This is a genomic window from uncultured Kordia sp. (assembly GCF_947489565.1).
In the GTDB taxonomy this organism is placed as follows: Bacteria; Bacteroidota; Bacteroidia; order Flavobacteriales; family Flavobacteriaceae; genus Kordia.
Genome location: NZ_CANLEA010000035.1, coordinates 1 through 42233, shown reverse-complemented (window position 1 = coordinate 42233; position 42233 = coordinate 1). Strand labels below are relative to the sequence as shown.

General features: G+C 35.1%; 28 protein-coding genes. 19 read left to right on the top strand and 9 right to left on the bottom strand.

What is annotated here, in order from left to right; translation table 11 throughout:
* Positions 1-221: 221 nt before the first annotated feature.
* The gene (locus Q0845_RS26835; RefSeq protein ID WP_298520889.1) at positions 222-1475 is read right to left on the bottom strand and encodes an oligosaccharide flippase family protein; all 1254 of its coding nucleotides are present in this window, start codon (positions 1473-1475) and stop codon (positions 222-224) included.
* A gap of 67 nt (positions 1476-1542) precedes the next feature.
* Positions 1543-1821, bottom strand: coding sequence for a hypothetical protein (locus Q0845_RS26830; RefSeq protein WP_298520887.1), 279 nt, complete (start codon positions 1819-1821; stop codon positions 1543-1545).
* A gap of 142 nt (positions 1822-1963) precedes the next feature.
* Here Q0845_RS26830 and Q0845_RS26825 point away from each other — a divergent pair, with 142 nt between their 5' ends.
* Positions 1964-4024, top strand: coding sequence for a tetratricopeptide repeat protein (locus tag Q0845_RS26825; protein ID WP_298520884.1), 2061 nt, complete (start codon positions 1964-1966; stop codon positions 4022-4024).
* Positions 4025-4032: 8 nt separating this feature from the next.
* On the opposite strand, the gene Q0845_RS26820 is transcribed toward Q0845_RS26825, so the two are convergent.
* The 3 genes from Q0845_RS26820 to Q0845_RS26810 all read right to left on the bottom strand — a co-directional run bounded on the left by Q0845_RS26820 (position 4033) and on the right by Q0845_RS26810 (position 10327).
* Positions 4033-4794 (bottom strand): alpha/beta fold hydrolase, encoded by a 762-nt coding sequence (locus Q0845_RS26820; RefSeq protein WP_298520881.1) that lies wholly within the window; start codon positions 4792-4794, stop codon positions 4033-4035.
* Between the two features lie 229 nt (positions 4795-5023).
* Positions 5024-7477: a DUF4114 domain-containing protein gene (locus tag Q0845_RS26815; RefSeq protein ID WP_298520878.1), complete on the bottom strand. Its 2454-nt coding sequence runs from the start codon at positions 7475-7477 to the stop codon at positions 5024-5026.
* A 273-nt stretch (positions 7478-7750) separates the two neighbouring features.
* Complete coding sequence (locus tag Q0845_RS26810) at positions 7751-10327, bottom strand: T9SS type A sorting domain-containing protein (RefSeq protein WP_298520875.1); 2577 nt, start codon at positions 10325-10327, stop codon at positions 7751-7753.
* A gap of 157 nt (positions 10328-10484) precedes the next feature.
* Between Q0845_RS26810 and Q0845_RS26805 the strand changes: the two genes are divergently transcribed.
* Positions 10485-11159, top strand: coding sequence for a class I SAM-dependent methyltransferase (locus Q0845_RS26805; RefSeq protein WP_298520872.1), 675 nt, complete (start codon positions 10485-10487; stop codon positions 11157-11159).
* Between the two features lie 604 nt (positions 11160-11763).
* On the opposite strand, the gene rsmI is transcribed toward Q0845_RS26805, so the two are convergent.
* Positions 11764-12438: a 16S rRNA (cytidine(1402)-2'-O)-methyltransferase gene (gene rsmI, locus Q0845_RS26800; RefSeq protein WP_298520869.1), complete on the bottom strand. Its 675-nt coding sequence runs from the start codon at positions 12436-12438 to the stop codon at positions 11764-11766.
* Between the two features lie 137 nt (positions 12439-12575).
* On the opposite strand from rsmI, the gene Q0845_RS26795 reads away from it, so the two are divergent.
* Positions 12576-16634 (top strand): gliding motility-associated C-terminal domain-containing protein, encoded by a 4059-nt coding sequence (locus Q0845_RS26795; RefSeq protein ID WP_298520867.1) that lies wholly within the window; start codon positions 12576-12578, stop codon positions 16632-16634.
* 357 nt (positions 16635-16991) lie between these two features.
* Here the strand turns inward: Q0845_RS26795 and Q0845_RS26790 are convergent, their stop codons facing one another.
* A complete protein-coding gene (locus Q0845_RS26790; RefSeq protein WP_298520864.1) occupies positions 16992-17804 on the bottom strand; it encodes a hypothetical protein in 813 nt (270 codons plus the stop codon).
* 103 nt (positions 17805-17907) lie between these two features.
* Between Q0845_RS26790 and Q0845_RS26785 the strand changes: the two genes are divergently transcribed.
* The 12 genes from Q0845_RS26785 to Q0845_RS26730 all read left to right on the top strand — a co-directional run bounded on the left by Q0845_RS26785 (position 17908) and on the right by Q0845_RS26730 (position 32181).
* A complete protein-coding gene (locus Q0845_RS26785) occupies positions 17908-18552 on the top strand; it encodes a thymidine kinase (RefSeq protein ID WP_298520862.1) in 645 nt (214 codons plus the stop codon).
* 8 nt (positions 18553-18560) lie between these two features.
* Positions 18561-19670: an alanine racemase gene (gene alr / locus Q0845_RS26780; protein ID WP_298520859.1), complete on the top strand. Its 1110-nt coding sequence runs from the start codon at positions 18561-18563 to the stop codon at positions 19668-19670.
* Positions 19671-19755: 85 nt separating this feature from the next.
* Positions 19756-20163 (top strand): large conductance mechanosensitive channel protein MscL, encoded by a 408-nt coding sequence (mscL, locus tag Q0845_RS26775; protein ID WP_298520858.1) that lies wholly within the window; start codon positions 19756-19758, stop codon positions 20161-20163.
* 215 nt (positions 20164-20378) lie between these two features.
* Positions 20379-21368 carry an aspartate-semialdehyde dehydrogenase gene (locus Q0845_RS26770; protein ID WP_298520855.1) on the top strand — a complete coding sequence of 330 codons (990 nt, stop codon included), beginning with the start codon at positions 20379-20381 and terminating at the stop codon, positions 21366-21368.
* Positions 21369-21544: 176 nt separating this feature from the next.
* Entirely contained in the window at positions 21545-21940 is a 396-nt protein-coding gene (locus tag Q0845_RS26765; RefSeq protein WP_298520852.1) for a DoxX family membrane protein, read from the top strand.
* 159 nt (positions 21941-22099) lie between these two features.
* The gene (locus Q0845_RS26760) at positions 22100-24229 is read left to right on the top strand and encodes a prolyl oligopeptidase family serine peptidase (protein WP_298520849.1); all 2130 of its coding nucleotides are present in this window, start codon (positions 22100-22102) and stop codon (positions 24227-24229) included.
* Between the two features lie 222 nt (positions 24230-24451).
* A complete protein-coding gene (locus tag Q0845_RS26755; RefSeq protein ID WP_298520846.1) occupies positions 24452-24658 on the top strand; it encodes a hypothetical protein in 207 nt (68 codons plus the stop codon).
* A gap of 3 nt (positions 24659-24661) precedes the next feature.
* Positions 24662-24970, top strand: a complete 309-nt coding sequence (locus Q0845_RS26750; RefSeq protein ID WP_298520843.1) for a hypothetical protein — start codon at positions 24662-24664, stop codon at positions 24968-24970.
* A gap of 77 nt (positions 24971-25047) precedes the next feature.
* Positions 25048-25992 (top strand): ABC transporter ATP-binding protein, encoded by a 945-nt coding sequence (locus Q0845_RS26745; RefSeq protein WP_298520840.1) that lies wholly within the window; start codon positions 25048-25050, stop codon positions 25990-25992.
* Positions 25993-26162: 170 nt separating this feature from the next.
* Positions 26163-27284, top strand: coding sequence for a hypothetical protein (locus Q0845_RS26740; protein WP_298520837.1), 1122 nt, complete (start codon positions 26163-26165; stop codon positions 27282-27284).
* Between the two features lie 69 nt (positions 27285-27353).
* Entirely contained in the window at positions 27354-30392 is a 3039-nt protein-coding gene (locus Q0845_RS26735) for an FG-GAP-like repeat-containing protein (RefSeq protein ID WP_298520835.1), read from the top strand.
* 418 nt (positions 30393-30810) lie between these two features.
* Positions 30811-32181: a spondin domain-containing protein gene (locus Q0845_RS26730; RefSeq protein ID WP_298520831.1), complete on the top strand. Its 1371-nt coding sequence runs from the start codon at positions 30811-30813 to the stop codon at positions 32179-32181.
* 353 nt (positions 32182-32534) lie between these two features.
* Here the strand turns inward: Q0845_RS26730 and Q0845_RS26725 are convergent, their stop codons facing one another.
* Together Q0845_RS26725 and Q0845_RS26720 are read right to left on the bottom strand one after the other, a co-directional pair.
* Positions 32535-32969 (bottom strand): glycosyltransferase, encoded by a 435-nt coding sequence (locus Q0845_RS26725; protein ID WP_298520828.1) that lies wholly within the window; start codon positions 32967-32969, stop codon positions 32535-32537.
* A gap of 87 nt (positions 32970-33056) precedes the next feature.
* The gene (locus Q0845_RS26720) at positions 33057-34241 is read right to left on the bottom strand and encodes a response regulator (RefSeq protein WP_298520825.1); all 1185 of its coding nucleotides are present in this window, start codon (positions 34239-34241) and stop codon (positions 33057-33059) included.
* A gap of 273 nt (positions 34242-34514) precedes the next feature.
* Here Q0845_RS26720 and Q0845_RS26715 point away from each other — a divergent pair, with 273 nt between their 5' ends.
* From Q0845_RS26715 to Q0845_RS26700, 4 genes are all read left to right on the top strand, one after another.
* The gene (locus Q0845_RS26715; protein WP_298520822.1) at positions 34515-37595 is read left to right on the top strand and encodes a hypothetical protein; all 3081 of its coding nucleotides are present in this window, start codon (positions 34515-34517) and stop codon (positions 37593-37595) included.
* The gene (locus Q0845_RS26710) at positions 37592-38800 is read left to right on the top strand and encodes a hypothetical protein (protein ID WP_298520820.1); all 1209 of its coding nucleotides are present in this window, start codon (positions 37592-37594) and stop codon (positions 38798-38800) included. Before Q0845_RS26715 ends, Q0845_RS26710 begins: the two co-directional genes overlap by 4 nt.
* Entirely contained in the window at positions 38794-40308 is a 1515-nt protein-coding gene (locus Q0845_RS26705; RefSeq protein ID WP_298520817.1) for a cellulase family glycosylhydrolase, read from the top strand. Before Q0845_RS26710 ends, Q0845_RS26705 begins: the two co-directional genes overlap by 7 nt.
* Before the next feature lie 340 nt (positions 40309-40648).
* A complete protein-coding gene (locus Q0845_RS26700; protein WP_298520814.1) occupies positions 40649-41878 on the top strand; it encodes a hypothetical protein in 1230 nt (409 codons plus the stop codon).
* The last annotated feature ends 355 nt before the right edge of the window (positions 41879-42233 follow it).

The following is a 42233-nucleotide window of genomic DNA, read 5'->3' as shown; positions in this document are numbered from 1 at the left end:
TAAACTTCAACATATAACATTTACAATAAAAAAATCACATAAGAGTAAGAAAAATCTAAGAGCAAAGCGATCTAACACCTAACAGCGTAAGCGGTCTAAAAGCTCACCTAAGAGTAAGAATTAATTTAAACTTCAACATATAACATTTACAATAAAAAAATCACATAAGAGTAAGAAAAATCTAAGAGCAAAGCGATCTAACATCTAAAAGCGTAAGCGGTCTAAAAGCGAAGCGCTCTATTTCTATTTTCAAAGAAGAAAAAAGACAATTGCACCATCAACAATAAAACCATGGCAACGATTTGTACATGTACGACTTGTGCTAGATTTTCATGGAAGAAAACCACTAAAAGAACTTGAAGCATTCCAAACAATCCAGAAAGTACTACCGGAATGTATTTGTCTAAGGATAAATAATAATATGCAAATATGTTTGACAGCGCAAAAATGCCTGTTGCCAATGCATATTTCCATAACAATGGTGTAATTGCCAAATAGCTTTCACCAAATAAAATAGTGACGATTTGTGTTGGAAACAAAACACAACCAATAATAATAACAGCTGCAATTCCAGCAATATATGTGACATATTTTAATAAGATAGGAACCGTAGATTTTCCTTCTTTTTGCAGTTTTACCACCGTAGGCAATAGCAACATCACAAACATCCATGCAATGAAATATACCACACGTCCAATTAAGGCTAAGGAAGCATACAATCCTGCATCATAAGATTCAAAATAATGCTTTACCAACAGAATATCACTGTTGTTGATAATAATTTGTGTCAGTTCATAAAAAGCAGTAATAATAAAAAAGTTACGCACCAATTTCCCTTGTTTTCTGTTGAGTACGGTTGCACTTTTCCAAGAAATATTTTTGAAGTCAAAAGGAATCAATCCGCAGCAAAAAGAAGCAATAATTCCCAAAGAAATAATCAAAGCAGCATCAATTTGTAAAAAATATAAAAGTGCTAACGTGATGACTAAACGACTGATCATTTCGGCTTGATAGGTTACCGAAAGTGACACCAATTGTTGTTTTCCTTGAAAAATTCCGCGATTGACACTCATGATAAAGTACAATGGAATTCCCAATCCGAAAACGACAAACATTAACGAAGATGAGGTTTTAAAAAATGTTTGCAATTCTGATGCAAAAAGAACAATTAAAAATCCTAAAAAAATTCCGGTTAGCACAGATTTCTTATACATACTTGCGGCAAACGCTTTAAAAACAGTAGCTTCAAACAGTACTGAAAACTTTGCGGTTACCAGTTGAAATGTCATTGCCACAAAAGATAGTACCAATAAAAAAGTAACTAATACAGCAGCATCTGCAAACTTTTCTGGACCTAAAAATCTACCTAACAATAAATTGTATGCGTAGTTTCCGCCATTTACCAACAACACACTTACCATAAATAAATGTGCTGTGGTAAGGCTACTTTTTAATTTTTTTGCGATTGCGATCATGTTATTATTTTAAAAAAAAGGTAATTAGAAGATATCTCACTTCTCATTTCTATATACTCAATACTAACTATGCTACTTGCGAACAGTTAAAATCTTGATATACATCTTTGCAACCATTTCCGATTACGGAGAACATTTTGTGATTTCTTAATGCGATTGCCGTTACCGTTTTAATTCCTTCCAAACCATCGTAATCAATTTCAGATACTCCATCAATATTTACCACTACATTTTGGTATTGTTCTATGATGTATTCGAAGTGAATAATGAACGCTCTAGAAGTTGTTGCATTTAATTTTCCATTTAATAAAAATGTTCCGTTTTGTTGTGTGATTTGTAAAGCCATTTTGTTGAGTTTTTGTGATTAATACTGACACAAATATCTTCGAAATCCTTTGAAAATAGGCTCATCGTCGGTGAGATTCAGTTTTCTTGCGACGAATGTTTGGAAGCTTATGCTTAACTTACAATTGTCAAAAATCAAGTATATGAACACACGATATATCCTACTTTTTTTGTTTCTATTAATGTCTTTTTTGGGTGTTGCCCAAAACATGAAAGAAGGTTTTTCATATTTAGAAAACGGAAAGTATCCAGCAGCAGAAACATTCTTTAAAAGGGTTTTGCAAGACTATCCAAAGAATAAAACAGCGCGCTTGTGTTATGGTCGTGCTGTTGGACTTAATGGTAATGCTGCAAAAGCAAAAACGATCTTTACAGACTTATTGAAGGATTTTCCTAGCGATTTTGAAGTGAAGTTGAATTACGGCGAATCTTTATTATGGAACCAAGAGTTCAATCTCGCGAAAGCGTATTACCAAAAATTAGTTACAGAAAATGCGACTAGTTTTCCTGCGTTATTAGGTTTTGCAAATACTTTATCAAACCTGAAAGAATATCCTGCAGCCTTAAAGTATGTCAATAAAGCATTGGAAGTTTCTCCAGGAAATCCGAATGCGATGACGTCAAAAAAGTACATCTATTTAGGAAATGCCTACCAAAAACAGCAAGCGCAACAGTATTCTGAAGCAGAAAACGTATTAAAAGAATGTCTGTCACTTTTTGCGAATGATAAAGACGCATTGTTGAATTTGGCGAACTTGTACTTGATTATGGACGAATTAGACAAAGCAAAAGCAACATATGATACATTACTTGAAGGCTCTAAAAATGTTTCCGATAAAATAACAGTATTGAATGGTTGGGCTTTGATTGAACATTTAAAAGGAAAAGAAAAACAAGCGTTGAAATCAAGTCAATTGGCATACGATAGTTTGACAGATACTGTTGATGGCGTTGTAACGCAACAAACGAAAGAACGTTATATTCAAGCATTAATTTGGAATAAAAAGTATGCAAAAGCTGAAAATTTAATCAATGAAATCACTTCAACACAACCAAACGAAAACTGGATTTTGGCATTGCGTGCAACCTTAAATGTCTATAAAAGTAACTTTAAAAAGAGCTTGGCTGATTACAATCAGATTTTGGTAAACGATTCCACGTCTTTTGATGGAAACTTAGGAAAAGCCAATGTCTTAAAAGCTTTAGGTCGTTATGACGAAGCCTATGCTGCCGCAAAAAAAACACTGACATTTTACGACAATCAGAAAGATGCGACGAACTTTATAAAGGAATTGGATATGAAGTTTTCGGCGTTTTATGATGGAAAAGCCTCGTATACATTTGATAACGGTGATAATGAAGCGTTTTCGGTGCAAAATACGGTTGAAGTTCCGTTTTCAACACGTTTGAAACTTCTCGGGAATTACACCTATCGAACGACAAACAATACGGTGACCAATAACAAAGCGACTTCGCACGCGGCTTCGGCTGGTTTGGCCTATCAGATAGTTCCCAATATAACTTTCAAAGGAACTTTGGGAATTACTACTGCAACTGCCGAAACTACCGATTATACGCAGTTATTAGCAGATATTTCCTTGGACATTAAACCATTTAAACTACAAACCTTAGCTATTGGGTATAAACGTGAATTGCAGAGTTTCAATGCTGATTTATTAGATCGTGAGATTGTACAGAATCATTTATACGCCAATTATAATGTAAGCACCAATTTTAATCTCGGTTGGTTTACACAATACTATTATACAGCGCAGAACGATGACAATTCCAGACATTTGTTATTTACTTCGTTGTACTATAATCTTTTGAGCAAACCCTCTTTGAAAGTCGGTCTGAACTATCAGTACATTACCTTTGAAAATCAGGTGCCAACTATTTATTTCAGTCCTTCAACATTCAACGCTGGCGAAGTTTTCTTAAACTTAATCAAAGATGAAAACATCACCAAAGTTGACGAATGGTTTTATGAACTTACGGCTGCGACAGGTTTGCAATATATTGAAGATCAAGATTCACAAAGTACGTATCGTTTTCAAGGGAAATTGGGATATAAATTCTCCGATCGTTGTTTGGCCAATATATTTGGTACACGAAGTAATATTGCTTCCGCAACGGCAGCAGGATTTACGTTTACGGAGATTGGAATTCGATTGAAGTGGGTTTTTGATGGGAAACGTTTTTAAGGAAGTTCTCAATTTAGCGTTTTGTGAGCAATCCAATTTTCTACTATTGGCCAAATCTCTCTTTTAGAATTTTTAGATTTTAAAATTCGACTATGATTGTAATCTTCTAAATTTCCATTTTCTTTTGAATAAAAAAGCAGCCTATTTTTTTCATTTTTGAATGCTTTTAAAAACTCTTCACAACCTTCTTTTGGTGCAATAAAACGATCTCCTTTTGCACAAATGGATAATATTGGAATAGTAACATTTTTCATTTCTTTTAAATAGTCAAAATTATTTTCTCCTATAAAGTTATTCTTTAAATTCCAGTTAAACCATTGTTTCATAGTGTAATAACTTTCACTGTGTTCAGTGGATCCAACTGCTTTTGAAGGAACTTTGCCTATTAAAAAAGTAACATATTTACTAAATAATATTTTTAGTCTATTATTGAGTTTATTTCCTGCACCAAAAGCTTGCACTCCAAATAAGGTAATGCTATTAATTTTCGAATTATAGTTTGGATTGTTAATTAAAAACATTGTCAAAATAATTCCGCCACCACTATGAGTTAAACAATCTATACTATTTAGATTCTGAATATCAAATAAAAACTCGAAGGTTGATTCGAGGTCGTATTTTGCGATAGTTTCAAAATTAAATGGATGCTTACTCTTTGAGCTTTTTCCATGATTTCTCCATTCCATTATCCAACATGTAAACCCTTTTTCGGTTAAATATGATGCAATTCCGCTGCATATTTTTCTATTTGAAAATGTCCCATGCGTCAAAAAGATATGTTTGTTATCAACCTTTTCAGAATTTAATTTCCAAAGAGCAATGTTTTCGTTATCCTTTGTTTTTATATGATAAAGTTGTTCTTTCAGGATGTTAATTTTTTAATGCTTAAAATAGATTCGAAATTAAACTTTTTACAAACAACAAAAAAGGCAAAAGAATCCAATCTTTTTGCCTTTTCTTAATTAACCAAATTTAATCACCATGAAAAAATCACTACCATTATTTAACTATGAGTTTTAGGGTTTTGTAGGTTTGAGTACGACTGCTTAGGTTGCAGAAATACAATCCGGGACGCAGGTTATTTCGGCTTAGGGAAACCGTGTTTTGACCAATTTGGCTTTTAACCTTTGTTGTATAAACTACCTTGCCTACTTGGTCATACATCAGCAATTGTACGTCCTCGGATTGTTTGGCTGTGAATTGTATTTGAGTTTGTGTTGTCATTGGATTAGGCACAGCCAATATTTTGTTTGTTGCAGCTTCTATTTCATATTCAGCGATATCAAGTGTGTTTTCCATCCCAAAACGCGCAGTATGTACTTGTATGTTAAATGGTGTGTAACTGTGATAATCGCCTTGTGTTGAAAATATGATGGTTTTTACATTGCTTATATCTGCCGGATTTCCATTACCATCTTCAAATTCATTGAACGGAATGCGATACATGGTTTCGGTATTATTTTGTGAAATGGTTACTCTGTAACGGTTGTTCCAATCGGTTAAACCTTCTTGTAATAAGATAATTTCCACAGGTTGCGAGTTGGTAATGTTAAATTGAAAAGCATCATACATACTTACATCTAAGGTTTGATCGCCTGGTAATACATGTCTGAACAAATTGATAGTTCCTTGTACTTGTCCAGAAACTGTTGCTTGTCTTTCCACTTCATAGGTGTTTTCGAGATCTTCTACTGTTGTATTATCTACCGAAAAATTATTGACGATTACATTGTCTTCTTGGTAATCAATCCCCCAAGGTCCATCAGCTAAATACAAAGCATCTTGCTGAGCAGAAACGTCTGTACTTAAGGAGAGTCCAATATCAAACAACTGTCCTGTCGCAATGGTTACAGTATCATTCCAGTCTCCAGTTAAAGAAACATTTTGTGAAATGCTAGTGCGTTCGGAAACTTCGTTAGCTGCCATGTTTGCATCAAATAAAAAAGAAGTTGCATTTACTTTATTGATGAGGTTTAAATGAATGTTTCCGTTCGTATAATAACCAGAACTTACAAATACTGGTGGAATGACATCATTTACAATTTGACTGTTCAATGGCTTTTCTAGCGTAAGTGTATCAATAATATGGTTTCCTATCGTAAATACTTGCGAGAATGAGCTTCCCCAAATTTGAAAATTGAAATAATCACCTTCAGGATATTGCGCAATATTCCAGAAACTATACAATTCATTAGCGGCTTCGCCTAATTTTACAGAGAAACTCAATGTATATTCCGTTTCGCCTGTAGGTCTTTTTATTTTAGCACTGATGAGTTGATGACCTCTTACAATTACTGTTCGCACATCTTCTAGCGATGAATTATTCAATCGGTCACAAATAACTTTAGAATGATCGTAAATAGCACCTTCCGTAGCCGTTGCCAATACCGCAGAAACACGTGTGTTTTCTTGATACATATCCAAAGCAAATATTTCTGAAGCATTTGTTATTTCTAGTAAATCTGTTGGACTTGATATGTGTGCAGTTTCGGTGCCGAACATGCCTGTATCTGGTAAATAAGAATCTAAATTTGTGTCACTTTCTGGATTTTCGGAAACATAGGTTTGCTTATCAAAAAATGCTTGTAACTGTTTTTGATTTTGCGAATCTCCAGTTTGTGTTCTTCTTAGGTTGCGTTGTGCTATTAAACCTGCTAGATTTCCATTACTTTCCAATCCGCCATCATAAGCTGAAGTCACATTTGAAGAACTTTCTACATCGGCGTAATTGGTCGTTTTTAATGCGCTATAAGGATTTGCAGTTACATAAAAAATAGCATCGTTAAAATCATTATCACAAGAACCATAGTCGCGACGAATGTCTTCAAAACCAAGAATAATACGTTCATTATCTGGATCGTTTAATAATACATTATGGTAACGTAAATTTGGATCAGCTTCTGGGTTATAATCTGGGTTAGAATATAATTTCCACAAACCTGTTCCAACCGTACTTGCGCTTGAACTCCATGCGTTTGCTAATAAAACCCAACCAATTCCTGTTCCTGCTTCAAAAGTTCCGATTTTTACCTTGTCACCAACTTGCAATCCGCCGCCGCTTCCTAAAGCAGAAGCATTTGGAAAAATAATGGTGATGTCTTCGTTACTTGGAGCTGTTGTTGGAGGATTGTTAAGATCATATGTGTAAAACCCTAATACATTTCTGTAACCAGCACCTTCACTGATAAAGGTTACCCAAACATCGGCAGTTTGATTGATACTTAAATCAGTATCATAACCAGACGAAATATAATGCGGATTGTAATCTGGAACAGGATAGCTTTCTGGGAGAGAATTGCTAATCATTTCTTGTGTCTCTACCGAAACATTATCTCCTGGAGTTTCTAAATATAGGGGTGTTCCGTTAGAAGTAAAATCACCTAAATATTGATAGTTCTGTGCGATGGTGGTTGCCGTAGCAAATATGCTTAAAAGTAGTAGTAGTTTTTTCATAATATTCTGTATTTATATTACAAAGCTAGGGACTGAAAACTTCGAAAAACCCGATTCACGGCACGATCATTTTAAGTGTAGATGAAATGCAATTTTCTTCAGACTAACCATTTTTGTAAAACTCTACAAAGCCAATAAATAAAGGTGTTTCAAGCGTTTTTTAAATCGTATAAACAATGTTTTAATAGCATAAAAAAGGCAAAAGAATCACTTCTTTTGCCTTTTCTTAATTAACCAATAAAAATTATCACCATGAAAAAAAATCTTATACCATTATTTAACTATGAGTTTTAGGGTTTTGTAGGTTTGTTTGTTTCCTGCTATTTTACAGAAATACAATCCAGGACGCCAATTATTTCGGTTTAGGGGGATTGTGTTTTGACCAACTTCGGTGCTAACCTTTATTGTATAAACTACCTTGCCTACTTGGTCATAAACAACTAATTGTACGTCCTCGGATTGCTTTGCAGTAAATAGGATGTTTGTTTTCGATGTCATCGGATTTGGAACCGCTGAGATCGCTTTTGTTTCGTTTTCAATATCTAAAACACTTAAAGTGCTTTCACTTGAGAAATATAAATGTGATACGTCTATTGTACGTGTAATAAGTTGTCCGTTTTCGGAAGCGATGGTGAATACGATAGTTTTCACATCGTTTAAAGCTATATTGTCATTTGTTGTGGATGATAAATTTGAAATTGGAATGTTATATTCTTGATCAGTATCTGTAAGTGTAATGAGTGTTTTAGGTTGTGCTTCCCAATTGCTAATACTTGCCTTTACAAATGCAATTTCGAGTTTTCCTGTTCCGCTCGCTGTAAAGTTGAACGTATTATAATCGGTTAAATCGACTGCTTTGAATCTTGGTGTCAAGGCTCTGTATGCTGCAAAATAAGTGCTTGTAGTTGCATGTAATGCTATGTTTCTTTCGATTGGAAATACATCTGCATCAAATTCGAAATCATTTGGTGAAATCTCATAATTCAATACGGTAGTGCTTTCTTGCGAATCATCAATTCCCCAAGGACCATCAGACATAAATAAATCGTCTGGAGTAGCAACGCCATCGCCAATTCTAAATCCTATATCAAATAAGTTTCCTGTTGGCACTTGCAAGTTGGTAATGTAATTTCCGTTCAAGTCTAATGATGAACTCATAGTGTCAAACTCATTCGTTTCCGTAGTTCTATATCCTGCATCAAAAGCAACGGTTGATGTAGCGTTTGTGTTGATGATTTGTAAATCGAGCGCACCATTTTCGTAGGTTCCTTTGCGCACAAAAACTGTTGGTGGCGTAGAATTGTTATAGTCTGAAATTGGTTTTTGAACACTTAATAAGTTCAATACTTCTTCTCCCAAAAGGTATAAATCATCCAAAGAATTTGACCAGATTTGAAAGTTGTAAAACGTTACATCGCTTTCATATTTGTCTAGATTCCAGTGACTTTCTACAGCAAAATTCAGATCGTTATTCACTACTTTTGCCGAAAGACTTAGTACGAATTCAACAGTATTGTCTGTGTTTTTTATAAGCGATTTTATAAACTGTTGTCCGTTGATATCAATAGTTGATACTGAAATCAATTCTGCGCCGAGCAAACGATCGCAAATATACTTTGTGTGTTCATATACACCATTTTCTGTTTTTAAAGCTAAGATTGAAGCTACGGAGTTGTCTCCTTTGATATAATCTACCGAATAAATTTCTGTAGCATTGGTAATGTTTACCAAATCTGCTGGAGTAGACTCGATGGCGTCATCTTCATTGATAATATCTAATGGAATAAAGTCTTGCAATTCAAAACCATTTGGATTCGATTCTGCATAAAACTGTGATCTTAATACTTTTGGTGCATTTCTTCTATCAAACTTAAAGCTGGTTTTTGCACGATTGTAATTACGTTTGTTGATAGCATCAGACAATCTTCCATTGCTTTCCAATCCACCTTCATTTCCACCAGAAGATTCTGGATTGATCACTTCGCATTCGCCATAACCTGAGCAAGAAGGATCTTGACAATCAATCAAACCATCGCCGTCATCATCAATACCATTATCACAAATTTCCTGAGCTACTGGCGCTGTTGGACAACGTGCACCATCATTACTAGCACTTGATGGTCCAAAAGCAAACAAATTAGAAACCATTCCGTTACTACCGTTTAAATCTTGTACGGCTTGAATTACATATATAGTTCCTGTTTGATTGGCAGATACATAAAAACGTCCAGAAGCATCAAAATATACAGCGCCATAGGTATAATTTAAACCTGATAAAATAGGAACTGTACCTAATGATTGTACTGTATTTGTATTTGGGTTAATTCTGTATAGTTTATTAGATCCTTTTTCAACCGTATATAACATATTATCAACTGCATTAAATGCCCAATCATGAATATTTATGTTTTGCGATAAAGTTTCTGTACTTAAATGTTGTGTGTAGGTTTCTGAATTAGGATCTACGTCAATTTTATAATAGGTTGTTCCGCCTCCTTTTAAGTGATAAACTCCTGTAGCACTTACATCGCCAACGTATCTGTTTGAAGAAGGCAATTCGTCTACATAATAAGTGGTTGTTTGAAAGTCTTCACCAATTCGTACAATGGTTTTTGCGGGAGATGTTAACGAGCCCCAAATATATCCATCTGTAGGATTGTAGGCTGCTGCATTGATATTTCCTGAGGTTACATTCTCCGCTACTAGAAATGAACTTCCAGAAGCTAAATCAATTGAATAGACATCATTATATTGAAACAAATATGCATTATAAACGCAGTTAAATGGTTCGTTTTGAGCGTTTGTAATTGCTGTAGTAAGGATACTTAAAAATAGTAGTATATTCTTCATGACGTTTGTTATTTACATCACAAATCTAGAAACTCAAAAAAGGGAAAAACGCGATCGTCGGTGCTATCAGTTTAACTGTAGACGAAATGCAATTTTCTGTTGACTAACCAAATTTTCGAAAAGGTGAAAATGCGGTCTTATCGTTATATTTGTTTGTATGAATGATGAAAACGCAAGCAAAAAAAGAAAGAAACCTTGGCCAACCAAAGCTGCTATGGAACAGGTTTATGAGTTACATCTTTGGGGAAAAGGAAATGCAGATTTTTATTCTGGTGAAGGTTCTCACGATCCTGAGCTAGTGAATCCGTATGTAGAAGTTGTACGCTCGTTTTTGACTTCTGTTGAAAAACCGCTGATCGTTTGCGATTTGGGTTGTGGCGATTTTAATGTTGGAAAAGAATTGATTACATATGCTTCAACATACATTGCTGTAGATATTGTTCCTGATTTAATTGTACGCAATACAAAAAAGTTTTCTGCTGAAAGTGTAACGTTTCACTGTTTGGATATTGCTGTTGATGCCTTACCAATTGCTGATTGTGCTCTGGTACGACAAGTATTGCAACATTTATCAAACGCTGAGGTGGAAAAAGTGGTGCGAAAGTTAGAAAAGTATCCGTATGTAATTCTCACAGAACATCTACCGAATGGAAGTTTTATTCCAAATAAAGATATTATTTCAGGACAAGGCATTCGACTCAAAAAACAAAGTGGCATAGATTTGTTAGCAGCTCCATTTCATTTTAAAGTAAAAGAAGAAAAACAATTGCTATCAATAGTTCCAAAGAACGGAAAAGGTGTGATTGTGACGACTTTGTATACTGTTTTTTAGATTTGCTTTGCTGTTAGACCGCTATCGCTATTAGATATTAGATCGCTTTGCTTTTAGACTTGTTCTTTTGTTATGTTGAATGCTAAGTGTTGAATTTTAGATTGTTCTCACTCTTGTATTTTTCTCTTATTCTTTTTTAATCACGAATTCACCGATGTTTACTCTTGTGTCATTCCGCATTTATTGCGGAATCCACTTTGAAGTATACACAGAGTTTTCTTTTGAAAATACTCAATACGTTTCAAGCTTGTTTGGCGGCATCAGTTGTAAAACTCTCGCTAACGTTTGTTGTTATGTTGAATGCTAAATTTTAAATTATTTCTCACTCTTATGCGATACTGAATCAAGTTAAGTATGACGAAATTCTGTCTTTTTCTAAATCGTCTGATCGAGTGATTTTTCGTAATAAAATGAAGAAAAATTGTATCGATATCTATTTTAAAATCAAGGTTTTACTGTGAAAATGTCTAGAATTTTGACTCTAAAGGTCTTGTTTCTTTTCCAAAGAATTCTAAAATCTAAAGTGATAACGTGTCTAAAAGTGAAGTGAGTCTAAAATTCTAACAACGACAGTAGTCTAAAAGCGAAAGCGAGTCTAAAAAAACTATTTCCCTTTTCCTTCCACAATAACTACAATTTCACCTTTAGGAGCTTTGTTTTGATAATGAGCTAAGACTTCTTTCGCGGTACCACGAATATTTTCTTCGTAGAGTTTGGTCAATTCGCGAGACACAGAAACCTGTCGGTCTTCGCCAAAGTATTCACAAAAATGTCCTAATGTTTTGACGAGTTTATGTGGTGATTCATAAAAAATCATGGTACGCGTTTCTTCTGCCAAAATTTTAAAACGTGTCTGCCTTCCTTTTTTAACAGGCAAAAAACCTTCAAAGACAAATTTATCATTGGGCAATCCGCTATTTACCAAGGCAGGCACAAAAGCAGTTGCACCAGGCAAACACTCTACTGGAATATTATTTGAAATACATTCACGTGTCAATAAAAATCCAGGATCGGAAATTGCGGGCGTTCCAGCATCACTGATTAAGGCAAAAGTTTCGCCTGCTTTCATTCGTTGTACTAAAGCTTCAGTCGTTTTATGCTCGTTGTGCATATGGTGACTATACATAGGTGTATTAATGTCGAAATGCTTCAGGAGTTTTCCGCTGGTACGTGTATCTTCTGCCAAAATAAAATCTACACTTTTTAACACTTCAATAGCTCTAAAAGTCATATCTTGAAGGTTTCCGATAGGTGTTGGCACAATATAAAGTTTCATCAATATGAATTTAAGCGGTTGAAATTTCCGTTACATTTTCGGTTCAAAAATAACTATTACAACATAAAATGTCGTAATTCCTATACTTTAATTGTTATGTATACGCAACCTTTTTGGATTTCCCCCATCATTATAATAATATGAAACAACTTTACGTAACCGTTTTTTGCTTGTTCAGTTTTTATGTTGGATGGACTCAAACCACAGATTTATCTGCAAGTATTGAAGCTACTGACCTTAGTGGAACACCAATTTCTAACATTGTACTTTTTCAAGAATTTTACTATGTTACCACGATAAGTAACTCAGGAAATGATGTAAGTAATGCTACATTTTCACAACAATTTGCACCCAATGTAGAGGCATTGACTTTTGAAAGTTTGAATGCAGTTGGTGGTGCCGTAGATGCTACTAATTTTGTGTATGATGGAAATACAGGTGTTGCTACAGCGTTGCTTCCAAATTTACCTACAGCTTCTAGTGTGCAAATTCGAATTTTGGTAAGAGCGCCAAAGACTTCTGGAGGAATTTCTACAACAGCAACCATAACACCGCCAGATGGAACTACTGATACTTCGCTAGATGGAAATACGTCTATCATTTCTATGGATGTAACTTATGTTCCATTAGATTTTACAGTTTCATATTTACAAGTAAACCCAACTTCGGGTACAGGAATTTCTGCATGGGGCGATCAAGTTACCTTTGAATTTACCATTACAAATAACAGTACTATTCAATATCCAATTGATGATTTTAATTTGTTGCAAGGTTTGGCTTCTAATTCTGTGAACGGGAATACCATACTGCGATTACTATCGTTACAATGTATTGGAAGTACCAATGGTGCTAACTGTCCAGGAGATTTTGGACCACTTCCAGGACCTCCATTTATCATTACACCTTTAACAACTGTATATACGTATGGTCAGGAAATTATTTTTCCGGCACAATCAAGCTTAACATTTAGCGCTGTTTTTGAGTATAATGAAGGCGATTGTGGTCTTGAATCTGAATTAATAGTAGCACAGAGTTTTGCGGAAATTAATCTGGCAGAAGCCAATACCGCTTCCAATCAATCGAATATAGAAATCACAGATTTGGTAGATTCAACAGTATGTCCATGTACAGATGTTTCCATTGCTACAGAACAAATAGATCCGCTACCAGCTGGTGTATTATCTGATTGGAATCAACAAGTAACCTATCAAACGACATTGACCAATAGTGGTCCATTAGATACGACCATTCAGTTCTTTTTACAAAACTTAGGAATTTCTTTCGATTTTATCTCTATTACCTGTGTCAGTGCTACTGGAGGCGTAGATTGTGCAGATATTAACTTTGATATTGGTAATCAATTTTGGGTAGTGGAAGATTTTCCGATTCCAGCAGGAGCAACGATTATTATAGAAACCGTAGTGCAATATATGGAACCCGATTGTCCAACAGATACAGTCATTGATTCTCCTTTTAGAAGTACCGTTAATATGTTAGAACATGTCGATTGTGCTCCTGGCGATAATAACGAATTCAATACCATAACCTTACCACAATCTATGGGAACTGATGATTGTGTAAGTCCAGACAGTGTATCTATTTCAAAAACACAAGTGAGTCCTGCATTGCCGTTAGGAAGTTCGGAAGACAATCCTATTCCTTGGGGAGATATTACGTATCATATTACGATTAATAATAACAATCCAAACGATGTTCCATTAATATTGAGTGATTATTATGGAGGCAATAGTGTTGCTACAGGAACATTACAATCGGTAACTTGTATAGAAACCACAGGAACTGCAGCTTGTATTCCAATACCAAATGCCAATATAGGTGTTGAACTCACTGCAATTGATGAGGTATTCTGGGAAATTACCGAAGCTGAAAACTGGATACTTCCTGCTCAAAGTTCAATTACATTTGAAGTAGTTGTCAATTGGAATCCACAATGTTCAAGTTTGGTCGTACCAGTAACAAATGCAGCTACGTTAAATATTGTGGGCGTAGGTGCTGCGCAAACAGTTACGGAAACAAGTTACTTGACTTCTTGTGTCGATTTAATCATTCAAACGTATCCGTCGCAGGCAACAACACCTATAAATTCAAATTTTGACTGGATTGTTGATATTACCAATAGTATTACAAGTTCTACGGCAACCGATGCCATATTTACAACGACAGTAAACAATGCTTTTACAATTACGGGAACACCAACCTGTACAGTAACGAGTGGAAACGCTACTTGTATTACCACATTTAATGTAGATACTACAACCAATGAAGTTTCTGGAATTATTCCTTTATTAGATCCAGATGCTACTATACAAATCATAATTCCTGTGACGGCACCTAATTTTGGTGGTTCGTTTACCAATGTTGCCGAAGTACAGCCTGATCCTGCCAACAATGCAGAATCAGATCCAAGTACCAATATTTCTATTTCTAGTGTGCAGGTACTATCGCCAAGCGTAACCAAAACATTTACACCAGATGAAATTATTGCGACTGAAACTTCGCTATTAACGTTTACCATTGAGAATGTTCCTGGAAATTTAGCGCAATCAGGAATTTCTTTTACAGATAATTTACCTGCGGGAATTGTCTTAGCGGGCGATCCGTATTGGGTGCAAAGTAACGGCGCTACAGCAGATTTTGTTGGATTGACAAATGATGATTTTGTCGGAATTGCCAATTTGGTAATTCCAGATGGTGTTGCCAACTGTACTTTTGCCGTTTTAGTTACTTCCGCCGTGAGCGATTTATATACGAATGAATTTGCAAACTTTTCCAATCTGAATAATGTTGATGCATCTAGTGTGCTTGCCACCTTAAATGTATTACCACTTCCGCCAAGTGCCGATTTGGAAATTTCACTAACACCAAATCAAACAGAATACTGTGAAGGAGATGATGCTATTTTTACGCTAACCATCACAAACAACGGTCCGGATGATGTAGAAAATGTAGCTGTTGAACACTATTTAAATACGCCAGGTTTTACGTATGTTTCAGATAATGCAGGCGGAACCTATACAGCTGCTACAGGAATGTGGGAACTTTCAGGAATTTCTATTGCAAGTGCAGCAGGCAGCAATACGTTTACTGCAGAAATTACAACGACCATTTTAAATGTAGATAACTCTGCCAATCAATATGAAACAACTGCAGAAATTACGGCAACCAATATTATCGACTTAGATAGTGATGTAAATACGAGTTTTGATGTAGATGATTTAGGCGATTCGCTGGCAGATGATGACGAAATACAACTCCAAATAGCTGTTTTTGAAATTCATAATGATGTTGATTTGGCAATAGAAAATACCGAAGTTTGTATTGGAGATACTACCATGCTGGTGATTAACAATCCAATAATGACTTATACTTATAATTGGTATGAAGCTTCGAATCCTACTCAAATTGTATTTACAGGAACTACGTTTGAAACAGGAGCTGTTACGACAGATACAACCTATGAAATTGAAATCATCAATGAGAATAACTGCCCTGGAATAGCACGTGAAATTGTTGAGGTAACCGCGGTTTCTTGTGTCGATTTAGGAATTGAAAAAGTTGTAGATATTGATATGCCTTCTATTGGAGAAACGATTCAGTTCACCATTACTATTACCAACAATAGTAGTGAAGATGCAACAAATGTCATTATAGAAGAATTGCTTCCAAACGGATATCAGTATGTATCACACGTAGCAAGTAATGGAATGTATGATCCTAATACACAGTTGTGGAGCATTACCGCATTAACAGCTGGAAGTTCAGCCACATTAACCTTAACAGTGATAGTTGTAGATGGTGATGATTATTCCAATATTGTTCAAATCATAGATCAAGCAGCAACTGACATAAACCTCGCTAATAATAGTGCAACCGCAGTTACATTTCCAGATTGTTTAGAAATTCCGAGTGGTTTTTCTCCAAACGATGATGGCGTAAATGATGTATGGGAAATAGCTTGTTTAGACAATTATACCGACAATGAAGTGGTTATATTTAATCGTTGGGGAACCATCGTTTACAAAACAAGGAATTATACCAACAATTGGAATGGAGAAGCCAATCAAAATGTAGTATTGTTCAATAAAAATGAGCGCTTGCCTGTTGGAACTTATTTCTATGTGCTCAAATTACAAGGAAATACTATTGAAAAAACAGGTTGGATATATTTGAATTATTAGGCTTTAAAAAGATCGCTTTGCTCTTAGACCGCTGACGCTATTAGATCGCTACGCTTTTAGATTTTTTTCTCACTCTCTTATGTGATTTTTTTATTGTAAATGTTGAATTTTAAATTGTTCTCACTTTTACGTGATCTTTTGGACTCGCTATCGCTTTTAGATTTTTGTCACTCTTGTGTGATATTAAATTACACTTCGATACACCGAACGTAAAAGTTAAACATGACGTTACTGTTGTATTTTTTACAATTTGTCATTCCTGTGTAGGTAGGAATCCATTTGAAAATCTGAATATTGCTATGAAAACAACATGACTCCTGATTCCAAAAATCTTAGTTCTCCCTGTCAAATCAAAAATTACGCAAACTTACGTTCAATAATTTCCATAAAGCGTGTTTCGTATTCCTCTTTTCCTGCCCAATTATTATAGTCAGGCTTAATCATATTATAAATAAAGTTTTTCGCTTCCGTTTCATTTTCAATCGTATTTAATTGAGAAATCACACGATTATAATCTTCCTGATTGCCATCAAATAAATGTTTCGTAAACGCAATACGATCGTTCAATCCAAGAGAGATTCCTGTATTTAAACGGTCATTCAAAGACTTTGGTTGTGCTACTTTGGTTTTTACTTCTACAGGAGCTTTTACTTCTTTGGTAATAGTTTCTGCAACCTTTGGTGCTGGTTTTGGCTTTTCTACTTCTACAACTTCGTCAATTTTTTCAAATGTAGGTTGTGGCAATACATCTGCTAAAATATCTTCTAAAGTTTCACGCTTAGGTTCTTCAGGAATAGCAGTTAACAAAATTTCTTCTTCGGTTTCTTCTGGCATTTCGGCAACCATATCTTTAATAGTTTCCATCAATGGCTCTACCAATTCATCTTGTTCTGGATCTTCACTTACCAAATGGTGTCGTGCGAAAGAATCATCTTCTGCATTCTGTTCTACCTTATCGTGGTTATATACATTCTCTAAAGTTTGGAAGAAAGAAGAATCGGCATAATCAGGTACGGAATCTTTGAATTGTTCTTCAAAAAATAGCATTACCGACAATTTTTCAAAAACTTCTTTCGCCTCTTTATGTAATGCAACTACATCTTCTTTGCCTTTTAGTTTTAGGATTCGATGCGCGATACTTACTAAATCTCCTTCTAATTTTTTCTTCATAATTTTTAAACTAATGTCGTTGTATAACCTTTGGTTTTTTAATAAATTTGTTCCACCTTTACAAAAACGAGTATAAATTCGTTTTCGACTTGAAAATTACAAAATGTTTCTCGAAAATACAGTAAATCATAAAGAACAATTTGGTTGGATTGAAGTTATTTGTGGTTCAATGTTCTCTGGAAAAACAGAAGAATTGATCCGAAGACTCAAAAGAGCACAGTTTGCAAAGCAAAAAGTAGAGATATTTAAACCTGCCGTTGATGTTCGTTATGACGAGGAAATGGTAGTTTCTCACGATGCAAACGAAATTCGCTCTACACCTGTTCCCGCCGCCGCCAACATACGATTATTAGCCCACAATTGCGATGTTGTAGGAATTGACGAAGCACAATTTTTTGATGATGGAATTATTGCTGTATGCAATGATTTAGCCAATCGAGGTATCAGAGTGATAGTTGCCGGTTTGGATATGGATTTTAAAGGAAATCCATTTGGACCGATGCCTTCACTTATGGCCACAGCCGAATACGTCACCAAAGTACATGCCGTTTGTACCCGAACGGGAAACCTAGCACAATACAGTTTTAGAAAATCCAAAAGCGACGATCTGGTCTTGCTAGGAGAAACTGATGAATACGAACCATTAAGTCGCGGCGCTTATTATAAAGCAATGCTAAAAGAATCAGTGAAAGATATTGAAGTTGATGATGCGGAAGAAATCATTCCAAAACAACAATCTGACAATTAACTACCATAATGTTACACATACAAGAATCTGTTTTAGAAATTAATTTTAAAGCACTACAACAAAACTTTGAATTCTTAAAATCAAAAACCAAAACTGGAACTAAAATTTTAGCAGTAGTCAAAGCCTATGGCTATGGAAGTGATGCCATAGAAATTGCTAAGTTTTTGCAAGATGAACTCAAAGTGGACTATTTTGCAGTTGCCTATATTCGAGAAGGTGCTTATTTACGAGCAGCAGGAATTACGGCACCAATTTTAGTACTGCATCCGCAAATTGTAAACCTAAAGCATGCTATTGCTTACAATTTAGAGCCAAGTCTTTATAACGACCGTATTTTTACAGCCTTTGCAAAAGAAGCAGCCAAGCAAGGAAAAAAAGAATATCCTGTACATATAAAGTTCAATACAGGATTGAACCGTCTGGGCTTTTTTCATACTGATACAGAGCATATTATTAAAAAGCTAAAAACGCTTTCGCAAATAAAAGTGGCTTCTATATTTTCTCACTTAGCAGCATCAGAAGATCTAAAAGAAAAAGACTTTACGGAAAATCAAATACAACTTTTCAAAGAAATTAATGAAGAGTTTCAAAAAGGACTCAATTACAAACCAATTTTACACATGACCAATACTTCTGGAATATTAAACTATCCAGAAGCGCACTTCGATATGGTTCGAACAGGAATTGGATTGTATGGTTTTGGAAACGATCCAAAATATGACAAACATTTACAACCTGTAGCATCCTTAAAATCGGTTATTTCACAAATTCATCGCATAGAAAAAGGAGAAAGTGTAGGGTATAATCGCGCTTTTATTGCAGATGATTATGCGACGATTGCCACCATTCCGCTTGGACATGCAGATGGAATTAGCAGACAATTTGGAAATGGAGTAGGCAGTGTTATCATCAATGGAAAACCAGCACCTATTATTGGTAATGTTTGTATGGATATGATGATGGTCAATATTACAGGAATTCGCTGCAATGAAGGTGATGAGGTCATTATTTTTGGAGAAGGACAAAGCGCCGATGAATTTGGAGAAAAGATAAATACCATCTCGTATGAAATTTTAACTGCGGTTTCTCAACGAGTAAAACGTGTATTTCTTCGTTAATTAGGTCTTTAGTTCATTCTAACAAATTGAAAACTATCATATTTTTTACTACTTTTAGATTCAATAATAACTAACAATCAACATTATGATTAAAGAATTTAAAGAATTTATCACTGGTGGAAATGTGATCGAATTTGCAGTAGCCGTAATTATGGCAGGCGCTATTGGCGGAGTTGTAAAAGGATTTGTTGACAACATTGTAATGCCTTTTGTAGGGTATTTTACAGGCGGAACAGATTTTTCTCAGAAGAAAATAATCTTAACAGAAGCCGTTGTAGATGCAACAGGAAAGGTAACGACTCCTGAAAATGCAATTATGTGGGGAAATTGGGTGAATGCTATTGTAAATTTACTAATTGTAGGTTTGGTGATGTTTTTAATTGTAAAAGCATACAACAAAACAAAGAAGAAAGAAGAGCCAGCTCCAGAAGCACCAGCAGGACCAACTCAAGAAGAGTTATTAACACAAATTAGAGACTTATTGAAAAAGTAATTTTTTCAAACATATTATATAAAAAAGCCACTCTGTACAGAGTGGCTTTTGTGTTATATGTAACTTTTTGTGAAATTTTTGATATTTGGAAAATTTTATAAGATTTGCGCAGTTTTTATTCCTAATTTTACAAAAAATAACATGCTAAAATAGATTCTTATCGAAATTAGATAGATATTTTTGTATGATACATTAAGACTATAAAAATAAAAGTAATGAAAGTAGCAGTCGTGGGCGCAACAGGAATGGTAGGAACTGTAATGTTAAAAGTATTAGCAGAGCAAAAATTTCCTGTAACCACTTTAATTCCAGTAGCTTCAGAAAGGTCTATTGGAAAAGAAATCACCTATCAAGGAAACGCATATCCTATTGTAAGTATGCAAGATGCTATTAACGCCAAACCAGATATTGCACTATTTTCTGCGGGCGGAGGCACTTCTTTAGAATGGGCACCAAAATTTGAAGCCGTTGGAACTACGGTAATTGACAATTCTTCTGCATGGCGAATGGATCAAACAAAGAAATTGGTGGTGCCAGAAATTAATGCGAATCAATTAACTTCTAAAGATAAAATTATTGCCAATCCAAATTGTTCTACCATTCAAATGGTTGTGGCATTGGCACCATTACATAAAGAATACAAAATAAAGCGTATTGTAGTTTCTACATATCAATCTATCACAGGAACAGGCGTAAAAGCGGTTCGTCAGTTAGAAAGTGAATATGCTGGTGAAAAAGGAGAAATGGCATATCCGTATCCAATTCATAGAAATGCATTGCCACACTGCGATGTATTTGTAGAAAACGGATACACCAAAGAAGAAGTAAAATTGGTCAATGAAACTAAAAAAATCTTAGACGATAATACCATTGCTATTACGGCAACCGCCATTCGTATTCCGGTAGTTGGCGGACATTCTGAAAGTGTAAATATTGAATTTGAAAATGATTTTCAGCTCGATGAAGTTCGCAAAATATTACAGGAATCACCTGGAATTGTAGTACAAGACAATCCTGATACCAATGTATATCCGATGCCAATTTATGCGGAAGGAAAAGACGATGTTTTTGTGGGGAGAATTCGCCGCGACGGATCGCAACCAAATTCATTAAATATGTGGATTGTATCTGATAATTTACGAAAAGGTGCAGCTACCAATGCAGTACAAATTGCACAACACTTAGTAGATCATAAATTGGTTTAAAAACTGAATCATAAAAATTAAAGACACTTCCCAAACAGGAGTGTCTTTTTTTATACAATGAACTATAAATTAGTGAGTTATTAAATCTGTGATATAGTTCTGATCGTCGAAAATAGTTGGTGCATACGGTATCTTTTTCATATCTTAAGAGTATACTAACACAAAACTCTTCACCTATGAATTCCAAATTTACCAAAATTATCCGTTTCGTATTAGGGCTAATTCTCATTGTATTTGGTGCTAATAAACTTGTTATGATTTTTATGGATGCTGGCTTTATACCACAACCAAAGTTACCCGAAGATGCAGGTAAATTTATGACTTCACTGGGTAATACAGGATACATTCTTCCTATTGTTGGCGCATTGGAAGTCTATGTTGGAGTTTTACTAATCCTAAAAAAATGGGTGCCTTTTGCCTTAATCTTACTAGCACCAATCTCTGTAAATATTTTACTATTTCATTTCTTCTTAGATTTATCGGGCGGAATGATTGGCGCGCTCGTTGTAGCAACATTAAATACGATACTCATATACAAACATTGGTCACAATTTAAACCGTTATTTTACTAATAAAAAGTCTTAGCATTTTGTTAAAAACCACTTCTAATTAACGGAAGTGGTTTTTTTTAAAGTAAATTTGAGGGAAACCAATCCTTGTACTAGACATAATTTGCTCTAAATAAAAACCCTGCAAATTCGATCTAGCACATCCAATTAAAATAGTACTCAATGAAAAAATTGTTAATAATTAGCTCTCTCGCAGTATTTTTCTTCTCTTGCGAGAAAGAACCTGAAAAACAAACGAAAGAAGTGGTAGACATTTATTTTAACACCGAAGTAAAAGATCCGTATCGTTGGCTAGAAGATGATCGCTCAGCAGAAACAGGAGCTTGGGTAAAAGAACAGAACAAATCAACTTATGGCTATTTAGATAAAATTCCATTTCGAGAAGCCATCAAAAAAAGATACACGAAACTTATAAACTATGAAAAAATAAGTGCTCCTTTTAAAAGAGGTGACTATACTTATTTTTATAAAAATGACGGATTGCAAAACCAGTATGTAATCTATCGACAAAAAGGAGACGAAAAAGCAGAAGTATTTTTAGATCCGAACAAATTCTCTGAAGATGGAACAATTTCTATGGGAGGCGGAATGAGTTTTTCAGACAATAAAAAAATTGTTGCATATCCTATCTCAGAAGGCGGAAGCGACTGGAGAAAGGTTGTCATTATGGATGTAGCTTCCAAAGAAGTGGTAGAAGATACTTTGGTAGATATTAAATTCTCAGGAATTTCTTGGAAAGACAATGACGGCTTTTACTATTCAAGCTACGACAAACCTAAAGGAAGTGAATTATCTGCCAAAACAGATCAACATAAATTATATTACCACAAGCTTGGAACGCCTCAAAAAGATGATAAAGTAGTTTTTGGAGGAGCGCCAGAAGAAAAGCATCGTTATGTTGGTGGTAGTGTTACAAAAGATGGAAACTATTTATTTATTACAGCATCAGTATCGACTTCAGGAAATAAATTATTCATGAAAGATTTAACAAAACCTGATAGTAAAATCGTAACTATTTTAGATCATACCAATACTGATTCAAGAGTTATTGAAAATGTAGGTTCTAAATTATACATTATGACAAATATGAATGCGCCAAACCAAAAAGTAGTGACGGTTGACGCATCAAATCCTGCTCCAGAAAACTGGGTAGATTTTATTCCAGAAACCAAAAATGTATTAAGTATCTCAAAAGGATCAGGTTATTTCTTTGCAAGATATATGGTAGATGCCGTTTCAAAAGTATTGCAATATGATTATGATGGAAAACTAGTTCGCGAAGTTACCTTACCAGGTGTTGGGACTGCTAGCGGATTTAATGGAGAAAAAGATTATGAAACGTTATACTTTTCATTTTCAAATTACAAAACACCAAGTACAACCTATACATACAATCCAAAAGATGGAGTATCAACAGTGTACAGAAAACCCGGAATTGACTTTGATCCAGACGAATATGAAAGCAAGCAAATATTCTACACATCTAAAGATGGAACCAAAGTTCCTATGATTATTACACACAAAAAAGGAATTGAAATGAATGGTAAAAATCCAACGATTCTATATGGTTACGGAGGATTTAATATTTCATTGACACCTAGTTTTAGTGTTGCCAATGTCGTTTGGATGGAACAAGGTGGAATTTATGCCGTAGCAAACCTTAGAGGTGGCGGCGAATATGGAAAAGAATGGCACAATGCGGGAATTAAAATGAAAAAGCAAAATGTATTTGACGATTTTATCGCTGCGGCGGAATTTTTAATCGAAAATAAATATACATCTAGTGACTTCTTAGCCATTCGAGGTGGTTCAAACGGCGGATTGTTAGTAGGTGCAACCATGACCCAACGTCCAGATTTGATGAAAGTTGCGTTGCCAGCAGTTGGTGTATTAGACATGCTACGTTATCATAAATTCACTGCTGGTGCAGGTTGGGCGTATGATTACGGAACTTCGGAAGACAGCAAAGAAATGTTTGAATACTTAAAAGGATATTCGCCATTGCATAATGTGAAAAAGGGAGTTCAGTATCCTGCAACACTAATCACTACGGGCGATCATGATGATCGTGTAGTGCCAGCACACAGTTTCAAATTTGCAGCGGAATTGCAATCAAAACAATCAGGAACCAATCCTACGCTTATTCGTATAGAAACAGATGCAGGACATGGCGCAGGAACACCAATTTCAAAAACAATAGAACAATACGCTGATATTTATGGCTTCACGTTGTATAGTATGGGCTTTAAAGAATTGCCAAACAAATCGGTCTTAGAAGAGTTTAAGAATTAAGCTTTTTAAAATAACATATACAAACCGCCAAACTGATTTTCAATTTGGCGGTTTTTTTATTAGAAAAAATTGTCATTCCGCATTTATTGCAGAATCTACTTTGAAACTTAATAAATTGCCTGTTTAATAAGCATTTCACATCTTTTAATAGATCTGTATAAAATTAGTATCTTTGAGTATAAAGTCTTTATCATGGATGTGCAATTAGAGAAATATAAATTAATGGAGTGGTTAGTAAATCTAAAAGATGAAGCTATCATTCTTAAACTGAAAGAACTAAAAAATAATCTCTCTAATTCTTCTGATTGGAGTACAGTATCTGAAGCTGAACAACTATTCATTGAAGCTGGATTAAAAGATATTGAAAATGAAAATACGTTTACGCATCAACAGGTTATGGAGGAAATAAATAAAACGTATGGACTTTGATACATGGAGATTATTTGGACGAAATTAGCAAAAATCACATATATTGAAATTCTTGAAAATTTAAATAACAGGTGGACAAAAAAAGAAATTAGAAGTTTTACTAATTTAACAAACGAACTACTTAAGAATATTCAAGAGAATAAAATTATGCATCCGTTTGTTCACAATGATCTTGGAATACAAAAAAGTATTATTCATAAAAACGTTTCTTTATTCTACAAAAAAGATACAGTTGCTAATAAAATCTACCTAATTACTTTCTTTAATAATAGAATGAGTCCAGAGGTATTAAAAAGATTACTCAATACCTAAAACTTGCGGTAAACTGTTTCTCGGATATGTAGATTTTCACAATTATCTCCGTATTTTTGCAGTGCTAAAAAATTGCCATGCTTCAAGTTCAACAAATTTCCTTTTCTTATTTGGAAAACATACCGATTTTAAAAGACATCTCTTTTGAAATTCCGCAAGGAACACATGTGTCAATTATTGGCGAAAGTGGCTGTGGAAAAAGTACCTTACTCAAACTTATTTATGGTTTACACGATTTGGATGCTGGAGAAATCTTCTGGAAAGACGAACAAATTTTAGGCCCAGCCTATCATTTAGTACCTGGCTTTGAACGCATGAAATATGTAGCGCAAGATTTTGACTTAATGCCATACACAACGGTTGCAGAAAACATTGGAACCTATTTATCCAATTTTTATCCGGAAGCAAAACAACAGCGCATTCACGAATTATTACAAATGGTTGAAATGTCTGCGTTTGCAGATGTAAAAGTAAAACTACTCAGTGGCGGACAACAACAGCGCGTTGCTTTGGCAAAAGCCTTAGCGCGTGAACCCGAAGTATTATTGTTAGATGAACCGTTTAGTCATATAGACAACTTCCGAAAAAACGCCTTGCGTAGAAACCTGTTCAGTTATCTCAAAAAAGAAAATATTACCTGCATTGTAGCTACACACGATCGCACAGATGCACTTTCCTTTGCAGACACTACGATTGTGCTGAAACAAGGAGAAATCATTGCAAAAAGTGATTCTAAAGGCTTGTATAACAATCCTCCAAACAAATATGTAGCTTCTCTTTTTGGAGAAGTCAATGAATTGCCTGCAAGTTTATTTTCAGAAGAAACTTCAACAGAAACAATGTTAGTGTATCCTCATCAACTGAAAGTTTCTGAAACTTCTGATTTTAAAGTCACCGTGAGACAAAGTTATTTTAAAGGAAGTCATTATTTAGTCTTAGCGAAATATGAAAAAATGATTGTATTTTTTGATAGTTTGGAAGTGTTAGAAAAAGGTGTTGAGGTAGCTTTAGAACTTGGTTAAATTAATTTTTAACACAAAAATAAAGCTGAGAAAAATAGCATTTTGAAAATAATTCCACTTAAAAGGTAGGATTAATAGACGTTCAGTTGTCTTATATAAAGAGTAACTCTCTAATAATCAAAGATTACATCTAATATTTTGTTATATTAGTGCACTAACTAAACTAAAACATGATCAAAAAACTACGTAAAATTGCTATTTTAGCAGTGCTTTCTGCTACTCTTTTTTCTTGTGGAAACGATGATAATGATCCCACAACACCGGAGCCACCAACTTCAATGGATGACGACTATGTGCCGATTCCAACTTCGCCTGTAGTATTAGATATGGACGCTTTTCCATTTGCTACACTTTCAGAATACAGCTTTTTTGAAGGTGATATAAAAGACCAAACACCAGCATTAGGTGTCATTCCATATGAACCTATTTCAACTTTATTTACAGACTACGCCAAAAAGAAACGTTTTGTTTGGATGCCAAATGATGTGCAAGCAACATACGTTGATGATATGGAACTGATAGACATGCCTGTAGGAACGTTTTTAATAAAAACATTCTATTATGATAACGTACAACCGGGCAATACCACACGCATCATAGAAACACGTTTAATGCTAAAGAAAGCAGACGATTGGTATTTTGCTGATTATGTTTGGAATGATGCGCAAACAGAAGCTACATTTAGTCTCGATGGTTCATTTACCAATGTAGAGTTTATGGAAGCTGGCGAAATGAAAACGACAAATTATAGAATTCCTTCAGAAGTAGAATGCTTTACCTGTCATAAAAGTGGTACGGCTTCTGTTCCTATTGGGATGAAACCACAAAACTTAAATAGCATGTACGATTATGCTGATGGAACTGAAAATCAGCTACAAAAGTTCATCAACGAAGGATATTTAGAAGACAACTTACCTGCAACCATCAATACCGTAGTAAAATGGAGCGACGAAACACAACCTATCGATTTACGTGTACGCTCTTATATTGATATTAACTGTGCGCACTGTCATCAAGAAGGATCGCATTGTGATTACAGACCTGTGCGTTTTGCATTTCACGAATCTGGAGATCCTAATAACTTAGGAATTTGTATTGATCCTGATGAAGAAATTACTGGAATGATCAATATTGTAACACCTGGACTCAAAGAACGTGCGGTAATGTATTACAGATTGAATACAGAAGCGGAAGAATTTAGAATGCCATTACTTGGTAGAAGCATTATCCACAAAGAAGCTGTTCAAATGATTGGACAATGGATAGATGGAATTACCACCGAATGTGAATAAAAGACTATCAACTAAACTAAGGTTACGAACGTATTTAAAAATTCGTAACACAATAAAACCAACCAACCTATGAAGAAAATTACTTTACTAATATGCTTTTTTGCATCCTGTTTTTTTGCAGCTGCGCAAACTACGGTCGATTGTTCGGCTGGCGCTGTAAATACAACGTATTGTTATACAACAAATGATACAACCAGTTTTGTTTTTGTAAGTTCTGATGGATCAGATTTGCAAGTAACATTTAACGCTGGACAAACAGAAAACGATTGGGATGAATTGATCGTTTTAGATACTGACGGAACCGAACTTTATAACGGTTATGGAAATAATGGTGACTTAACAGGATTGACATTTCAATCAAGTGGAGATACCATTACAGTCATGGCAAATTCAGACGGAACCATTAGCTGTGATACTAACGGATACGTGCATTGGGATTTTGACGTAAACTGTGCAACTTGTACCAATCCTACAGTAACCTATACAGTGGTGGATGATTGTGCAACAAGCGGTGGATTTTTAGTAGATGTTAATGTTACGGACTTAGGATCGGCAACATCTGTAACGATTTCAGACAATCAAGGAAGTTCCAATCAAAATTTATCCAATGCAGGAACGGTTCTGTTTGGACCATTTGCCAATGCAACAGGTATTGTTATTACCATTGAAAATGATCAAGATGTAAACTGTGTTGTCAATAGTAATTCTATCACGCAAAGTAACTGTCCGCCACCAGGACCAGTTGGTGTTACTTGTGCTTCAGGATCTTCTACATTTCTATTCACAGAAGAATTTGACTCACCATCTGGATGGACAGGAGATTTGAATAGTGGAAATGGTTCTTGGGAAATCCCTGATGGAAATACTTCTGGAGGAACAGGACCAGATGCCGCTTTTAGTGGTGCTAACTTCATGAACTATGAAGCTTCTGGAAATACTTCAGCAACCGCTTCAGCCGTGAGTCCAGCAATCGATTTAACAACGGCAACAGATGGCGCAGAATTATCATTCTACTTACATGCGTACGGAGCAGATATGGGAACTTTAAATGTAGGAATAGGAACTTCTGCTTCTGGACCTTTTACAACAGAATTTACACTTTCAGGAGAACTACAAACAAGCGGATCTGAAGCTTGGGTTCCAGTTGGTGTAAATTTAGATTCATATTTAGGTCAAGTAATTTATGTAGAATTTAGTCATACAGGTACAGGAACTGGTTTTTCAGGAGATATGTCTATTGATTTAGTTCGTATTGAAACTTGCGGATCGTTCTGTATTGCACCTTCTAGTATAACAGCATCAGCTATTACACAAGATTCAGCAACCATTTCTTGGTCGCCTAACAGTGGAGAAACAGCTTGGGAATATGTAGTACAACTTGCAGGAACAGGAGCGCCAACAGGAGCAGGAACTGCTTCAAGTGCAACAAGTGTTAATGTGAATTCATTGAATGCAGGAACACCTTATGAAGTATATGTACGAGCTATTTGTGGAATAGACGCAAGTATTTGGGGCGGACCATTAAACTTCTCAACATTAGCGCCACCACCGCCAGCAGACTTTACAACATCAACGGTAAATACAAATGGTAGCCAAAGAGCTGCTGTTGATATGAATGGTGACTTTTTAGACGATGTAGTTTCTATTACTTCAACCAACGTAAATATCTTTTATCAGCAAGCTTCTGGAGGATTAAGCTCAACAGCAACAAATATTACCACCACAAATGCAGACAATACACCTTCTTGGAGTTTAGCTGCAGCTGATTTTGATCGCAACGGATTTACCGATTTATTATACGGTGGAGGAAGTGGAGTTACATTCATGAAAGCCAACGATACAGGAACAGGATTTACAGAAATTTCAGGATCAGAATATGTATTCTCGCAACGTTCAAACTTTGTCGATTTAGATCAAGATGGAAACTTAGATGCTTTTGTATGTCATGATGTTGATCCGAATGTATATTATATGAATGATGGAAGTGGAAACTTAACTTTTAACCAAGGTGGACTTGGAGATATTGCAGGTGGAGGAAACTACGGTTCTATCTGGATTGACTACGATAATGATAGAGACATGGATATGTTTATTGCAAAATGTCGTGGAGGTTCAACTACCATCAACATTAATGAATTACACGAAAATGATGGAACTGGAAGCTTTACAGAAGTAGCGTCTGCTGCTGGTTTAGCAGATCCGTTACAAACATGGTCTTCTGCTTGGGGAGATTATGATAACGATGGAGATATGGATGTTTTTGTGGGAGCTAGTTCTACAGCAGACGGAACACACAAACTAATGCGAAACAATGGAAATGGTACTTTTACAAATGTTACCGCTTCTTCAGGAATATTACCAGCATTAACCAATTTAGGAATTGAAAATGCTACATATGACTTTGACAATGACGGAAACTTAGACATCGCTTCTAACGGAAGTATTTTATTTGGAAATGGTAATATGACATTTACAGTATATGACAATGTAATTTCAGGAAGTAATGGTTCTTTTGGAGATTTAAATAACGATGGATTCATTGATGCAATCTCAGGAACGACTTTATATACCAATACTGGAAACAGTAACAACTGGGTAAAAATTACCACGACAGGAGTTGCAAGTAATATCAACGGAATTGGTGCTAGAATTGAAGTACACACTGCTTCAGGAACACAAATTCGCGATGTACGTAGTGGAGAAGGTTTCCGTTATATGAGTACATTAAATGCACACTTTGGTATTGGAACGGAAGATACAATTACTAATATCATTATTTACTGGCCATCTGGTACAGTTGATAATGTAGTAAATCCAGCAATCAATACACATCATGTAATTACAGAAGGACAAACTTTAAGCATTCCTGATGAAACGTTGGAAAGTGTTGCTATTCATCCAAATCCAGTTGGAAAAATCATGAACATCAACAGTCCAGTGAATTTAGTTGGTAAAATTGCAACGATCTTTAATATTGAAGGAAAGCGTGTACTGAACTTAAAACTAAAAGAACATTCAATAGATGTTTCTAAATTACAAACAGGAAACTATATCCTTCGTTTGGAATCTGATGGAAAAGTATTTACACAAAAATTCATCAAGCAATAAGAATTAAAACATACAACAATCATACAAAACTCCAATACTATTTTAGTGTTGGAGTTTTTTTATGGACTATTTATTCTCTCCAAGAATTATCTTTTTATGAATATAAATCGCCTTAAATACAATTAAAAGTCCATTGAAATAGGCTTTCTCAACTCATTCTCTAAAAATATTTTCAAAACTTTTTGTTATAAATAACACAAAAAGTGAAATGTTAAATTATGTCAAAAGCAACTATAGAGAAATAGTTGTAAGTGGTTGATAAATAATATTTTACAGGTCAATTGAAAATTGTTAAAACCAATAGTTAAAATTGAAACTATAAGTTTTAGCTATTATTAATTGATTTTAGTGATGATGATTTCGGTAAGTTTTTTTCATGCAGTCGTCCAAGTATCCATACTTCAATAAAAAAATTATTATGAAAAAGACAATTTTATCTATGGCACTTGTGGGACTTTTAGGTTTCACTTCTTGTAGCAGCGACGACGATGCTACAATTGTTAACAACAACACAAACAATGTTGTTCCTACAACAACATTTAGAGTAACACTCAAAAATGCAATCAATTATTTAAATGTAAAAACAATTGGTTCAGGTCCATTAACAACAACAGACGCAACGCATCAAGTATCGTTTAAAGCAACAAAAGGAACGTATGTAAGCTTTGCCAATATGTTTGCTCAAAGTAACGACTGGGTTTTTGCAACACAACCGCAAGGAATTAAATTATGGGATGGCGACACGCCATTAACAGGTGATATTTCAGACAATATCAATGTGTGGGATGCAGGAACAGAAGCAGATGAAGACTTCTTAAACAATTTCCCATCAACTGAATTTACTGCCCCAAATCAAACCGGACCTAACTCAGGAACACCAGATAGCAACCCTGCTTTTAGAAATACAGGAAGAAATATCCGAAATTATTTAACAGCCTATCTAGCGTATGATACTACTGCGAGAGAATTTACATTGACAATCACAAAAGCAAACAGAGAAGCTTTACACAATCCAGGATATGTAACACCAGGAATTTTGGTAGTACACACACAACCAAATGCCTTATTTGAAGAAGGAGCACCCGTAAGAGCAAATGGTTTAGAAAGTTTGGCTGAAGACGGTTCGCCGCAAGCAATTTATGACTGGTTTTCAGAAACAGGCTCAACAGGAGCTCCATTACGTCTTTCCTCTTCATATTCGGTACTTTCTCCTGGAATTGCCTACACACAAGGAGAGCAATCGCCATTCTTTACAAGAGGAGAAGTTGCTATTGCAGGTTCAGGATTAGAAGAACTAGCAGAAGATGGAAATGCTGATATCGCATACGAATACTTAAATGGTTTAGAAGGTGTAACTGCTGTAAAAAGTGCAGTTGGCGCTGCGCCAGGAGAATCTATTATATTTGAAATTGATGTAGAAGAAGGTAAAAGATTAAACTTTGCAACCATGTTAGTTTCTACAAACGATTGGTTTATCTCAAACAATCAACAAGGAATAGAAGTTTTCAATGCAGACGGAACGGTAAAATCAGACATCGTTATCTATAAAAACTACTTATACGATTCAGGAACTGAGTTTGATCAAGCAGTTGGTTTAGGAGATGGACAACCAATGAACGGAAATGTTTCCGTAGCAGCTGATGCAGACACTACTGTAAGACGTGTTACAGAATTAACAGATGTTCAATTTGGAAAAGGAACCATCAGTTCTCCAGCAGGAGTTACTCAAAACAATGACGACAGAGGCGGATACAACTTAATCGAAGTTACAGTAGAAGCCATTAATTAAATAATAACGATCAACATCGATGTTGTAAGTATGGCATAACCTACATAATTTTTAACAATTGATTGGTAAGTTATAGCCAGAAAAGTGAGTTGCAGTTTTGTAGCTCACTTTTTGTTTTTTTAGACATTTTAGATTGCTAGATTTTTAGACGTGTTAGTATTTAAATTAATTTGAGATAGGCATTTTAAAAAACATTCATAAATTCATGAAAAAAAGTAATGCCCACAAGAGTAAGCAACAATTTAAAATTCCACATTTAACATTCAAAACAACAAAGCCAAAAGTCTAAAAATCTAAGAGTGAAACGATCTAAAAGCGTAGCGATCTAACATCTAATACCCAAGACCAAACACCTAACAAGCTTTCTCCAAAACAACATCCAATGAAAATACATTCTTATGTGTCAAACGCTTGGTTTTTGAAAATACATCCATCACAATATCTTTTTCTTGCTGTATGATGTTAAAAACTTTCTCTAAGCAGTCATAATCCTTTGAAGTAAACTGCTTCATGCATAATATATAAGGCAAATCGTTTTGGCTTGTCAAATACCGAACACCAGCTTTGATGGCTGCTTGATGACCACGGTTTTTTTTGACATCAATAATTGAAATCGGAATACTAGCTTCTTCTTGAATTTCTTTCAAAAGCTCAAAAGTATTGTCAGTACTTCCATTGTTTACAAAACAAACATTCAATTTCTTCTTTTCTGTAAAAAGTGTAATTAACTTCTGTACTTCAATAGCTCTTTCGTCATTACGGAATATAATTAAAATTCCAATCTTCATAAGTATAGTAGGTTTAGGGGAATCAGGTGAAATTAGGGGGAAACGTGTTTTCTTTTTTTAAGTTTTATATTCAATACCGTCGAAATATTATGCAATTTCAAAATTTGTATTTACCTCTTTAGTTGAGGCTTTTTTTTTGCTTCTGTACGACCAAGCAATTTGTCCTAACTGACCAATGATTTTGATTGAATCTTTCATAGACAGCTTAGAACCATCAGCATGAATCCAACGTTTCAAAGGCTTCTCGCACATCATTGCTTTTGCTTTGTCCAATCCAAAATGTCTACGCATACGCATAAAAATCTCTACATCAAACAACCACTTCGTAATGAACTTCTTGTCAAACGCTAGATTGATTACATCTTTATGAAAAATCTTCGCGCCACATTGCGTGTCTTTAAAGTTCATGGACAGAATATTTCTAATAATCAAATTAATCGTCATACTAATAACTTTACGGGCAGATTCTTTGGTAATATTTGCGCCCATTCTGCTAATTCTAGAACCACTTACAATCTTAAAATCAGAATTCTCTATCGTAGAAACCAATTCGTCAAAATCTGCTAAATCAGTCGATAAATCTGCATCTAAAAATCCAATATAATCCAAATCAGCTCTCTGTGCCATATGCAACATTCCCAAACGAACAGCTTCTGCTTTTCCACCATTCTTTTCACAATCGTATACGGTAATAAAATCTTCTCTTCCTTTCTGTAAATCGTGCAAAACTTCTAACGTAGCATCTTTACTTCCGTCATTCACAAAACACAAATGATATCCAGAATTCTTGTCAATAAAATTGGTAAATTCAGTGCTTAACAAACGTTCTGCTTCGTTATAACATGGAATCACAACACCAACACATCTTTGCTGAATCATAACTGTATCTGTATGTGTGACTGCTGTATGTTTTGGAACACCAATCAATCGTTTCACACGAGCACAAACTTCATTCAAGCTCAATGGTTTCTTCATATAATCATTCACACCTAAATCAAAACCTTTCGTAATCATTTCATCATCGGTATTTCCAGATAATATCATAATTGGTGTATTATCTTGTCTATCTCTTCTAATATGTTGTACGATTTCCATTCCGGAAACAGTTGGCATATTCATATCTACAATTACTAAATCTGGCTGAAACATATCGTATAACTCAGCGCCTTTCAATGCGTTTGTTTCTGTGAGTACTTGGTATCCTAATTCCTGTAATCTACTTTCTAATGGAATTAAAACTAATTTCTGATCGTCTATGGCTAATATTTTCATCGTACTGTGTTTTTAATGATTCATATTCTTGTGTAATATTCAGTTGTATTTGTGTTGTTTTCTGAATGACTTACAGGTCAAAAGTAGTTGGGAATCGCAGACGATTTTGCCCAAAACACCTTAAACGAATCTATCTTTAGACGAAATGCAGTTTCCTTTAGTCCAATTAAAAAGTAGACCGTTTATCTTTATTTCATCGAAAAAAGCTTTTACAGTCAGTAGTTAAAATTGTAAGTAAATAGCTATATTCAATAAAAGAATAAAATACTTTTCATGAAAAAGACGACAAACAAACTATTACTACTAGCGCTACTTCTCGGAGTAGTGTTTCATGGTACGACGATCTTTTTCACCTTAGAAACCACTTATGACGCCTTAATTCATTTGTTCTTTGCCGATCATTATGCCAACAGTTGGTTTGAACCATGGAATTACAAATGGTACACAGGATTTACCGTAATGAGTTATCCGCCATTGGTACATCAATCTATCGGAGCATTATCGTTTATTGGTGGGCTAAAGTTTGGATTATTTGCGGTTGCCATTATTGCCGTCATACTCTTTATTACAGGAGTTTATCGTTTCTCCTTATTAATGACAGGAAACAAAAAAGTGGCAGGTTATGCAGCTATTTTAGCGGTTTTCTCGTCTTCTTTTGTAGAAACCTTGCACATATTTGGGCAATTGCCAAGCATCGTTGGAATTTCTATATTAATGCATGCCTTGCCAGAGATTTACCTTTGGTTAAAAACAGGTAAATACAAATACTTACTCACGTCGCTTTCGCTGATTGCTGTTACAGTAACTTCACATCATGTAACGCCAATCTTCGGAATGGTATTCTTTATCTTTCCGTTGATCGGAATGGCAATTATGGATGCTGCACGTGCACAAGTCAATTCGATAAAAGAAATCACACTTTTAGTCTTTTGGAGAAACTTTAAAAAGCTTTTTAAACGCATCGTTTTATTTGGAATGTCTTCTTTGGCGATCATTGTCGGATGTATTTTACCGTATTGGATCAACTCCAAAAACAATCCGATTACGCAAGTGCCCATTCCACACGGTTCGCGCGATCATTTCTTGGAAATTACGTCATCTGGATTGGTATTCTTTCTAATTCCGTGGGGAATTTTACTGTTCCTATTACCATACATTTTCTATAGATACTACAGCAAACGGTATTTGTTTTTCGGTTTGTCCATCACCTTATTATTTATATTAGGAACAGGTGGCACAACTCCGATTCCACGTATGATTTTGGGTGAAACGGCTTTCAATATCTTAACCTTAGACAGATTTACATTATGGGCTTCCATCATGTCGTTGCCAATCTTTGGCGAATTTATCTATCGTTTCGCAGAAGCAGATTTAAAAACGTTTTTTCAAGAAAAATTTGGCGCTATGTATCACAGAATCATTGGTGGTGCTTTGGCAGCGTTGTTTGTATTCATGACCATTTTTACCATGAGTTTGGGATATTTTAGACCATCGCAACCAGAAAAAATAAACATGTTACCCATTGTCAATTTTCTCAATCAAGATCAGCACGATCAATGGCGATACTTAACGCTTGGTTTTGGAGATCAAATGGCATGGTTGGCAGCACAAACCAATGCATTATCGGTAGATGGAAACTATCATTCAGCACGTCGTTTGCCTGAACTCACAACAAGACCGATAGAACGTTTAGAAAACTCAAAATTTAAAGGAGTAGCCGGCATTGGTTCGTTGCAACAATTCTTAACAACACCTGAAAAATATAACCTAAAATACATTTTCTCGAATGACAAATTCTATGATCCTATTCTCTATTTCTGTGGCTGGCAACGCTTACCACAATTGGAAAATGGGGTCATGGTTTGGGAAAAGTTAAACGTTCCGCCATTATCTTCCATTTTACCAAAAGATGAGGTAGCAACTTGGCAAAAACTAGCTTGGGGAATTATTCCATTTATGACTTTGATATTGGCTTTTTTGTTGAACATTCAACCAATCTTTCTAAGATATATTCAGCGAAAGCGAACCGATGCTGAAGAGTATTTACAATACCATAAAAGCTACACTAAATTTTCTAGTAGACTTGTGAAAATCAATCATATTTGGGCAATCATCTTAATCGGAATTTTAGCATTTGGAAGCTATCAATTCTACATCAAAAACGATTCGCAACGTTCGCCAGAAAATGTAGTAAAAGCCTATTACGACGCACTCGATTTCAAAGAATTTGAAAAAGCACACAGTTTAATCAATCCAGAAAATAAGATCACTATTGCACAGTATATGCTAGAAATCTCTTCCACAGATGGTTTGTTAAGTTCATATGCAAAGTTAGATGCAATAGAAACGAAACTAACAACGAAAACCGATAGTTTGGCAACCTTAAAAGTAACTACAAAGTGGATTACACCTTTAGAAAGAATTGAAAAATCAGATTATAAAACGGTTGTAAAACGCAATGGGAAATGGTATTTAGAAGCTGAAACTATCGAAGCCGATTTGCCGCCAGATCAATTATATTCAAACAATAAAACCGCCTATTACAATCACGGAAGAAGACGTATTACGACCGAACAAACCTATCATGAAGATGTCTTAAAACAACCTGTTTTAGAGATTATCACAGCAAAATTGGTCAAGCATAATGGACATTACGCCATTGTTGGTGAAGTGCAAAATATAGACAATGTGCCAGCCGATGTGGTGCTCAAAGGAACACTTTATAACGACAAAAATGCAGCATTAGCAACGTACAATGCAAAATACCATATGAAGCACAAACTCATGCCGAAAGAAGTGACTTCGTTTCGTATCAACTTTGAAGGTATTGCGTGGTCAAAAACCCAAGATTCCATTCCAGAAACCTTCAATCCTGATGAGTTTACGCCGGTAGATTTAGCAGATGCACCAACCAAATTTAACTTACAAGCTGCGGGAAATGTTTCCGGTTCAGATCTATATAAAAATATTGTACTAAGCGAACTAGATATTAACCAAAAAACCATCCGTGGAAACCTGTTCAATAGTGGATTGCAAGAAATTACGGTTCCGCAAGTATTGGTTTCGTATTATGATGAAAATCAACAACTTTTGTGGGTAGATCATTTGTTTTTAGACAAAGCCATTCGTCAACAACGCAAGCAGCCATTTCAGTATCAAATCTTGCAAAATGAACAAGTGGAAATCATCAGTACAAATATGGAAAACTGTTATGTAAACGGTTTGCCAAACGAAGATATATCAAACAAAATCATCCCAAATAGAAAAAACAACAACGTATTACAAAACATTTCGCATCCGCTGTACAGTCAGGTGAAAATTGAGTTGAATGCGTATATCGGAAATCCAAAATGAAAAAATTAACATACATACTATACTTTTTAGTTTTTGCGTCAAGCGCGAATGAACTCTCGGCAGCCACTTCCGACGTAATTCAACTAGAAACAACACAACAAGAGTTCACGGCAGGCGAAACGGTTGTCTTGATATTTTCAGGAACGCAAGATGCTTCTATTCAATTGTATTGCGCCAACAGTTATGGAACGACATTGATCAGTCCAACCATAAAAAATGAGCAATTACACTACAGAATTCCAACACAAATATGTGCTAAAACTGGCGTTGTCAATTGGAAATTACTAGACAAAGCAAACACACTTTCAGGAACATTCAATATTCGCTCACAAACAACTCCAGTTTCTATGGAAACCTATGTTGGTCCGCCAAGTATTGAAGCTGGTGAAAGAGATTATACGATGTTAGTGGTGATTCCAACTGATGCTTTGGACAATCCTGTAAAAGAACATACAGAAGTTGCCGTAAAACGTCAATTTTTAACCAATGAGCAACAAGAAACGATTCAGACAAAAAACCTAATTGCGTATCAACGAATCTATGCGCCTTCAAAAAGTGGCAGAATGTTGTTAGCAACCGAATGTATGGAACTCAACTCAAAAGAATATACGGTAAATGTCATGCCTGCAATTGCTAGCGATTTTGAAATTTTTGCCAAAAGTCCACACAAATACGCTGATGGAAACCAAATTACAACGTTGACGACTTCTGTGTTGAGAGACGAAAACAATAATATTGTGAGTGATGGAAGTTATGTAGAATTTCTCATCACAAATACCGATGGAAATCTTTTAAAAACTGCAGGAATGACCATTGATGGCGTGGCAACTGCAAAAATGATTCATCCGGATCATGCAGAAACTTGGACGGTAAAAGCATATGTTGCTGGAATTTCGGAAAGCAATACCATTTCATTGACCTATGCACAAGTGATAGAAGATTTTACTGTGAAGTTTTCTGAAAACAATAGAAACATAACTATTGGTCCTTTGCAAAGCTTTATGAAACAACTAATTCCAGATGGTTTGCAAGTCAAACTGAAAATAAGTCAAAACGGCAAAACAATCGAAACCGATATCAAAGAATCGCGTGATGGCTTTGTGAATTTTGAATTGAATTCGAACATTTTTAGTAATGGAAACTATGATATTGACATCACAACGGCTGGCATTACAAAAACATTTAAAGCAAGAAAACTATGGTAAAAGCAGACAAAAATATCATCCGTAGCTTTTTGGTGTTGACGTATATTGTCATCATTTCCATGCTAATTTTCTTAATTAGCAGCGCGTTTACTTATTTAAACACAGGTGCCGACAGAAGCAAAATGCTGCATACAGAAGTTAAAAAGGCGGAAGTTTATTTGCCCAAAATGAGTTGGACAAACGATGGTAATGAAGGTCGAAAATTGGACGCGCAAACCTTACTAAAAATTGAAAACGATTATTTAGATGCTTGGTATGTAAAACAAGTGGCGTATAAAACCAATCAAACCACAGGAATTGACGATTATTATACTGAAAGTGCGCGTAAGAATATTGTAGACTTTATAAGGGAAAATCAGCAGCAAAATATTGTTGTGGATGCTACAACTCTTTCGCACCAACCAAATATTGAATTCTTTAGTGCAGATGGACAACTCATTGTGTTGAAAGACGAAAATGTAGTGGAATACAAGCAGTTGTACAAAGATGGAAAATTCATCATGGAAACTACGGAAGTTGCCAATTACAAAGCAGTTTTGCTTTTGGAAGATGGTTTTTGGCGTGTGCGTCATTTGGTGAAAGAAAGTGTAAAATCAATTGTGGAATCTTCGGAAACAAAAGCAGTCTCCAACTTGAATATGAAGGGAATCAATTACTATCCGCAGGCGACACCTTGGGACATGTTTGGCGATCAATTTGATATCGGAATCATTCAAAAAGACTTTGATCTTATGAAAGATGCTGGTTTCAATACCATTCGAATTTTTGTACCATATGAAGATTTTGGAAAATCCAATGTAAAAGAGGAAAAGCTTCAAAAAGTAGCACAAGTGTTAGATGCTGCCGAAACCAAAAAACTCCAAGTTGTGCTGACACTTTTTGACTTTTATGGAAACTATGAAGTATTAGATTGGACATTGACGCAGCGACATGCTGAAACGATTGTTTCCGAGTTTAAAAATCATCAGGCAATCTTGGCTTGGGACCTAAAAAATGAACCAAACTTAGACTTTGAATCGCGTGGAAAAGAAAATGTATTGGCTTGGTTAGATAAGATGATTTCTTTGGTAAAATCGATTGACAAACAACACTTCGTCACGATTGGTTGGTCCAATACGGAAAGTGCTCATTTATTACAAAACAAGCTTGATTTTGTGTCTTTTCACTATTATAACGCTGCTGCAGATTTTGCTCAGAGTTACACAAACTTAAAATCGAAAATCAACGATAAACCAATTCTTCTTGGAGAATTTGGGCAATCGTCGTACGGTGGATTTTGGAGACCTTTTGCTGGTTCGGAGAAAAAGCAAGCTACCTATTATCAGGAAATGAAAAGCATTTTAAAAGCGGAAAACATTTCGTATTTAGCCTGGACGTTGTATGATTTTGAAGACATTCCAAGTTCAGTTGTTGGAAGTCGTCCTTGGCGTACCAATCCGCAGAAAAAGTTTGGAATTATTGATACAGATGGGAAGAAGAAGGCTGCTTTTGAGTTTGTTGTGGAATGATGTTAGTTTTTGGATGTCATTCTTCAAAAGTATTAAGTATTCAGATGTGAGTATTGAGAAGTTTCAAACAGAAGCTCCTGTGTAGACAAGAATCCATAATACATCATATTTCGATTTCGCTCAATATTCGTGCGGAATGACACAAGAGTAACGTCATGTTGAACTTGATTCAGCATCGCATAAGAGCGAGAAAAAATCTAAAAGCGAAGCGATCTAATATCTAACAGCGTAAGCGGTCTAACAGCAAAGCGAATCTAATAATAAAACATTTTAAACTAAGAAATTAGTTTAAACTAAATATTTAGTTATATTTGAATGCAATCAAAAATATAAATTGAATATGTATTCAAAAGCGATCAGTAAATTATTTCTTGTATGTGTTTTAATAGGAAGTTTGTGGAGTTGTTCAAAAGCTCCAAAAACTATAAAAACCATAGAATTTTCAACAGATTATAAATTCAATACACAAATTCAGGAAAAAGTAGAAAAGGACACTGTTGCTTGGAAATATCAAATATCTGCAGCCGATTATGCAACTAAAGGTGACTATAAAAATGCGTTACAACAATGGGATTTGGCAATGCGCGGACGTGATAGAAACTATTCGACTTCTCAAATAGATTCATTGCAAAAATTATATACGGTTGTCAATGCAAAAGAATTTATTATTGCAGAAGCTGCAAAACATCAAGTTGTCATTATCAACGAAGCACATCACAATTCCATGCATCGTATGTTTACAAAATCGCTCTTAAAAGATTTATACGATCAAGGATATCGTTATTTGGCATTGGAAGCATTGGCAAATGGAGCCGATTTGGATGCAGATTTAAACACTCGGAAATATCCAATTCAAAAAACTGGGTATTATACCAAAGATCCACAATTTGGGAATATGATTCGAACAGCTTTATCACTTGGTTTTCAAGTTGTTTCTTATGAAGCAACAGAAAATGTAAATGGTAAAGAGCGTGAAATTGCGCAAGCCAAAAATCTTCAAGAACTTATAGAAAATGATCCAAAAGGAAAGTTTGTAATTCACTGCGGATTTGATCATGTGTTGGAAGGAACACATCGTTCTTGGGAAAAAGCAATGGCAGCACGTTTAAAAGAATACACAGGAATTGATCCGTTGACGATTCATCAAGTGTTGTATAGTGAAAAAGGAAATTCAACATACAATCATCCGATGTTAAAAGCGTTTAATGTGGCAACTTCTTCCGTTTTGATCGATAAAAATAAGCAGCCTTTTAAATATACACGTAGAGAAAGTTGGTCAGATATTGCCGTTTTTCATCCAAAAACAAATTACAAAAACAACCGACCAAATTGGCTTTTTACGAATGGAAATCAACAAATAACGATTGATCTACAAACAGTTGAGTTAGATTTCCCTGTGATGGTTTTAGCCTATAAAAAAGGAGAAGACATCCAGACTGCAGTTCCTGTGGATATTGCGGAAGCAAAAAGTAAAACATCTGTTTGTGAATTAGGTTTGAAAAAAGGGAAATACGAAATTGTTGTTACCAACAAAACAAAGACAATTATGTTTGAAGAAATTGTAGAGTAGTTGTTGGGAAAGAGCCAAGACTTTTAGAGTCAAGAGTCAAGATGTTTTCTTAGAAAGCTTTTACTCTCAAAGTAGATCTCGATACAATTTTTCTTCATTTTATTACGAAAAATCACTCGATCTGACGGTTTGGTAATACACAAAATTTCGTCATACTTCCATGCAAAGACGTTTCAAATAAAAACGTTAGTGCGAGTTTCCGAACTCGTGCCGATAAAGCTTGAAAAGTATTGAGTATTTAGATGTGAGTATTGAGAAGTTTCAAATAGAATAATGTAGTTTCAAATAGAAAATTCTGTGAGTACTTCAAAGTGGATTCCGCAATAAATGCGGAATGACACAAGAGTAAACATTC

What these genes read in the sequence shown, in the direction of transcription:
- Q0845_RS26835 (WP_298520889.1), bottom strand. Translation starts at nt 1,475, where the DNA reads ATGATCGCAATCGCAAAAAAATTAAAAAGTAGCCTTACCACAGCACAT.
- Q0845_RS26830 (WP_298520887.1), bottom strand. Translation starts at nt 1,821, where the DNA reads ATGGCTTTACAAATCACACAACAAAACGGAACATTTTTATTAAATGGA.
- Q0845_RS26825 (WP_298520884.1), top strand. Translation starts at nt 1,964, where the DNA reads ATGAACACACGATATATCCTACTTTTTTTGTTTCTATTAATGTCTTTT.
- Q0845_RS26815 (WP_298520878.1), bottom strand. Translation starts at nt 7,477, where the DNA reads ATGAAAAAACTACTACTACTTTTAAGCATATTTGCTACGGCAACCACC.
- Q0845_RS26810 (WP_298520875.1), bottom strand. Translation starts at nt 10,327, where the DNA reads ATGAAGAATATACTACTATTTTTAAGTATCCTTACTACAGCAATTACA.
- Q0845_RS26805 (WP_298520872.1), top strand. Translation starts at nt 10,485, where the DNA reads ATGAATGATGAAAACGCAAGCAAAAAAAGAAAGAAACCTTGGCCAACC.
- Q0845_RS26795 (WP_298520867.1), top strand. Translation starts at nt 12,576, where the DNA reads ATGAAACAACTTTACGTAACCGTTTTTTGCTTGTTCAGTTTTTATGTT.
- Q0845_RS26790 (WP_298520864.1), bottom strand. Translation starts at nt 17,804, where the DNA reads ATGAAGAAAAAATTAGAAGGAGATTTAGTAAGTATCGCGCATCGAATC.
- Q0845_RS26785 (WP_298520862.1), top strand. Translation starts at nt 17,908, where the DNA reads ATGTTTCTCGAAAATACAGTAAATCATAAAGAACAATTTGGTTGGATT.
- alr (WP_298520859.1), top strand. Translation starts at nt 18,561, where the DNA reads ATGTTACACATACAAGAATCTGTTTTAGAAATTAATTTTAAAGCACTA.
- mscL (WP_298520858.1), top strand. Translation starts at nt 19,756, where the DNA reads ATGATTAAAGAATTTAAAGAATTTATCACTGGTGGAAATGTGATCGAA.
- Q0845_RS26770 (WP_298520855.1), top strand. Translation starts at nt 20,379, where the DNA reads ATGAAAGTAGCAGTCGTGGGCGCAACAGGAATGGTAGGAACTGTAATG.
- Q0845_RS26765 (WP_298520852.1), top strand. Translation starts at nt 21,545, where the DNA reads ATGAATTCCAAATTTACCAAAATTATCCGTTTCGTATTAGGGCTAATT.
- Q0845_RS26760 (WP_298520849.1), top strand. Translation starts at nt 22,100, where the DNA reads ATGAAAAAATTGTTAATAATTAGCTCTCTCGCAGTATTTTTCTTCTCT.
- Q0845_RS26755 (WP_298520846.1), top strand. Translation starts at nt 24,452, where the DNA reads ATGGAGTGGTTAGTAAATCTAAAAGATGAAGCTATCATTCTTAAACTG.
- Q0845_RS26750 (WP_298520843.1), top strand. Translation starts at nt 24,662, where the DNA reads ATGGAGATTATTTGGACGAAATTAGCAAAAATCACATATATTGAAATT.
- Q0845_RS26745 (WP_298520840.1), top strand. Translation starts at nt 25,048, where the DNA reads ATGCTTCAAGTTCAACAAATTTCCTTTTCTTATTTGGAAAACATACCG.
- Q0845_RS26740 (WP_298520837.1), top strand. Translation starts at nt 26,163, where the DNA reads ATGATCAAAAAACTACGTAAAATTGCTATTTTAGCAGTGCTTTCTGCT.
- Q0845_RS26735 (WP_298520835.1), top strand. Translation starts at nt 27,354, where the DNA reads ATGAAGAAAATTACTTTACTAATATGCTTTTTTGCATCCTGTTTTTTT.
- Q0845_RS26730 (WP_298520831.1), top strand. Translation starts at nt 30,811, where the DNA reads ATGAAAAAGACAATTTTATCTATGGCACTTGTGGGACTTTTAGGTTTC.
- Q0845_RS26725 (WP_298520828.1), bottom strand. Translation starts at nt 32,969, where the DNA reads ATGAAGATTGGAATTTTAATTATATTCCGTAATGACGAAAGAGCTATT.
- Q0845_RS26720 (WP_298520825.1), bottom strand. Translation starts at nt 34,241, where the DNA reads ATGAAAATATTAGCCATAGACGATCAGAAATTAGTTTTAATTCCATTA.
- Q0845_RS26715 (WP_298520822.1), top strand. Translation starts at nt 34,515, where the DNA reads ATGAAAAAGACGACAAACAAACTATTACTACTAGCGCTACTTCTCGGA.
- Q0845_RS26710 (WP_298520820.1), top strand. Translation starts at nt 37,592, where the DNA reads ATGAAAAAATTAACATACATACTATACTTTTTAGTTTTTGCGTCAAGC.
- Q0845_RS26705 (WP_298520817.1), top strand. Translation starts at nt 38,794, where the DNA reads ATGGTAAAAGCAGACAAAAATATCATCCGTAGCTTTTTGGTGTTGACG.
- Q0845_RS26700 (WP_298520814.1), top strand. Translation starts at nt 40,649, where the DNA reads ATGTATTCAAAAGCGATCAGTAAATTATTTCTTGTATGTGTTTTAATA.